Origin of the sequence: Levilactobacillus tongjiangensis, assembly GCF_003946345.1 — a bacterium.
In the GTDB taxonomy this organism is placed as follows: domain Bacteria; phylum Bacillota; class Bacilli; order Lactobacillales; family Lactobacillaceae; genus Levilactobacillus; species Levilactobacillus tongjiangensis.
This window is the reverse complement of record NZ_RHNY01000001.1, coordinates 57,672-115,342: the sequence shown is the minus strand read 5'-3', so window position 1 is coordinate 115,342 and position 57,671 is coordinate 57,672. Positions and strand designations below refer to the sequence as shown.

Here is a 57,671-nt window from a genome sequence, read left to right as displayed (position 1 = left end):
AATCGTAAATCCACTACTTGGCGCAGACTAATAACGTTCATTTCCGCCGAAGTATCATTACGACTGCAAACGCTGAATCCTAGCCGAATCAATGCCAATCGCCGATTATATTTCCGGCAACTTACTTAAGCAGTATTCAATCTCAATTCAGTTTACCTGATTACTAGCAATTCACAGCGAATTATAGCTTCACCGCCGATGTAACCGGAGGTTGTCAGGGCAGGTGGTAGCGGTGAAAGTGGCGTAACCTCGGGACGAGCTTGAAAACTCGGCGAATTTTCGAGGCTTCAAGTCGAGCTGGAGGACCGCCCCACAGACCGGAAGCGGTCCCCACGGCTACCGCCAGCCCTGGCAACTGGAGGTGGCAATTTAGCAATTAAACCTACTGAATATACTTCGCTAAGAAAGCTTTAACTGTACGTTCGTAAATAGCGGGACTATGTGACAGAGCAGCCGCATGCTTCGCCCCAGGAACAATCAATAGTTGCTTAGGACCGGCATCTGCCCGGTAAACCTGGTGCACCATCCGCGTTGGGACGAACTTATCCGCCCCCCCGTGGATGAATAGCATTGGCTTGTGGTTCTTCTTAACGGCCGCCACCGCGTTAGCGTCCTTGAAATGGAAGCCAGCCTTGATCCGGGCAACGGTACTGGTCATCGGTACCAACGGCCAGTATGGAATGTTATACATTTGCTTGGCCTGGTACGTGATTTCTTCCTGCGCATCGGTGTACCCGCAATCCTCAACGTACGCCTTTAGTTGGCTTGGCGTCTTGAGTCCACTGGTCATCATGGTCGTGGCACCCCCCATGGACACCCCGAACAACACCACTTGGGACTGTTGTCCCTGCTTGGCGATTACCTGATTGACCCACTTCAAATAATCCTTACTTTCGTAATATCCGTAGCTAATGACCTTGCCTTGGCTCTGCCCCTGACCACGCGTGTCTGGAATCAGCGTGTTGTAGCCCAGCTTGTGGAACATGGCCACGTAACCACCCATGGCTTCCTTGTTGGAACCAAAACCGTGCACCAGGACAACGGTCTTTTTGGTGGTCTGCTCCGCTGGAATGTAGTCGGCAACCAATTTTAAATTAGCGCCGGCGGCCTGTTCCGTCCAGCGTTGTTTCTTAACGTTGCGATACCAATTCTTTTCGGCGTACAATGGGTCACTCTTTTTCAATCTGGTATCTGTCGCCACAAAACTTTTTTTACCACTGGCAACGGTCATGTTGTAGAAATACAGACTGGCCCCCACCAGACCGCCCACGACTAATACCAAAATAATCCCCAAACCAATTAGCCAGCGCTTTAAACGTTTACTCATTTTTTCTTCTCCTCGGTTTCTCTAAATTCTCTCTGTCGTAAGTATACGGAGTTCTTCTTATCAGCGCAATCCTGACGATGTTTGCTATAATAGTCACAACAATTAACCCTAGGAGGTATTGTCGATGAAATACTCTATGAAATGGGATCTCGACTCCCTATTCGCTGGCGGAATCAACTCCGATCAGCTCAAAGCAAAATTAACACAAATCAAAACCGCCACCGCGGCTCTGGGTGACCTCCTCGATCGGTGGGACGCTGCCAGTGACGCCCCCAACTATCCTCAATTCAAAAAATTAATCACGCAACTCCAAGCCATCGACGCTGGCCTCGACCAAGCTGGTATCTTTGTGATGGCCGTCGGTTCTGCGGATATTCACAATCCCGACGTGGCCCCCGTTGAAGCCGACCTACAAGATTTGGATACCCAGCTTCAAAACGTCAGTGGCAAATTAAAGAAAGTGCTGGTCCAAGTACCCGACGCTAACTTCAACGCCATGCTGGTCGACTTTGACCTCAAACCAATTGCCTTTAATCTGCAGGAAATGCGTAACGAAGGTAAGGAACTGCTGGACGACAAGACAGAAGCTTTGATCAACCGACTAAATCTCGACGGTAAGGCCGCCTGGAGTAGTCACTATGATTCTTTAGTGGCCACCATTAGCGTTCCCTTCCACGACGCCGACGGTCAGCCCGTGACCCTCTCAGCCGGACAAGCCGACAACAACCTACTGGGAAACGCTGACCCCCAGTATCGCGCCGAGCTGTTACCTGCCTGGGAACAAGCCTGGACGGACAAGGAACAACTCTTCGCCGATACGCTGAACCATCTGGCAGGTTTCCGACTGACCGAATACGGGGCCCACGGCGTGACTGATTTTCTCCAGGAACCCCTTAAGCAAAACCGGCTAAGTGCCAAGACCCTCAATACGATTTGGCAAGTCGTTGATGAAAATAAGCAGTTCTTGCTCGACTACCTGGATCGTAAAGCCGCGTTGCTAGGCAAGAAACACGCCGGTTGGCAAGACGTTGAGGCACCGCTGAATTTACCAGGTGGTCAACTACACCACTTTACTTACGATGAGGCCGCCGAATTCATTATCAAACACTACGGCGAGTTCTCGCCTAAGATGGCCGCCCTCGCCCAACGGGCATTTGAAAATCGCTGGATCGAAGCCGAAGACCGCGCGGGGAAAGCACCTGGTGGTTGGATGGAAAGTGCACCGGAAACGCATGAATCCCGTATTTTTATGACGTTTACGGGTTCGCCTAACGACGTCTCAACGCTGGCACACGAACTCGGTCACGCCTTTCATTCCAGTGTCATGGCTGACCTGCCTCTGTTGCGGCAAGAGTATGCCATGAACGTGGCAGAAACGGCCTCGACTTTTGGCGAGCTCATCGTGGCAGACGCCAACGTTCGCGCAGCTAAGACCGACGCAGAAAAAATCACATTACTCAACGCCAAGATGGATAATCCGCTCGCCATGTTCCTCAACATTCGGGCCCGGTACCTCTTTGAAACTCGTTTTTATCAATTGCGGCAGCAAAAACTGGTCACCCCAGCCGAACTAAACGAACTAATGCTTAACGCGCAAAAAGAAGCGTTTGGTCACAACTTATCGACCTACTCACCTCATTTGTGGGCCAGCAAGTTACATTTCTACATCGACGAACCAGCCTTCTATAACTTCCCATACGTCTTTGGATACCTCTTCAGCCTCGGTATTTACGCCAAGGCACAACAGGCCGGTAATTTTGAAAATGACTACATCGCTTTACTCCGGGATACGGCCAACATGTCGACGGAACAACTCGCCCAAAAGCACCTGGGGGTTGACCTGACTCAACCAGACTTCTGGCTAGCCGGTGTCAAGTTGATCAAACGCGACGTCGCTGAATTTATGCGCCTAACTGATTCACTCGTGAAATAGTCCAACTTTCCGTTAAAAACCACACAGAGTGGTATAATAATCTTAGTAACATGACTACTTCAGTATCGCTCTAATACGGCGAGAATCACTGTGTTAACGTTTACAAACATGATTGTCTCGATTGTAAAATTAACACGCAACCTAGTCCTAGTGGGCAGATGCTGAGCCCGTGAAGGGTACCCGTTAGACCCAGCGTTTTACTGGGACTTACGGTCCCATGGGCGGCGCATCTGCCCACCAGGACGAACACTACAAAAACAAATGAAAGAAACGGGTGAGTTGGATGTTTTCAGAACGACTTCGGGCCTTGCGACGCGGCCAACATATTACATTGGAACAACTGGCAGCGGCCTTAAACGCGCAAACGGCCGGGCCGGACGATCACGCCAACACGGCCTCACAGATTGGTAACTGGGAACGGGGCATTCGGACGCCTTCATTTATCGAAGTCCGGAAGCTCGCCGAATACTTTGATGTGACCATGGATTACCTGACAGGTAAAGCAGAACGTGATGAGTACGACTTGGGTCGACTCTTCCTCTCTGGCAAACAACTCAGCTTCAACCGTGAGCTGCTAAGCGGCCAAGACCGTTATGAAATTTACCAGTTGATCGACGGTTATCTCCACGGACGGGAAAACCGGGCTACCAATCAAGAAACAAACCAGCAAGAAGAACTGGATCTTCATTTAGACGATCATTAATTAGGAGTCGGCAGGTCGGCAATCAATGCTAATCGGCCGACTTTTTTCGCGTTCTACGTTGATTATAATTGACCGTCTATAAACACTAACGAAATCCAGCCGCAATTTGTCACCCTCAAAAACTGAACTTAATCATTCCTTACCAATTCTTATCCAGAAAGGACCCTTACTTTGAATCCCAAGAAACTGCAAAAATTAAAGAAAAAAATCCGGCACGCCCCCCTCAGTGAACGTAAAACTAGCTACATTGAGCGAATGACGGCCTACTACCACCAATTTAACGATTACCCGGCCATCAAGATTTTAATTAGTAACGTCCTCTTAGCCGACCGAATGCTGGCAGCCGGCGACTTGCCGCAACAGGTACCGCTCCTGCAACTCCCAGACGACAGCCAAGATCAAATCTACCAAAAACTCAACGAGACCTACCCGGCCGGTGACGCTACGGGCGATAAGCTTTGGAACGAGCTGAGTGACGCCCTGCCAAACCTAGACCACGACTTGCGGTCCTTCAGAGACTACCTGGAAAATCACTATGGCATGTGGGCTTACACGCCAGCGCCATTTGTCGGCGACCTCGCCAAGTTCGTTGGTGACCGATCCGTACTAGAAGTGATGGCGGGCAACGGCTACATTTCCAAAGGCTTGCGTGACGCCCACAAGACAGTCTACGCAACGGATAGTCAGGCATGGACGGCAGAAAATGAAACCGGCCGCCACCCATTAACACCAATCGAACCATTGAGCGCTGTGGATGCTTGGAACAAGTACCAAGACCAGGTTGGCGTTGTCGTCATGTCCTGGTCACCAGATGGCCTGCCATTAGATTGGGAACTGCTCCAAGCTATTCGCCAGTCTAGCAAAGACGTGGACTTCGTTGTCATTGGGGAACCCCATGGTGCCACGGGATCAGAGGACTTCTGGAACCACGCTGACCTGTTGGAAAACAAGGACACCCGTGATTTAAACCGCCACTACACGCAAATTGATCTGGTTCAAGACCACGTTTACTTGGTCAAGTAACTGAACAGTTCAGCAATAAATATGACATTTTACCAAACTGACAGTGACCTATTTACCTTGTATTAACCGTCTGATATGATATTACTGGTTAATTAATACAGGGAGGATTCACAGCATGTTAGCGTTGGGGAATATTTTATTTTACGGCTTGGGGACCTTACTGATAGCCGCACTTGGCTACGCAGCGTTTGCTAGTTACCAAGCACATCGCGATGAATAATCTAAAACACCGACCCGTCCATTTGGACTGATCGGTGTTTTTTCTACCCTCTCTTTTGATTCATTAAATAATACTGGACCTTATGCGCAACATCCTGCCGATTACCAAAAATTCTTAAGATAATGACCTGATTAGCTAGCTCATCAATTTCATACAAAATTGTATTTCTGGCCGTTTGGAATACAAAGAATCCTGCCAAATAAATATCCTCATCAACCAACGAGCTAACCGGCAACCCTAAGTTAGGAAAATGGGCCAATTGGTCTTCCCAGCAATACTGGTTAGGGTTTTTTCTTGCACAGTTTTGTCGAAAGTAGTGATTAAGTACTCCTTTAAGCGCAACAAATCATTCCTAGCTTCTGCATATAACGCCAGTTGGTACATCATTAGCTCTCCAACTCTTTTTTGACGTCGTCCCAAGAATACTTTTTTCCCCTTCGGGCCTCATCAGCAACTTTCATCATTTTTGCAGCAAAAATAGACTCTTGAAATTTTTTAAAATCCGAGATATCCATCAAAGCGTACTTACCATACCCGTTCTTCGTCAAAATAACCGGGTTCTGTGGGCTAACCTCTTCCAGCAACTTGTTATACGAACGAAGTTCTGAAATGGGCTTAATGTTCTGTTCAAAGTTTTCGGGGTCTTTTTCCATCATTGAAATTCACTCCCTTCACGCCTCACTATACCTACATTGCTGCAAATAAGCGATTAGTTTGCATCATAAATCGCCTAATAATATTCAGCAACCGTGAGCCCAATCGTCAACAGGAGCATCAGCCCCATCGCTACGGCGTGCCAGCGTTTATTGCCCACAAAGATGGCAATGTACTCCCGCAAAATGGCGTTAGGCAAAAAGAACTTGGCCGTGTGCGCCCCAATACCATTGGCCTTGAGACCCGCTTGCTTGGCAATCATCCCCGCTCGAAATGTGTGGTACCCATTCGTCACAAAGGTCACGCGCGGCTGCTGTGGTCCCCGTTCATCAATGATTTTTTTCGAGAAAATCATATTCTCGTAGGTCGTTTTCGACCGATCCTCCGCTAGCGCATGGTCAACGGGTAATCCCCGGTCCAGAGCATATTGCCGCATGGCAACACCCTCTGGCACCGTTTCATCACCGCCCTGACCACCGGAAAAGATGATGACGGGCGCGCGGCCAGTCTTGATTAGTTGCTTGCGGTAAAAGGTCAAGGCCCGGTCAATCCGCTGGCCCAATAACGGTGACACCTGGTCACCATTTAACAGACCAGCTCCCAGGACAATCAGATAGTCCTGCTTATACCGTGGCCGGTTGAACTGATAAATGAAGAGCATCGTGAGGTAGTTATAGAACCAAAATAGCACGTAAAAAATCACCAGCGATGGAAATAGGTTCAGCGCTGTGGCCACCGGAACGGGCAGGTACAGGGTTGTGGCCCGGACCACGAACGGCGCCACCAAAATGGCGATTCCTAAAAACAACGTCAACATATTGGCTAGTGTATGACTTTCTCGTTTCCAAACGATCCACGCATTCCAGAGTAGCAGGAAGGCTTGGAGGGTAAACACCACCCCAATCAATAACAGTAGCAGGACGAATAAAACCAGACTGATGACGATCAACCACCGATTACTGGTGCCTAAAATCGTCATCGCTAATAGCGTTAAAAATGAATAGAAAAATAGCGAAAACCACAATCCGTTGCCCAGTCGCCGCTTTTCAATGTTGTAGCTAATGACAAAACCAGCCCCGAAGAATAACGGAATCAGCCAGCCCAGGTAGGCGACGGCCGGAATATTGAATAAATTATCTTGCATGTTTTAAACTCCCCTAAAACAATTTGTCACTATCTTTTGGTGTAGAAATTGCCATCACGATCAATTCTACTACCGTAAAGACGAGGACAATTGGTGGCCACTGAAAAATTAACACCGTCACGATAACCCAGACAAGCCAATAGCCAACGTTAACGTTCATCCGATAGACGGACATTTGGCGAATCTTCTGGGCCACTTCTGGATGGTGCTCCCGATTGGTCCGCATGACCACGTAAGAAAGGCCCGCGTAGGCCCACTGCCAGAGAGTGAAGATAATAAAGTAAAAAAGCTCCGGCTGAACATCACTAATAAAACGACCGGCCCAGGCCGTCGACACCGGTAACATCGCCATGATTAGGATCCAGAGGTTATTCATCCAATAGATACCCTTGGTCACTCGTTTCGTCAGTGAAAACATGTAATGGTGATTGTACCAAGCCACCCCAATAAATAAGAAACTAATCAAGTAAGCTACTAAATAGCTCCACTCTGTGGCCAAAGCCGCAAAGGTCGGCTCCTCTGGCGTCTTAAACTCCAAAACCATAATCGTTAAAACGATAGCCACCACTGCATCAGTGAAGGCCTCCACGCGTCCTTTATTCATCTTCAGGTCCCCTAAATTTCAAGTTAATTTTAGAATAGCACAGTTACTGTAGGGAGTGATTGGTGAAGGCTAGAAAACTTTGGGAGATTAAAAAAATCGCCAGATACCTGACGATTTCTAGTTAAAAACCAATAGTCTTTGTGTGACGTCAATCTCATCACTCACTTGATAATCGCCACATACTGCCGGTTAGCGGTAATGTACCCGCCAGCCGTACGAAAGCGCTGAACGCCCGAGCGACTGGTATCACTGCCATGAGAATAGTCCCAACCTGTCACCTTAATCGTCGTCCCACGTTTATAGGTCTTGATTTTTTGGCGCAAGTTAGCGGTATGATACAAGCCAATCTTAGTCTTTGCCTTAACCTTGACGACTGTTTTAGGGGTCGTCGGTGAAACAAACTGCTTGTTCCCCGTAATAAAAGTCCCGTCGCTTAGCTCATACCGCGTCTTTTGGCCAACCTTCACTGCCTTGACCACGCTGACGGCCGTTCCTTGCTTCAGGTACTTCCCCCGCTTGGCTAGTGCGGCACTAGGGTGAATGTAGATACCCTTTGGTGATGTCACGTAGAGTGTTTTGTATGTACTACTCCGCCAATATAAGCGACCTACGTAGGCCGGATTAGCGGTAATGTAGCTCCCGTCAGCTAATTCATAACGCGGCGTCCCCTGACTGGATTTCACCGTTTTAACCACCGTAAAGACTGGCGCATAGGCTTTAGCCTTCTTGGCATAACCCTGAATACGGTCACTCTGCTTGAAATCTGCCTGTTGATAACGGTAGAGCCGTTGCTTGCCGTAGATTTTGAAAATTGCGGTGGGTGTTGCTTGATCAGGTGTTGATGAACTGTCACTAGCTGCGTCCGTATCGGTCTCAGACCCGGTAGTCGGAATAGCCGAATAGGTCACCGTGACTGCCGGATTAGTCCCTTGACCATCACTATCATTAACCGTCAGCCCCGTAAAGTCGACTGCAACAGTTGGTTTATCCGGTTGGTAACCCGCAACAGTTGGCGACTGCGCTGACTCTGTCTTATTACCGTAACCCTGAACAACCTTGTCGGGAGCCGCCTGCGACCCGTCCGACTTAACGTAGTGAATCGTGACTTGCTTTATCAAACTATCCTGCACAACTGAAAAAGTTTCTTTCTGATCTGGACTACCATCAAAGGTCAGCGTGGACGGAATACACGTATATCCAGGTAAACTGCTAAACTTAGTCTCGGTAAGGTCAATTTGCTGACCTTTGATTCCATGGATCTTCGAAATCAGAAAAGCTGGTGTTGTAATTTCATCAGTCACCTCAATGGCGCTCACGCTCATTCCAGCCGTCAGTTTCTAGAATGGAACATCAACGGTGGCGCCACTTGAACCAACTTTAGCCTTCAAGTTCTGTTCAAACTTCGGCACGTCCAAAGTATATCTAGTCGGTTGCGCATCCTTCAGATTATTCCAAATGTCGTACATACCAGAAAACCAATCTTCATCAGCAATGCTAGGCGGGTTACTACCATCATAGAGCAATCCATTGGGACCAGCATCATCAACCGTGTACTTAGAATAGTTTTTCCACAGTTGAACATAGTCCCTGCCTGACCCATTAGCCTTTTCCTGATCCAAAATATCTTGATAAGTCGTCTGTGAGTCGATGTCATAGGTTCCCGATACTGGTATCGCAAGATCACTGCTTCCCGAATCGTTTAAAAAAATAGTATTTCCGCTCTCATCAACCGGTCGCAAAGTGAACTTATACGATTGTGTAGCCGCTTGGGCCATAACGCCTGGTTGGACGATAAAATTCCATCCTAAAAATAGGCTCATGACTCCCACACCTAACATAAGTAACCGTTTGACCCATTTCATGTCCATCATCTCCTGTGTGAAGCGTTCTCATTATTCTAAATATAACACGTCTTATTCACCCAATGTCATCTTTTCCGGCCACCTGTTTGATTCTGCTGAAAAAATCCATAAAAAAACGTCCAACCAGTCAAAAGACTGATTGGACGTTCTTCACACAGCATTCGTCGAAACGAATGGGTTTATCTCGGAATCCACATTCCCTCAAAACCAGACACGTCACAAATCCGGTGACATATGTGCCCTGCTGACAAATTCACCTAGCCGCTTGCGCGGACATCCCTTGCAAGCAAAGAATGCGTGATTTCTCGACTCATCGCATAGAAACTATGTTAGCACACAAGTCCTCGAAACACAAGGCTACTTCTTTTTAACGTCACTTTCTTCCTTGTTGCTAGCCGCCGCTTGGAGCTTCTCAATCTGCAACCCCAACCAATCATGCAGGCTTTGATCCGCCACCTTCGCCTGATCCACGTAAGTCGTGGCGGGTGCTAAGGCGTCGATTCGTAAACCGGAAACGTTGATGTCCGGTGTCTCAATCACCGCGTAAACGTTGATATCCGCCTCATCCGTCGTTTCCATGATCTTTCCAATGGTCTTACTGTCTTGCAGCGGTAAATTGATGACACTCATTTCCAGTCGAACTGAAACGTCCGTGTCAGTCAGCTTCAGTTCCGCCTGTGCCAGCTGATCTGCGCCAATTTGTTGGCGAATAAAGTCAGCCAATGGTGCCATCAACTTGTCCGCATCTGCAAAAAATTTAGCTTGTGTCGTTTCAGCCGTGAAGTGTTCCACCTCATCGGCTTCCGCAGCATCAATAAACGTTTGAATTTCTCGTTTCATCTTTCCACCTCGTTTTAATTACTGAAGCGTCGGCGATCTCTAGAATCCCGGTCGCGTTTCCGCAAACGTAACGCTAATACCAACCAGTAAGCGTTGGCCACCATCAGTGCCACGGCAAAGGCCGACATCAGCACCCGAATCAGCATGTCAGCACTACTGTTGCTCCACATGTTCAAGAGCACCCCAATCAGGGACAACGTGTACATCGCAATCACGAGCCCCATGAGGTAAAACGATGGCCGCCAGTTTAGTGCGGCTAACACAATGGGCACTGCGTACAGGACGACCGCCAAAATCGTTGACCGCCAGAACTCACTCATGTTCATCTGTGCGCCAGCAACTTCAACGAAGGGACGGGACATCAGAAAATTAATGGCGATAAAGCCAATCAGGGACACAATCGCCCAAGCAATAACGTTACGATCTTTCATTTTTAAATAAACCCCTCAATAATTTCGCTAAAATAAAAAACGTGGTCAAACCGACCACGTTTTAGTCAATTTCCTCTTCTATTCTAACGTATTCCCCGCGGAAAATCAGCTAATCCACGAAAACTACTGGATTCCTACTCTACGAGCAGGTCAACGACATCTTGCACATCAATCCCATTGAAATACAGTTGGCTGTTAACGCTGTTCAGCACTTCGCCAACGTGTTCACGGTCATACCGAACGCCTTCAAGCTTATCGGCCAGTTCCGTTACATCAGATGGGCCAAAGAAGTCGCCGTAGAACTTAATGTTCTTGATCTTCCCACCGTCAACTAACAGGCGAGCATCAATCGTACCGGCCGTAAAGTGCTTCCGCTTCTTGACCGTAAACTCAGGAGAGTTCCCGTAAACCCAGTCCCAATTGCTGTAGTAGTCGTTGTAGATCTTATCAATAGCGGCTTTTTCGTCGTCCTTGATTTCAACCTTCTTGGCAGCAATGTCATCCAGATTGTCCACGTGGAACAGTTCCTTGAGTAACGTGTCCCGGAATTCTGGAACCGTTAAGTTTTGATATTCAGGTGCTAAGTAAGGCTTCAGGTTCGTCACCCGTGAGCGAACAGACTTGATTCCCTTGGACTTCATCTTATCTTCTGGCACGTTCAAGGCGTGAGCAATCACATCTTGGTCCACGTCCAGCATCAAAGTCCCATGGGAGAAGGTCTTGCCGCTGTGTGAGTACATGGCGTTACCGGAGAACTTCTTACCATCAACTAAAATGTCATTCCGGCCAGAAACTTCGGCAGTCGTTGCACCCATGGCGTGTAAGGCATCCACGACGGGTTGCACAAAGGATTTGAAATCGCCAAACTCTTCACTATCGCTATCAACCACGAAGCTAAAGCAAAGGTTGCCGAGATCTTGGTACACAGCACCGCCACCCGATAACCGACGGGTAACTGTGATGTTGTTTTCTTCCACGTACTTTTGGTTGATCTCTTCCAATGTGTTTTGGTTACGACCAACGATGATGCAAGGACCTTCGTAGTAGAACAAGACCAGTGGTTCATCAAACTTTTTGTTGTTCATCAAATATTGTTCAGTCGCTAAGTTGTGACGAATATCATGTGATTCCATGGCATACCAATACATAAACCCAAAACCCCTTTCAAATTAACCAACCCGGGGGGCGGACTTAAACTGTCGTAATCCCGGTTACTTTAAATCATAGCACGCTTTGCAAACGATTACAATTTAGGGGTTAATCATTGATTTGTCATGAAAATCTGGACCAGTTACTGGTAGGGCAAAATTAGTCACTTATCTGCCGTAATTGCCCATATAACAGTGTTTTGAGCAAACTAAAAAGCCGTCCAAGTTCACCCCGGGCAGCTTCCAACATCATTAATGGTGGCCGTAACCGCCATCCCTTATCTACAAGTTCAATTATAGACGCTTTACTAACAAAAAGGCAGCGTTTAGCTCAGTCAGTTGGCGTCTCTGGTTGCTTAATTAACTGTCGGAAAAAACCATGCGCGTGCAGGTCCTTCTTCAAGTCAGTCATCGTGAATTGGTGGTAAAACTTACGATAATCCTCGTCGGCCAGTGTAAACAGGTCCGTTAACGTTTGAGAAATGTTGGCAGAGATATCCGTTTGATCACTCGTTTTGGTGCCCTTAGAGTCCCCCGTAATAAAACGGGCGTAGCTAATGGTTGGCGGAATCGTCAAATCATACAGCTCACCCACGTTGATATCGGCAAGATCACGGATTAATTGGTAACCCCCATTTTTACCAACGGAGCCCTCAATGTAGCCCTGCTTATGCAGAACCGAGAGGATGTTACGAATCATGACCGCATTCAATTGTAAGGAGGTTGCCAACTCACGACTCGCTATCTTCCGGGGACGGTTCTCATCCAGATACAGCAAGCTATGAACGGCAACGGAAAAGTCTAGTCTCATCGTTCAGCCATCGCTTTCGAAAAATCTGTTCTTATTACTGTTATCATAACACATTCAGTTGGTTCGTTAGTAGCCGTAACTAAATTTCCTCACCCAATTTTCATTAGTTCCTGGTTATGTATATTATTTCAAGAGCTTGTATAAATGTCGGTCCTCAACCATTAGTTTGGCAAGCCCGTTATCCAACCAACCACTTTTAAGCCGAAAATTTTACCATCAACGGCGTTATCTGCGATGATTGCGCCATTGAAGCTTATCAAGGATTCTGGTCCCAATTTCCATAGCTTTATTTTTTCTAAGCGACCAATCGCTGCAAGCTTTCAGTCGCCCAAGATGTGGGTGCAAGTTATCGTAAATTTATACATTTCCGTAGTCGATCGACTGAGGCTGACCGACCATCAATTCTGGGGAGGGATTTTCGTGGAGACTGCCAATAATTTTCTAAGAATCAAAGATGTCAGCACAGCGTTTAAAATCAACGGTCAGTACTACGACGCCATCTCTCACATTAATCTTGAAGTCCATCATGATGAAATTTTGGCTATCGTGGGAGAATCAGGCTGCGGTAAGAGTACGCTGGCCACGACCATCATGGGCCTCCATGATCCGAGTGAAACACACATCACCGGCGAGATCGACTTTGAAGACACTGACCTTCTCCAGCTTGATGACGCCGGCTACAACCGATTTCGGGGCGCCAAGATTGGGATGATTTTTCAAGATCCCCTCTCCGCGCTAAACCCATTGAAACGAATCGAAGATCAAATCAGTGAAGTCATGACCTACCATACGAGCCTCTCTAAGGCGGCTAAGCACGACCGCGTCCTGGAGCTACTGAACCAAGTTGGGATCGTTAACCCTCAGCGTACGGCCCGTCAGTACCCCCATGAATTATCAGGTGGGATGCGTCAGCGCGTCATCATTGCCATCGCGATTGCCTGCAAGCCAGATCTGATTATTGCCGATGAACCCACGACTGCCCTAGATGTCACGATTCAGGCTCAAATTCTAGACGTCCTGCGTGACATCCAGCGCGAAAATCACGCCGGCATTATCCTCATCACCCACGACCTAGGTGTCGTCGCCGAAACGGCTGACCAGGTGGCTGTGATGTATGCCGGCCAGATTGTTGAAAAGGGGTCGGCCAAACAAATCTTTGACACTCCTGAGCATCCGTATACGCGCTCGCTCTTGCGCTCCATGCCACAGCTCGACAATCAACAAGATGACCTTTACGTCATCAAAGGCAACGTGCCATCCCTGCAAAAGATGCCCACCAAGGGTGACCGCTTTGCGCCCCGAATTCCCTGGGTTCCTGCCAGTGCCCATGAGGCCGATCCGCAGATGCACGAGGTGGTTCCTGGCCACTGGGTGCGGTGCACGTGTTATCAAACCTTTCAGTTTCCGGACGAGGGAGGCGTCACGGTATGAGCTTAATTGAAATCAAGGATCTAAAAGTCCACTACCCCATCCGGTCGGGATTCTGGAATCGAGTGACGGATTCTGTCAAAGCCGTGGATGGCATCACTTTTAATATTGAGGCTGGCGAAACTTACGGTCTCGTCGGTGAATCTGGTTCGGGAAAATCAACCACCGGGAAATCTGTGGTTGGTCTCGAGAAGGTCACCAGCGGCTCCATCCTGTATCAGGGAAAGGACATTACGCAGCGGCGTAATCGCCAGCTTTTAGACTACAACCGCGACGTTCAGATGATTTTTCAAGACTCGCTATCCAGCCTGAACCCCCGCAAACGCATTGAGGACATCATCGCGGAACCCTTACGTAACTTTGAACACCTCACTAAGGATCAAGAAAAGCTGCGAGTTTTGCAGCTCTTAGACATTGTCGGGCTAGATGCCGACGCGCTGTACAAATATCCTCATCAATTCTCTGGAGGGCAACGACAACGAATCGGGGTCGCCCGCGCCGTGGCAACCAATCCTAAACTCATCATCGCCGATGAACCCGTTTCCGCCCTAGACCTTTCCGTCCAGGCACAAGTCCTGAACTTCATGAAGAAGATTCAACGGGACTTTGGCATCTCCTACCTGTTTATCTCGCATGATCTTGGCGTCGTCCGGCATATGTGTACCAACATTGCCATCATGAACCGCGGCCGACTGGTCGAAGTAGGCACTCGCGATGACATTTACAATCATCCCCTGCACATCTACACCAAACGCCTACTAGCCGCTATCCCGGACGTCAATGTCAGTGAACGGGCTGCTCACCGGGCCATGCGGCAGAAGGTTGAACAAATCTACCAATCCAACCGGCACGATTACTACGACGACACTGGGGAAGCTTACCCACTCGTTCAGGTCAGTCCGACCCACTCGGTCGCGCTGCCCCCAGAACTCGCCCACCAACTACTGGCTCAAGAAAGTGAGGCGCAGGACTAATGTGGAAAACAATTCTTCGTCGCCTCTTAATTATGATTCCCGAAGTTATCATCCTTAGTATTCTGGTTTTCTTACTAGCTAAGGCGATGCCTGGTGACCCTTTTACGGGATCCATCAATCCCAAAGCGGATCCCGAACAAATTCATCACTTGATGAAGCTCAACGGCTTGTACGATCCCTGGTACCAGCAATATTGGCACTGGGTCGTCCACTTATTTCACGGTAACTTAGGTAACAGCTACCAGTACCAAGAACCCGTCTCCCGCTTAATTGCCGGACGGGCAGGCAACACCCTCTGGTTGGCCCTTTTCACGATGATTTTAACCTACGCCATGGCATTACCCATGGGCGTCTTCGCTGGGCGACACGAAGGGCAACTCCCTGATACGGTCATTCGGGTCTACACCTACGTGACCTACTGCATTCCCTTCTTCGTCATCTTAGTCATTGGTATCTGGGTCTTCGGCTACATTCTGGGTTGGTTCCCAACGACCGGGTCCATTTCACCAAATGCCAATGGCTGGGCACAAACCATTGGATCGCATTTAACCCACATTCTGTTGCCCGGCCTCCTCGGCGCGTTGTTTGGGACCGTCAATATCGTGCAATACCTCCGTTCTGAGGTCATCGATGCCAAGCATTCCGACTACGTACGAACTGCCCAATCAAAGGGTGTTCCTAGCAAGGATATCTATCGGCACCATATTTTCCGCAACTCTCTCCTACCGATTGCCGCATTTGCTGGCTATTCCATCACCGGATTGCTCAACGGCTCTATCTTTACGGAGACAGTCTTCTCCTACCCGGGTATGGGGTTGCTCTTCGTGAACTCCATTATCTACCGGGACTACACGGTAATCACAGCGTTGGTCCTAATTTACGGCATTCTGAACTTACTGGGAACATTACTTTCGGATATCATTCTCAGCCTGGTTGATCCACGGATTCGTATCGACTAAGGGGGCGGTTCTATGGCTGAAAATTTTGCACAACACTCAAATATCTCGGCCGCCGACCTGGATCGGTTGACTCGCGAAGCACAGGCCGAAGCAACGCCCTCCACCGCCCGTATTATCTGGAATGAGTTCAAAGCGGACCGACCGGCGTTGATTTCACTCTTTGTCGTCGTTGGTTTTATTCTCTTCGTCATGGTAGGCGCCCTATTCATCGACACACCCAAAATGATGGAGACGAATATCGTGAACTACTTTAATCGCCCACTGACTGCTGGCTTTCCGTTGGGAGCGGATGCTGGCGGTCGTTCCATCCTCCTGGAACTAATTGTTGGCTCACGAAATTCCATTGGTATCGCATTAGGGCTAACCGTTATTTCATCGACGTTTGGCATCTGCTGGGGCCTGATTTCCGGATACTTCAGCGGATACGTTGACTGGGGGATGCAACGGGTCTACGACTTCATGATGATGCTGCCAATGACTATGATGATCATCGTCTTGGTCACCATCATCCCGCACTACAACGCCGTCACCCTAACCTTAATTTTCTCCATCTTTTACTGGGAAGGCACGTCGCGTTTGATTCGCTCACGGACCTTGGCGGAGTCTGGCAAGGACTATGCCGCTGCATCCCTGACTTCCGGAACTAACCGGTGGAAAATTATTTTCCGCGACATCATGCCCAATATTTCGTCACTGATTATCGTGGACACGACATTATCATTCGCTGAAAATATCGGGGTTGAAACGGGACTATCCTACTTGGGATTCGGTCTACCGAGCCAAACACCCTCGCTGGGGACCATGATTGCTAACGCCAACGATCCCAATAATATTACGCAGTACTGGTGGACCTGGTTGCCCGCCGCGCTCGAAATCATCATCCTGTGTTTAGCTATCAGCTACATCGGCCAAGTCCTTCGTCGGGCCGCCGATGCTTCTCAACGGCAAGGAACTGCGGACTAATTCATCATCATTTAAGGAGATGGTGCCTACTTCATTTAACCTGTGTCACCAATGTGAGGAGTTTACTTCGAGGGGGAAACTTTGACATGAAGAAAAATAAAATCGTCCTGTCTACCATGGCGTTGCTAGCCGTAATTGGATTGGCCGCCTGTTCCAAAAAGAGTTCGAGTTCCAACAGTTCGGGTGAGGTCGGTTCATCTATCAACCTGGCTGAAATCTATCATAATTCTAAGGCTACCGATCAATCGGCCACGAAAAACAGCACTTTAAAGATTGCTGAACCCAACAGTGCTCCATTCCAAGGTTTGACAGATCCATCCCTGATTACCAACGCTGAGGATACCGACGTCTTCGCTCCTGGCGGTAACCAACCTGGTAATATCGATGGCCTTTTCAACTACGACAAAGACTTTAAGATTGTTGACGGTGGGCTGGCCAATCAACGGCTGAATCTAAAGGATAAGACCGCCACCATCACCATTCGTAAAGATGGCAAGTGGTCCAACGGCATGCCCGTCACCGCTAAGGACATCGAATACGCCTACGAAGTTATCGGTAATAAGAACACGACTTCACAGCAGTACTCATCCGACTTCAACGCCATTAAGGGCATGGCCGCGTACCACGCCGGCACCGCTAAGACTATTCCTGGGATCACCTTCCCAGATGGCCCAACCGGTAAGGTAGCCGTCATTCATTTTGATAAGATGTCACCAAGTATGAAATACATTGGCAACACCTTCATCTGGGGTGCCGTAGAACCTTACGAGTACATCAAGAATGTGCCAATTGCTAAACTAGCTGCTTCCGCTCAGATTCGGAAGGATCCCCTCTTCACGGGTCCTTACAAGCTAGACAAGGTCGTTGAAGGTGAATCAACATCCTGGTCACCTAACAAATACTACTATGGCAAGACACCTCAAATTCAACACATCACCATCACTGTGGTCTCCCCGAACAACATCGACAAGGCGATTCAATCTGGTAAATACGACTTTACCTCACCCGCTGGGGTCATGCGTGGGACCGACTACAAGGAACTGAAGAACTTAAAGAATTACACGCCAGTTGGCCAACCAGAGCTGGGTTACGGCTACTTCGGTTTCAATGTGGGACAATTTGATACCAAGGCCGGCAAAAATGTCATGAACCCAAAGAGCAAAATGGCCAACAAGAACCTTCGGCAAGCCATGATGTACGCCCTGAACCTCGATGCCGTCAACAAGAAGTTCGGTAATGGCATTACTTGGCGGGCTAACTCGCTGATTCCACCAATCTTCGCAAAGTACTGGGATTCCTCAGCTAAGGGCTACCCTTACAACCTGAGCAAGGCCAACAAGTTACTGGACGAAGCCGGCTACAAGAAGAAGGGCAAGTGGCGGGTCCAACCAAACGGCAAACCATTGACTATCTACTTCGGTGCCATGACTGAAACATCCGTCCAAGCTGCTGAATATCAAGACTACCTGCAGCAATGGCACAAGGTTGGTTTGAACGTTAAGTTAGCCACTGGCAAGACGATGGAAATGAACAGTTTCTACAACCTCTTGCAACAACCAAAGCAAGACAAGATGGATATCTTTGACGCGAACTTCAGCCTGTCCTCCGAACCAACACCAACCACGTTGTACGGACAGTCCGCAACCTTTAACTTCAGCCACTTTGTTGAAACCAAGAACGACAAGTTGATCAGTGAAATGAACAACTCGAAGTCCTGGAACGACACTTACCGGACTAAGATCTTCAAGGAATGGCAAGAATACATGAACGAAGAGGCTTACGTCGTTCCAAGGGCATTCAACTACACTTGGGCTCCCGTTAACCACCGGGTCAAGGGCTACGACATTAGCAATGGCAACTCTGAATTCTGGAGCAACTTGTCATTAACGTCTAACAGTTTGGACTAGCTGAACGTCACTGACATGAATATCCAAGTTCCTTGAATAAAGTCATGGCACTGAATATCAACTGAATATGCTCATCCCGCCTATACCACCGACGACTGAAGATGTTTAACAATGCTAGCCGTGAGGTTGTCAGATATGGGCTCAGGCGCGTCGTTATTCTTAGTTAGCGGTGATTTCCCGCTAGCTTAGAATAAGGCCAAGCTTGAAGACTCAGGGTTTTTGAGGCTTCAAGTTGTGCCCGCACCGTTCCAGCCCATAACTGACAACCGGCAAGGCGGCCATACCATTGCTTAAAATCTTCAGTGAAAACCCACTAAAGCCGACGAATCGTTTCTGATTCGTCGGCTTTTTGTTTGGAAGGAAGTGAATCTCTTTAGGTGGGTAACTCGTACTATACCGGAAGGTCCAGGCCTTGCCAACCCCGTCACCTCGCGGAAAAAACGCTAAAATTAATAAGCTTGTTTTTCAACTGCCTATTCGATTCCCCACTTCTCGGCACACCATCCGTTAATTGCCCTAAAAATGGTCAACATCCCAACAATTGAATATTTATTTTGCAATATCTAATGCCGTTATTTCTTCACCAATATGAGGTAACCCTCTCCAGGAACGGTGCCCTCTAAAATATTGTCGTCATTGCCATCATCTGGTCCAATTAGACTCCCGCCGATATGCCAACCGGCAAATTGCTGACGTGTGGTTTGATTATATCCCGCCGCTGTCAAGCCCTGTGCAATACTGGTGGCACTATCCGGATCCTTCGCCACAAAATTAATCCGCTTAAATTGCTGATAGCTTACCTTATAAAAATCCAAGAACTTTTGGGTGCCCATCTCGGTCATTGCATCAGCAACATCTGGCGCATCATCGACCGTCAATATCGTATCTGCAGCTTGAAAGACGCTCGCATCATAGGTGGTTCCGGGGAACAATTGCATCAGCTTGGCTTCTCGCTTAGAAACCCGCGTCTTACTCCAGTCCAGATTATCAACCGTCACTGGTCCAGTGGCTGTGCTGGCTGAATGTTTGGCAGCCGGTTTTAAATATCCCCGCCAAATCCAGCCACTCAGCGTTCCATCAGCGCTTTTAACATGATAGTAAATCGCATTTTTATGCTTACCCTTTTCATACAACTTTTCATGAGCATCCGTGTACCAAACGACGTTGAGCGTCACGTCATTATTGCTATACCGAACACCTAAGTGTCGTGAATAACGCGCGCCTTGGGTTGCCACTAGCGCGTGTCGGCCCATGCTTCGGCGCCAAACTAACCGCACTGACCGTGACCGTGCCGCAGAATACTGGCTATTCGCCCAAGCCAGACGACTGCCCCCAATCCAAGCACCAATTGCCACTGCCAAAATCAAGAGCCCCTGAATAATTGGTTTCATATTGCCGCCCCATTTTTGCCTAATTCTGCAGGCAGTTCTCCTCAGAGCGTCCCGTAGTTACGTCGTACTATACCCGCTAATAACACCCTTGACAAACGTTCTGACAGCCGCTAACCACCCGAAATAAAGGCACTTATACCAAATAATCCTGCCCCATCGGCATAGACACTATGCCTAACCGAGTCCTCCCAAAGGATCACCGATTAGCCGTAAATTTATTTTCTAATACCCCCATAATCGTTTGTCACGTGACCATCATTACCCCTCGTTTTATAGCCATTCACGCAACGGTTTAAGTCCTTTGCGATTAGAATGATGGTCATCGAGGGGGAATTAGTATGAAACTTCGTAAAACCGGAATCATTGGGCTCTTCTGGTTATTCATGCTGGCACTCATGCTGCCGACTGGCCACTTACCACTATCCCTTGTTAACCGCATCCTGGTCACCGACCTAACCCTGTTGCTCATCATATTGGTTATCAACCACACCATTATCCACGCCCCGCTCAAGTTCAAGTCACCCTTTACTTTTTGGCATCAACTCTGGGTGAGTGCCGTTCCAGTCATCTACGTGCTCTTAATTTTGATGGGCGTTTCGACCGTGGGACCACTTCCCAATCACCAAGTGATACAGGCAATTGCACCGGCCATCTGCATTGCCGCGTATGAAGAAATCTTCTTTCGTGGCATCGTGTTGGGTGGCCTCTTACGCATCTGGGGAGCCCGCCATTTACTGACCATCACCTTTGTTAGCAGCCTGCTCTTCAGTCTAAGTCACCTCCTGAATCTCACCCACCAATCACTGCTATTAACGGGATTCCAAGCCACTAGCGCCTTGGCGATTGGCCTCCTATTCGCCGCAGTTTACCTACGAACCGACAGCCTCTGGTGGCCAATCGCGGGGCACTTTCTAAACGATTTTTTGATTCTGGCGGCGTCTGGCTCCCTCTCTAGCCCAGGTCCCATTCACTACGGTATCCAGGTAGCCGTCAGCGGCAGTGAACTAGTGATTGCACTTATCACGACCGCTTGGTTGCTCCGTCCAGAAGAACGCTTTGATATCCAGCAGAAATTCCACTTGGCCTAACAACTAGTTGGAGGTGATGAGATGAATCAATCCGCTAATGATTGGAATCGCGTGCAACACGCCGTGGTCCACGACCTACGACTAGCCTACGGACACCTGTGGGAAAACGTGGCCACCTACTTAGGCCTGTTTTTGGTGGAGGACCTCGCCGCCACTTGGAGTCATTCACAGGTTCTCCGGGCAGATGCGTTCAACAACTTATCCGGTATCTTTTCGACTAGCCTGCTCATGACTGGTCTTTACATTGCCAGTAAAACCAGGGATGACGACCTCTGGGGCGCTCCCATTGCTGCCACTGAACAGGAGCACGTCGGCCCTCGCACCCAACAATCACGCTTTCGTTTCGAAACCCTCTATACGTTAACGGCCGGCCTAGTCATGGTCATCATTGCCGCCGACATTATCTACAAGGCCAGCAGAACACTGATTCTGCACCCTAGTTATCACTTGCAACCCAACACCGCTGGCATTGCCGCTCTCATCTCCAGTGGCGTGCTCCTACTTCTATGGCGGTCCAATCACCGCTGGGCCCAGCGTCTCCAAAATACCGCGTTGACTGCGGCCGCTCAGGACACCTATACGGATGCGCTCACTAGCCTTGTGACCGTGCTAACCATCCTGGGCGTTGGCTGGCTACATTGGACCTGGATCGACGGCCTGGCCAGTTTACTTCTGGGAATTTACATCCTCTACACGGGGATTCAGATATTTCGGAATTGCAGTCTTAAACTGGTCGACTACTTTGACCCCAAATTGGAACAACAGTATTGTCAGACGATTGGACAGCTCCCCCAAGTCCAACGCATTATTTTTCTCAAAGCTTACTATGACGGTAATTTAGTGATGGTCAGCGTGACCATTGCCGTTGACCCTCAAATGACTGCCGCCACCATTTACCAGTTGACCCAGACCATGAACACGCTGATGGCCCAAAAATACGGGGTCGCCGAGACCGCCCTCATGGTCATGCCAGGAACTGAAACGACCACTGAGTAACTTGATTGCTAGCCATTTGACCACCCACTCTGTATCCAAATTTGCCAAAACCGGCGGAACAAAACCGGTATATTTATTTATTCATCCAAACTATGAATATTTCCACTGAATTTTTGAAATCAAGGAACGCCCTAAATGGCGGCCTTTTCACATTTTTTCAATGTTCACCGTTGAATTAAGTGCTTACATGCTGGGGAATAAATGATATAGTATAGGTAAAGTATAAGATGCATCGTGAAGGGGTGGCATTGCATATGTTACAACAATACAAGAACATTCTGGTTCCAGTTGATGGTTCTAAAGCAACCCAACCAGTCTTAGACAAAGCGATTGAAGTTGCTAAGCGTAACAACACTCATCTTGATATTTTAAACGTACTGGAAGTTAACCAGTTTAGTGATACCTATGGTGGTGCCGTCAGTGGTGACGTCATTTACAAGCTTTCTCAAGACGTCCAAGATCGTCTCGATGCCTTGAAGCAGCAAGCTATCGACGCCGGCGTCCCTGACGTCAGCATTCACGTTCGTTTTGGGAACCCAAAGCCCGTCATTGCGCGTGAATTCCCAGCTGACCACAAGACGGAACTGATTATCATCGGTTCAACCGGTTTAACGGCCGTTGAACGGTTGATGGTTGGCTCAGTTACCAACTACGTTAGCCGTTCCGCTATCTGCGACGTGCTGATCGTTAAGCCAGAATAAACGATTCTAGATAAAGTTAATGTGAGGGTTTGGGACAATTGTTCCAAACTCTTTTTGTTGCCCACTAAAGGTTGAATGATACATTGGGTGCTTCAAACCAGGACTAGCAAGCATTGGCTGCACTCCGGAGTCCAGGGATTCCGCCTGCCGTGGGGACGCTTCAGCCAAAGAACGGGCTTCTCGCTCGATTTGAAGCCACGAAGGCCCCGTGTCTCCAAAGTCGCCCGTGCTGTAAACTGGCACAAAACACCAGTTAACACCACCGTCACGGCCGGCTACATCCCTGGTCTCCTCCGACTCTGATTGCGGTTTAACATGATAAACACTGACCGATTTATTTATGCAACTCTTAAAAAACTAACTGAAATTTTAACCTTCGGAAAAATCCAGCGTAAGCCGAGAGGTCGCCAGATATGGGCTCAGGCGCGTCGTTCTGCTTAGTTAGTAGGCGGGTTTCCTACTGACTTAGTAGAAGACCAAGCTTGGAGACTCGGGGCTTTCGAGGCTTCAAGTTGTGTCCGCACCGTTCCAGCCCATATCTGGCGGCCGGTAAGGCGGAAAGCTATCAATCTTTAAAAGCTTTCAACGTTCAATTACCCACCAGCTTGTGACCAGGAATTCCCCTGTCACGGAAAGGAGCGCCACCATGCAATGGACCTATACCCAGACTATCCCCGCAACACAAGCACCCATGCCGCTCAGAGCATTATTGACGGCCTGGTTACTCCCTAGTCACCTCGTCCACGACCTACGAATTCACCAGCGTGTGTTAGTTAACGGCAGCTACCGAACCATGAATCAACTCGTTTACGCTGGTGAAACCGTCCAACTCACCTTTGTTCCCACTGATTTCAAGGAACCCTTCCCAGATGTGCTGCCTGACAGTGCGGCCACCGTCAGCGTGCTCTACGAAACAGCCGACCTGCTCGTTATCAACAAAACACGGGGCAGTAAGACACACCCCAATCAGCCAGCAGAACGTGGCACCACACTGAATCACGTAGCCGCCTACTTGGGGCCCAACGAACCAGGTCCTTACATTCTAAGTCGCCTCGACCAGGAAACAACTGGCGCTCTTTTGATGACCAAGACTCCCGCAGTAGTCCCTGTGATGGTACGCAATATTGCTGAAAAACGCGTTCAGCGGACCTACTTGGCTTGGGTTCGTGGGACTTTACAGGGGCAGGGCACGTTTACCGGTCCCATCGGTCGTGATCCCAATGACAAGCGCAAACGCCTAGTCAATGGTGTCCATGCTCAACCCGCCGTGACCCACTACGAAGCCGTCGACCACCAGCCCGGCGCCACGCTAGTCAAATTGTGGCTAGAAACTGGCCGGACCCATCAACTCCGGGTCCACTTGGCTAACGCCAGACATCCACTAGTTGGCGATCCCCTTTACGCAGAACCCAGTCAGGACCGTTTACGGCTACACTGTTGGCGTTTGGACTTTCCTCAGCCATGGACACTAGATGGCCCCTTAACCACCGTGACGGCGCCCGTACCCGCTGATTTTGCCACGTTTCACACGAATTAGCGTAATCGTCAATTTTTCTACGATTTAGACGATTGTAACCGTTAATCATCTTTATCTCGTATACTTGAGTCAGTTGAATGGCTTAGGGGGGATATGATGCGTTGGCCACAAAAATGGGCAATCCTTATCCTATTAGTTTTACTAGCCAGCTTATTGGTCTGGGGAATTTTGAATTTACTGAATATTGTGTAAAAAAAGGCGCGTGCCGCTGGGTCTCAATCCCCTAGCGGCATGCGCCTTTTTAGATACTAATGTTTACTTAACCTTCAGTTGTTAGTAACCCAAGATTATACATGCAATGAGCAACTATCCTATAAGTGGCAATTCTAAAATATCATTGTACGTTGCAACTATTTCTAGTGAAACCTACCCCATCACCTTGTTGTTCCCCCAGCTCTTTCCAAAAAGCAATTTCAACTTATCCACAATCGTAGCCGCAGGTTGGCAGGGCGGGCGGCAGCCGTGTCGGTGGCGTTAACCCGGTGAATTTCCGAGTCTACACCACGGGACAAGCTTGGAAACTCGGCGAACTTCCGAGGCTTCAAGTCGAGCCGGAAGCCTGTACTTTGGCTGCAAGCGTTCCCCACAGCAGACACCCGCCCTGCCAGCCGGAGGCGGAGCACGACATCAGTCATACTTGAAAACTAATTTCAGACACAAAAAAAGTCGGAGTAACCACTCTCCGACTCCCACTAACATCATTAGAGCATTCAACATCATCACAGTTTGTAGTCAGGAAAACGCTGTTCACTCGAATTCAGTTATTAATCTCAATATGTAGTTATTGAGCAATTCAAACACGTTCAGTTAATGAAAACTAATCGTGCTGCAAAGATAACTCTTATCTTTTAAATGAGAGTTATTTCACAAAGTCGGGAACTTATAAAATCACTTTATTTTACAACTTCCCTGACAGATTGATTGGTATTACAAGTCTTAGTATATCAGATGGGTACAAGATTGCAAGCGTTTTCAGTAAATAATTTACAACTGATGGTAGCGAACTATAAACTATGCATCATCCGGACTTTGTGAATACTCCAAGCCCCGGTCTATTGCCCAGAACCCTTCGGCAAGGTCACAATCAGCTGGCCCCAGTGGAATTTTAGCTGTAATGTGCTGGCTCCTTGTTCGGGAAGCATTCCTAATGCATTAGAAAAATCTAATGCACCTAAATCTGAGACAATTCGGTTGTGGCCGTCAACTCGTGCGTTCGGCGGACTGGGAAATGTCAGCTGTAATCGCAGCAATCGTGGCGTTTCACTCAACTCCAACGTAATCATGGCTGGTGGAACCTGTTTAATGACTGGTAGCATTTTTGGTGTCAGCTCATCGATCACTGCTCCCATTTGCTTAAGCGCGGCAACGGTTGCCGTCAAGGGGTCTGAAACTTTCACGAAGAGTTGAACGCCCTCACGTCTAGCTAACAGGTAATTGTGATATAGCCGAAAGCGCAGACTAGTGCCCGGCACATTTTCCAAATCATCAATGGTCAATTCGGCCGCATTACTGGTCGCCCAACCAGAGCGAATATCGATATATAGCTGACGGAACCCCTCGTAGTCCTGATCTTCCAAGTAGCCCCCCAGCCCCAACAACATGTTCTGATAGTCATGGCTAAACTTCTTCACCACGCTCATTTGCCGGTTCAACTCGGTCGTATACTGTTCTCTAAAGGCTTGTTGCTGCCGTTGCAGTTGCGTATGTTCCTCTTGCAGGTGGGTCTGCATCAACATGTAGGTACTCAAAGATAGGCCCACTAGCAGTGTCCCAGCAATTCCAGCTAAAAAAATCAGGTACTGATCTGACCGCTGGAGCATCTGTAAGGAGTACTCAAACAAAATGTACACGACCGCCAAAGTCGCCATAAACGTCAAAAACATGTACTCAATCGAACGACCGATCATGGATTCAATCAAATTTTCCATGGGAGCTCGGGTCATCCAAAGGCCCATAATAATCAATACAAAGATAATGTTATCAATCGCTATTTCAGACAGCGTCCCCCACAGACTGGTAGCAAACCGCATGTTCGTCAGATAAATCGTGGCCACAATAACTACCATATCAACAAATTCAATTAATAAGTACGCCAAAATGGAAACTTCAATAAACGCGGGGAGGTACGCCCATTTCCGTTGATAACCAATCAAGCTCAGCTCGACGCCCAACATAATAACCACGGAAAGGGCTCCCAACAACGAACTGTGAAAGGTAAACGGATTAATAAAATCAATCAACGTGTAACCCGCAGCAACCAGTGCACAGTACAACGAAAAGTTCTTTTTAAACCGTAATTGGGGAAACCAGTAGTATTGACAGTAAACAAACCAAAAGACCAATGAAAACTCTGATAGTGAAAAACTCAACGCACTGACCTGAATCACGTTCTCACCCGCCTTCCTTGGTTAGAATCAGCGTAAAGTACAGCATCCCGCGCTTCAACGCAATCTGCAGGGACGCATTGTCGGTCTGCATGACAATTTCTTGGACAGTTTTCAATCCTTGGCCGTGGCCGTGGCCCTTCGTCGTGTATCCAGTCGTCAAGAACCGATTGATCTGCGGTGGTTCGTCCTGTGAAACGGGGTTGGCCACGGAAATTTCGATAGACCCGGGATACGTCAGAATCGCAAAGTAAATGTCTCGTTGACCCGCAACAGGCGCCGATTCCAACGCATTATCCAGCAAAATTCCCACGATACGAATTAACAGGAGACTATCTATGGGAAAGGTTCGAACCTCATCGGGAATCTCCAAGCGTAAATCACGGCCCTTAGCCTGAGCCGCCAGAATTTTTTGAAACAACAAACTCTTTAACGGTGGATCACTCAGTCGTTGTAACCCATCCTCTTCCAGATCAGTCACGTGACTGGTCGCATGCCAGCGTGAGTCCAACGTTTGAAAGTAGGCCGTTAGCCCATCATAGTCTTCCGCATCCAAGTAATCACCCAACCGCAGCATCTGCTTTTGGTACTGTTGTTTAAACTGACGAATAGCCCGGACCTGATCAGAGATTCGCCGGTCATAACGCGACCGCAATAGTAACTCCTGATAGCCCGACTTAACGCGTTGCCGGTAAAAGAAACTCTGTAAAAAGAAGAATAGACTCGCGCTGATCAACAGAATCATGATGAGTTCAATACTCAGCGCAAAGGTCATCATCGCGTGGGTAATTGCCAGCCGGTGAATGATTACCGTCGACAACTGTGCCAAGACACTCATGCTCGCTAGCAACGCCATGACCGTCCACTGTTCCTTGCGACTAAACGCCAATTCCTCCAGGTTCCCGGGTTGAATCCGCATCCCCGAAACCGCCAACGAACAGAGCGTGTAGATGATGACCTGAAAAACCAGTCGGCCAGCAATCAACGGGGCCGTCTGACTGGTCACAAAACCAAATAATTCAATGGTTACTGCACGAACCACATCATTAACTAACACGACCACCAGATAAATCACAATCGTCGCATTAACAAATATCAGTGACATCTTCGGTCGATGATGATTTAAGTAAAGTAAAGCGGAGACGGGGGGAATCGCCAACGACCAGGAGGTCCCAATGACGGCCGGAATCAACGCCCACCCCACCCATTTCAGTGGTAATTTCCAGTTACGTGGACGAATGACCCCAATCCACAGCGTCCAAAACCACTGCATAGTCATGGCCAACACAAAATTTATCCAAAAGTGTGTATCAAAGATGTGCATCGTGTCACCCTCTCAGGCCTTTAAATGCTTCTGAACCAACGTTTTAACCTCATGAAATCGCCGTGTCGCCACATCCGTCTCGTCCCCATTGGGAAAAATCAGCCGCCGATTGGTGGTGTCTAGTCCGCTAACGTTGTCCAAGTTAACCAAAAAGCTCTTATCCGTACGGTAGAGTTCTGGATAGTCGTCGGCAATATCCTTCAAAAATCCAGGGAACTCCACCAACTGATTAGCAGCGTGCACCGTAACCTTATGAGCCATCTCAGAAGTGGCAACGAAGTAAACGTCGCCCATCGGCATACTGAACTGACGACCACCAATTGTGTAGCTAAATAAATTTTCCGTATTTCCTAAGTAATTTGTGTAGCGTTCATACCCGTAGTCGATATTTTCCCGCAATTTTTGGTCAATCTGAGCCCGCCCTAAATCCTTCACGATGAAGTCCATGGGCTCAACTTTGCGTTCAAATGTGAGCAGCGCCATTTCTGAATGCGTCGTCACAAACACGATTTCCGCAAAGCCTAAGCGCTGCCGAATCGTAATCGCCGTTTCCAAGCCCGTGGTATCCTCCGCAGGAAATTCAATATCCAGGAAAAATAGCGCGTACTCCGGCGGGTTGGCCGTCAAATTAGCCAATAGTTCTTGAGGACTGGGCGTTGCCAACCGGACCTGCATGTCGTAGTCATTAATCATGATATACCGCTGAACAACATCGGTGTAATGCTTCAATTGTTCTGGATTATCCTCGCAAAGATAAACCGCTAGCATTTTATGCCACCCTCTTAACTAAACCGTTGTAATACCTATCACCCATTAATGTAACCTGAAAGCTGGTTGTTTGCAATCGTTATTATCACGAAATATGCAGAATCAGTTAGATTTCTGCGACCAAAAAAAGAAGCTACCCTGGGCAGCCTCTTCTTAAGTGGATTATATACTTCTATTCTGTCAAATTAGCACTCCCCCAAGCTCTAACCTAACACGTCTAATCCCCTCGGGTTCTCCAATAACCACCACTTACTCTTCAGCCAATTGGTAACGCGTTACTTTACTAACTTCGTTAATTGCCCACTAGATAGACTACCAGTTCAACCTTTGGATTAGATTCATGGAATTACTAGCGTCAACGGTTAGCCACTGTCAAACACATATACTTTAACCGATTGACCTGCAAAATCAGTTGCCGTAAAACTGACTCCTTCCAACTGTCACTACTTTAACATGTTCCCCGCTAATCAGTTCCTAAGTAGCGAAAACGTCAATTATCTAACGTTAAGGTAGGGAAAAACAGCGCAATTCAATTGTGACCAACTAAATAAGCGATAAATCCTCCTAAAATTACGGGGGCCAGGATGGCTAGTAGAAAGTCCAGCAAGCCGCGCCAGTACCACCGTAGCGTCTGCTTGGAGGCGGCAACGGGTCCCCGTGGTTGTTGCATCTTTTCATAGACTGAGACTGGCTGCTCTCGTTGGTGTCGATGAATGATAGGGGCCTGCACGTGCCGGGTATCTTCTAAAACTACCCACTTAGCCCACGGAAAGCACACCCAGCTCGCCATCAGATAGCCATCCAGCACCGAAAAATGCGTGAGTAACTGGCCCGTGGCATAATCCCAGTGACCTAACAAAAGCAAGAAACCAATCACCACTAAACCACAGCTCGCTTGTTGTACCCAATACCGGCCAGAAAAGTGCATGCCAGTCGCCTCCTTTTCCTTTCGTAACCAAATTGCTGTAAACTAGACCTAAATCTTAAAATGGATGGAGTGATTTGATGGCAGATTCACGGGACTTCAACCCCATCACAGCCGCTGGCTATCAGGAGTTACAGGCGAAAATCGCTGCGCTGGAAGCCGACCGACCAGAAAAAATTGCAATTTTAGCGGAAGCGCGAGCTCACGGGGACCTTTCAGAAAACGCCGAATACTCAGCGGCAAAGCGAGACCTTCGTCACCTAGAAAGCCAGCTACGTTTTTTCAATAAGCAACTACAGTATGCCAAAGTCGTGGACCCTTCCACCAACAACGTGGTCGAACTCGGCAAGTGGGTCACCGTCACCTTCCTGGATGATGCGGACCAAGCCACCTACCAGCTAGTCGGCACCCAGGAGGCCGATTTAGAGGCGGGCAAAGTTACCCGTGTGTCTCCGCTAGGCAAGGCGTTATTGGGCCACCAACCAGGCGACACGGTCACCATTCAGGCACCCAACGCCAGCTATGACGTTCGCATTCTCACGGTCAGCCTCACCGCCCCCACAGCGTAAACACAGTATACAAGTCAAAAAGTCTACTTAGAATGATGACGAATTCTAAGTAGACTTTTTGTTTAGTTGATTTTTTAATACATTCTAATGAACTTGGATTAGTGTGCACTCCGGCGGTCAGGAGTGGGGGCTGATTATCTTGGTAGCTAAAATCTCGTTTAACTGAAATTGTATTACTTTAAATGCGTAATTGTCGTGCCATAGCCACCATTACTTCAAAACCAGTTTAGTTCGCAAACTAAAGGTTGAAAGCACCGAAATACCCACTATACCTGATACAGCAAGGATTGGGTGTTAGGGTTTAGTCAGATATAGCGGGAAATTGTCACCTTACCGTTCGCCACATTTGGACTGGAACGCGGTGGAAAGGACGGGACAAGCCAAAGAGCGGTCTTGCTGGCCTGGAAAATGCCGGCCTTTCCAGCTCCAAAAGCGGGCAAGCACTTAGATATTCCAAGTATTAGTCTGTTGGCAGGTCTCTTCATCACGGCAATCATTGGCATCACGCGTTTTAGTAGTGGTGATAAGTTCCTATCTGCCAACGTCTTAACCCCGCTCATTATGGCTACTGCGTTGCTTCTGGGCTACATCCTTTATGCCTGGTTGCGCCCTACCAAAGCCCTGGTCAGCCTGCAACTCTTCAAATCTCCCACGTTCAACGCCTCGGCCATCATCCTGATGCTCTCCGGAATTGCCGTCAACGGTGCTATGTTTTTACTCCCGCTCTACCTGCAAAACAGCCGCGGCCTTAGTGTCGTCTGGTCTGGGACTTATTTGATCGCTCAGGGAGTCGGACTGCTCCTTTCTCGGAGTCAAATTGGTAAGCTAACGGACAGTATCGGCGCCCGATGGGTCGTTCTGGGATCAATTCTCATTGCCATCGCTGGCACACTCCCCTTCGTCTTCTTTACCGCTAAAACCAGTACCTGGCTGCTTCTCTTCGTGCTCTTCATTCGAGGAATCGGCCAGGGTGGGTTAACCATTCCAGTCATGGCAGATAGCTACACGGGCCTGCCACAACACCTAGTTGCGGAGGCAACAACCGCCACCCGGATGTTACAAAACATTGGTGGTGCCATGGGGACTGCCGTTTTGGCAACCATCATCCAACACGAATTCCCGCTAGTCGGCTTAAACGCTGCGTACCAAACCGCCTTCATGTGGTCCGTTGGGTCCGTTGGGTTCATTGCCGTCACCGCCATCCCCGCTTGGTTTCTGAGCCACAAACCCGTCTAAGTGCCTGGGCAATGGGTGAACTCGATTAAACGCGTTGGTGCTAACGTTCTTTTAGAAATTCTCTTATTTTTCAAGTCCCCGAAACACTTATATACCAGGGGTTTTTCAAGAATGTTAAAATTAAAAATGAGATTTCCCCTTGACATCTCATCTAATTTTAATTATTGTAGAACACATCAACTAATGCAGTAACATTAAAAAACTTTTGAAAGGCAGGGATTCTATCATGATGACAACTCTAAAGACAACCAACATGGCAGCCGCCCCTGCCGTTCAAAACGCAGCCTTATTATTAACGAAGAAGGACCCGGTCACTTGACCTTGAGGTAACACTCAAATTCAAGTACTGAGCCCTTCTTTCCCATTGCGTGGATGGCGGGCTGAGTACACGTACTTAGGCCTCATCCATTCCGTGGATGAGGCCTTTTTGTTAGACAAGGGAGGGAATCAACCAGTTTAGTTGATCACCACACATCAAATTCAGAAAGTAGGAATTACATATGAAAACATGGCAAAAAATGACAATTAGAATCGCAGCACTCTCCATCGCCGCCGTCGCTATGGCCGGTTGTAGCACTGCTAAGAACAATGGCAGTCAAGGCAACAATCCTGGTAAGACCGTTAAAATCGGGGTCAACATGGAGCTCTCAGGTTCCGCTGCCGGTTATGGTCAACAACAGAAACAAGGTATTCAATTAGCCGTTAACAAGATCAATCAATCTGGTGGAATTAAGGTTGGCAAGTCCAAGAAGAAAATTCAACTGGTCATTCGTGATAACAAGACTTCTAACACCACTGCCGCTTCCGTTGCCGCCCAGTTGGTCAACAATGACAAGGTGGTTGCCGTGGTCGGACCAGCTGCCACCAACGCCGGCACAGCGTCCATCCCCAACATGACCAAGGCTGCCGTCCCATCCGTCAGTCCTTCCGCTACCGACCCTGACTACACGCTGCAAAAGAACGGCGACGTACAAAAGTACATCTTCCGGGCTTGCTTCCAAAACAACTTTCAAGGATCCTCGGCAGCCAAATTTATGACGAATACACTGAAAGCCAAACGCGTCGCCGTCCTCGCCGATAACTCCAGTGACTACGGCACCGGGTTGACCAAGGCCTTTAAGAAGACCTACACGGGTACCGTTGCTAGCAGCCAAACGTTCCAAGAAGGCGACAAAGATTTCAACGCCATCTTGACCGCCCTCAAGCACAAAAAGATCGACGCCATTTACGCTCCCGGCTACTACTCAGAACTGGGCCTGATCATCAAGCAAGCACGACAAGCTGGCATCAACGTTCCCATCGTCGGCAGTGACGGCATGGCCGACGCAAAGCTGACTAAGATTGCGGGTAAAGCCAGCGCCAACAACGTCTACTACACCACGCCATTCTCCACGAAGTCCGGTGACACGAACGCCGTTGCCGCTAGCTTCCTGAAGGCCTTCAAGGCAAAGTACCACACCTCGGCACCAACCTTCTCAGCTTTGGCATACGATTCCGTCTACATGGTCAAGGCCGCCATTGAAAATGAAGGCTCAGCTAACTCCGTTAAAATCACGGATGGGTTGGCCAAGCTGAAGAACTTCAAGGGCGTCACCGGGACCATCACCATGAACCAACACCACAACCCTGAGAAGTCCATGATCGTTGAACAATTGACTAAGGGTGAGGTTCAGCGCACGTACAACGTGAAATAGACTTGGAGTGATTACATGCAAACAATCGGACAACAATTAATTAATGGACTCTCGCTGGGTAGCATTTACGCGCTACTCGCATTGGGCTACACCATGGTATATGGCATCATCAAGCTGATCAACTTCGCCCACGGTGACATCTATATGCTTGGGGCCTTCTGGGGTTACTTCGTCATCAACAAGCTCCATTTCAACTTCCTCTTCGCCATGTTGTCGGCCATGCTCTTCTGTGCGTTAGTCGGTGTCATCATTGAGTACTTCGCCTACCGGCCGCTACGTAAATCCCCCCGTATCACGGCATTGATCACGGCGATTGGGGTGTCCTTTCTCCTTGAAAATGGGATGACCTACTTCTTTACCGCAAATACTCGCAACTTTCCGCAGGCGATTCAGACCGTGACCTACCACATTGGTGGCATTCGGATTTCTAATATTCAGTTGCTCATTCTAGGAACCGCCTGTCTCCTGATGCTCCTGCTAGAATTGATTATCAAACGCACCAAGATGGGCAAAGCCATGCGGGCCGTTTCCGTGGACCCCGAGGCCGCTCAACTAGTTGGAATCAACATCAACCACACCATCTCCTTCACCTTTGCTTTAGGTTCTGCCATGGCGGGGGCTGCGGGCGTATTGATTGGTCTGTATTACAACTCGATTGACCCGTTGATGGGCATGACCCCCGGGATCAAAGCCTTCGTTGCCGCTGTCATTGGTGGGATTGGTTCCGTTCCCGGCGCTTCCCTTGGGGGCTTCCTGATTGGCCTGTTGGAAACCGCCGTCCAAGCCGTGGGTCTGTCAGCTTACAAGGATGCCGTTGTCTACTTCGTCCTAATCGTGATTCTACTGGTCCTACCTGCTGGTATTTTCGGCAAGAAGACCAAAGAGAAAGTGTAGGTGAATCATAAATGAAAGCCAATCTGAAATACAATGCCGCCTGGTTAGGCGTGATGGTGCTCGGCTTCGTTGTGATCGACGCCTGTGAATTTCTCGGTATCATCAACTCCTTCATCGAAAACATGCTCGTTACCATTGGTATTAACATCATCCTGGCGACTGGGCTGAACCTGATCATTGGTTTCTCCGGTCAATTTTCACTGGGCCACGCCGGATTCATGGCCATTGGGGCCTACGCCACTGGGATCATCACGCAGACACTAGTCACCCCCATCGGCTTCTACCTATCCGTGGTGGTCGGTATCGTCATCGCGATTATCGCTGCCCTGATTGTTGGAATCCCTACTCTGCGTCTACGTGGAGACTACCTAGCCATCGCGACGATGGGGGCTGCCGAAATCATTCGGATTCTGATCAACAACCTCAAAATTACCAACGGTGCCGCGGGGCTCTTTAACATTCCACCACTGGTGACCTGGGCCACGGTCTACGTCTTCATGTGTGTGACCACCATCGTGACCGTCAACTTCATTCATAGCCGTAGCGGGCGGGCCGTCATGTCCGTTCGTGAAGATGAAATTGCGGCCGAGTCCATGGGTATCAACACGACCCGTTGGAAATTAGCGGCCTTCGTTTTCGGCGCTAGCACGGCGGCGATTGGGGGCTCCCTCCACGCCGCTTACATTCAGACGATTGCCCCGGGAGACTTCAACATCATGGCCTCGATTGCCATCCTGATCATCGTTGTCCTAGGTGGCGTTGGGAGTATCACCGGGACCTTCATCGCCGCCATTGTCTTGGGAACGTTGGATACCGTCCTCCAAAACTTTGGGACCCTACGCATGATCATTTACTCGCTAGCCCTGATTCTCATTATGATTTTCAAACCATCCGGCCTCCTCGGGACGTGGGAATTCTCGTTCAAACGCCTTGGGTCACGCCAACGAAAGGAGCAGTCCGTCCATGAGTAGTCCTTTATTAACCGCACAACAAATCGTCAAAAGCTTCGGCGGACTGACCGCCGTGGCCAACGTGTCCGTCCACTTTGATCAGAATGAACTGATTGGCCTGATTGGACCCAACGGTGCTGGTAAGACCACGTTATTTAACCTTTTAACCGGCGTTACCCCCGTCACTTCGGGCGCAATTAGCCTTTACACGGATCAGGGGGTTCAGTCCCTCAATGGTAAAAAGCCGGCAGAAATTGCTCAAGCTGGCATCTCACGAACCTTTCAAAATATCCGCCTCTTTAAGGAACTTACCGTACTCGACAACGTCCGAATCGCCATGACGAACCACTACCGTGAAGGCTTCTTTACCAGTATCTTCCGCACACCCAAGTTCTACCGTACGGAGGCCGACATGACCACTGCTGCCCAGAAATTACTGGCAATCTTTGACCTCACGGGGGTCGCCGACCAACCCGCTAAGAACCTACCCTATGGGATTCAGCGGCGGCTGGAGATTGTCCGAGCCCTCGCTACCAAGCCCAAGCTTCTCTTCTTGGACGAGCCAGCCGCCGGTATGAATCCGGAGGAAACGGCCGACTTAACCCGGTTGATTCGTCAGATTCAACATGATTTCCACATTACTATCGTCCTGATTGAACACGACATGTCACTGGTCATGAACGTCGTGGAACGCCTCTACGTATTGGAACACGGGGCCTTACTGGCCGAGGGAACACCTAGCGAGATTCAACAGAACCCCGCCGTCATCAAAGCTTACCTGGGAGGTGAAGCCTAATGCTCAACGTCAAAAATCTGGTCGTCAACTACGGCGCGATTCAGGCCGTTAAAAAGGTCAGCTTCAACATCCAACAGGGTGAAATCGTGACTCTGATTGGAGCCAACGGTGCTGGCAAATCAACGATCCTTCACACCATTTCCGGCATCATGCGACCAGCGAGTGGTGAGATCACCTACCTCGACCACCCGATTCAAAAGACTGCTGCTCCTAAAATTGTGCAGGCTGGCATCTCTCAGGTGCCGGAGGGGCGCCACATTTTCCCCGGTCTCTCCGTTCAGGAAAATCTCCAAATGGGCGCCTTTCTTAGAAAAGACCGTGCCCACCTCAGCCAAGCCTATGAAGACGTCTATCAATACTTCCCCGTGCTTAAGCAGCGCCTTAACCAAGACGCCGCTACCCTCTCTGGCGGGGAACAACAGATGCTCGCCATGGGTCGGGCGTTGATGGCCCAGCCCAAACTAATGTTGCTGGATGAGCCCTCTATGGGCCTAGCCCCACTATTTATTAATGAAATTTTCGAAATTATTCAGGCCATCAATCAGGCCGGTACGACGGTTTTACTGATTGAACAAAACGCCAAAAAAGCCCTATCCATTGCCGACCGCGGCTACGTTTTAGCCGCGGGTGAGCTGAAACTGCACGGAACTGGTCAGGAACTTCTCACCAATTCCGCCGTCCAAAAGGCTTATTTAGGAGGTTAACCATGAGTGTAGCAGATTACATGACCCAACAATTAGTCGTTGTCAGTCCCCAAATGACCGTCAGTGGCGCAGTTGAATTAATGAAGCAAAATCAGATTCACCGACTCCCCGTCATGGACGGAGAAACCATGGTCGGCCTGATTACTCAGGGCATCATTTCCCGGGCACTGCCCTCCCAGGCAACCAGCCTTTCCGTCTACGAGACCAACTACCTCCTGACCAAGACCACCGTTGCGGATATCATGGAAAAGAACGTTCAAACTATTCCGGCCGGCGCGCAACTTGAAGATGCCATCTACCAAATGCGGGAGCATAAAATCAGCGTCCTGCCAGTGATGGCCAATGACCGCGTCGTCGGTATCATTACCAACAACGATATTTTGGACGCCTTCCTCAACATTTCCGGTTACGGTGAACCTGGTGTCGTCAGTCGTATTCGCGTAGCGCACGACCATACGGGGGTCATCTTCAAGGTTGGCCAGGTCTTAGCCGACCACGACCTCAGCATCCAAACGTTAATGGTGGTCCGTGAAAACCAGGAGCGGGTCATCGAGCTTCACATCGCTAACGACCAGGCCGCTGACGTTAATCAGATTTTAGCGGAGGCTGGGTTTGACGTGGTTTAACCGCCATTAGTATTGATGTATGTTGACCGCCTCCAACCGTCAGGGGTACCACCCGCTGTGGGGACCGGGCCAAGCCACAGGTCGGTCTCGGCCCGCGACTTTCAGCCTTGGTAGTTCACCAAGGCTGAAAGCTCGTCCCGTGGCGTAGACTCGGAAAACCACCGAGTTAACGCCACCGACACAGCTGCCGGCACCCCTGACGATTTCCGGCTATACTGATTCTGATAGACAAATCACCTCTAACCACCTAACCGCAACATCTATTATCTTCAGCAAACTGATAACGAAAAAAGCTACCGATAACTTCTTAACGAGTTGTCGGTAACTTTTTCGCTATGAATCATCCTTGGTATTACCGCTTCAACATGGTCTATCATCGCCTACGCAATCTTGATAATCAACGATATTTTGTATGGTATCACTAAAAATAGACAACCCTAAAAAAAACCAAGTTGCTCTTAAAAAACAAAATCCCTTGGTATCTCTGTCCGAAACCAACACCGTCACCGGTGGTCAGGGACGGAGTCGGCTGTGTCGACGGTGTTGGCTGGCGTTTTTAAGCCAGCCTACAGCGTGGGACGAGCTTGAAGCTCTGTTCGTACCTTGAACAGGGCTTCAAGTCGAGCCGGAGGACCGCCCTTTGGCCGCAGGCGGTCCCCACATCAGGCGTAGTCCCTGACCACCGGTGACAAGCAGTGACAACAAAAGACGCGCAAGAACGGCCCTTTCGAGCAATTCTTGCGCGTCTTATTTAAGTTTGGTTTTTAAACCACTGTAATCCGTAGATTACTTAAGTGGCTTCCATTGCCAGTCGTTAACTTCTGGCAAATCGGTCCCAACCTCACGGATGTAAGCATTGTGCTTAGCAACCATGTCGTCCATCCGCTGAGTGAAGTAAGCACCCTTGATAGCGTATGAATCAATGGCGTTAACGGCTTCCTTAGCCAAGTGGTAACGGTCCAAGTGGTTCAGGACACGCATATCAAATGGCGTGGTGATATCACCGTTTTCACGGTAACCGTGAACGTAAAGGTTGTGGTTCGTCCGGTCAAAGAAGAGATCCTTAACCAGGTCTTCGTAACCGTGGAAGGCGAAGATGACTGGCTTGTCTGTCGTAAACAGACGGTCGAATTCATCATCAGAGATCCCACGAGGGTCCAACTTAGGTGAACGAAGCTTCAGGAGATCAACCACGTTGATGAAGCGAATCTTCATTTCAGGGAATTCGTCATGCAATAATGAAATTGCGGCTAATGATTCCCAAGTTGGTTCAGTACCAGCTGCGGCAAAGACGATATCAGGTTCTTGACCTTGGTCAGTAGAAGCCCAGTCAACGTAGCCCAACCCATTGTGAACCAGGTTAGTGGCTTCATCAATGGAGAACCATTGTGGACGTGGGTGCTTAGACGTCACGATCAAGTTGATCTTTTGACGGCTAGAGAAGGCCACGTCACCAACAGCTAACAGGGTGTTGGCATCGGCTGGCAAGTATTCACGAATGAATTCTGGCTTCTTTTCAGCCAAGTGGGTCAACATACCAGGATCTTGGTGGGTGTACCCGTTGTGGTCTTGCTGGAAGACAGTTGAGGTATCCACGAAGTTCAATGATGGATAGTCATGACGCCAGTCTTGTTCCGTAGCCTTACGCAACCACTTCATGTGTTGCGTCAACATGGAGTCAACCACCCGCCCGAATGATTCATAGGTGGCGAAGAAACCATGACGACCAGTCAGAACGTAACCTTCCAACCAACCTTCAGCTTGGTGTTCGGAAAGTTGTGAGTCGATGACCCGGCCTTCGTGAGCCATGTTTTCATCATTTGGTTCCTTGATGTTTTCCATCCATTGACGCTTACCATAGTCCAACATGCTGTAAAGGCGGTTAGACTTGGATTCGTCAGGACCAAAAGCCCGGAAGTTTTCTGGGTTCAACTTCATGACGTCAGCCAGATAGTCAGACCAAACTAACATGTCTTGCGCAATGGTCTTCCCGTGTTCTGGGATGTCCAAAGCGTACTTCTTGTAGTCTGGCAACTTCAATGGTTCTGGCTTGATCCCACCATTAGTGATAGGATTCATTGCCATCCGTTGATCGCCCTTAGGGGCCATGTCGCGGACTTCTTCCTTAACGGAACCGTCTTCGTTGAACAATTCTTCTGGCTTGTAAGACTTCATCCAGTTGACCAACATGTCAGCGTGTTCCATATCACCAGCGGCAACAGGAATTGGCACTTGGTGCGCACGGAAGGAGCCTTCGATTGGGTTACCATCCAAGTCAGCCTTAGGACCAGTCCAGCCCTTAGGTGAACGGAAGATAATCATTGGCCAGTTAGGCAATGAGTCATCGTTGTTTTCACGAGCATGCTTTTGAATGGCCTTGATTTCAGGAATAACTTCATCCATCGTCTTAGCCATGTCTTCGTGAACCCGCGTGAAGTCCTTTTCGTTTTCATCAATTTCAACAAAGTGAGGATCCCAGCCCATTCCTTCGAAGTACTTGGTTAAGTCTTCGTCGGACATCCGTGACAGGATGGTTGGGTTAGAAATCTTGAACCCGTTCATGTTGATGATCGGTAAAACAGCACCGTCTTTGATTGGGTTGATGAACTTGTCTGAGAACCATGAAGCGGCCAATGGGCCAGTTTCGGATTCCCCGTCACCAATTTCAACTGCGGCAATGACATCTGGGTTATCTAAGATAGCACCAGTCCCATGGGAAAGGCTGTAACCAAGTTCCCCACCTTCATGGATAGAACCTGGCGTTTCAGGGGCGGCATGAGAGGCAACACCACCTGGGAAGGAGAATTGCTTGAATAAACGCTTCAAACCTTCTTCGTCTTGGGAAATGTTTGGATAAATTTCACTGTAGCTTCCATCAAGATATGAGTTAGAAACCATAACTTGGCCACCATGACCTGAACCTTCAATATAGAACATGTTCAAGTTGTACTTTAAGATTGCCCGGTTTAAGTGAGCATAAATAAAGTTTTGAGAAACGATCGTTCCCCAGTGACCAATTGGCTTAATCTTTACATCATCAGAGGTTAAGTCACGCTTCAATAATGGGTTGTCACGCAAAAATAATTGACCGACTGACAGGTAGTTCGCTGCACGCCAGTACTTGTCTACGCCTTCCAAGTATGCCTTGGAGTCGAAGTCTGTATTTGCCATGTAATTAACACTCCTTCTTTGAATTCGTAACTGCATAATCTAGTTGATAGAAAATGTGTAAAATTTATCTCGTATTGAATACCGGGATGTTTTTACAGCCTCTATCATAGCTTCTTTTTTTAAAAAGTCAACCTTTTAGAAAATTGGGCCGTATCAATTTAGAAAAAGACAGACCACAGATAATTGACGCCATAAAAAAAGGTTTGAGACAAACGTCTCAGACCTTTTTTACGCTCCGAACCTAGATAGTCGAAACGTGCAACAACCGGTAAATTGCTTTGCGGACGAACCACTTCCACAATCCACGGTCGCTTTATTCTTCTTCTAATGAAACAAAGGTGTTATAGTTCAAATACTGGTAATGTAGCCGCATGTTAGAAAATTCAAACGGCGTACCGTCATCCAGGAAGAACACACCCTCCATGATACCGACGGGTTCCACCGGCTTCAGGTTTAGGAGTTCTTGATCTTCCGCCGTCGAGGGCTGGGCTTGAATTGACATAAAGGACTTGGTAACCACCTTGCCCTGACTTTCAAGGTAATTAAAGATGGAGTCCCCCACCGTTTTCTGGGATAGATTAGGCGCAATCTTGATGGGAATGTAGCCCGTTTCAATCATAAAGGGTTTGTCATCAAATAACCGCAGTCGTTTGATTTCGTAGACAAAGTCCCCGGCATCCAAGAATAAATCTTGTTGGATTTCTTTACTAGCGGGCACCACGTCAAATTTTAACAATCGAATCCCTGGTGTGTTCCCCGCTGACTTCATACTGTCAGTAATTCCTAAATTAGACCCTTCATATTGAAAAATCGATTGGTTTTTCATATATAATGGGTTAATGAAGGTTCCCGATCCCCGCTTCTTAAAGATGATCCCCTGGTTGGCCAAAACACTTAGGGCCCGCTTAACGGAGCTGCGGCTGACCCCATAGGCCTCGCTCAGACTCCGTTCATCTGGGAGCCGTTTGTTGGGAAATTCATTTTGATGAATGCGTTGCTTCAAGTCGCGCATTACTTGTCGATAGACTAAATCTGCCATGATATCTCCTCATAAACTCTTCAACTAGACAATTCTCTGTGTTAGAGTATAACAGGTTTTAGTGGCAGTGTCTTCTTTTCTTCAAAAACAACCGTTCCATTTATTTTTAAAGTGCGGTCCAATTATAAAGATTACTTTTTGAAAGGTGAGTCCCATGGCTAAAAAGAAAAAGGGCAAGCGTCTCCACAAGACGCTCGTCGAACAGATATTAGATAAGAATAAAATCACTTACAAGCAGTTTGAATTCGCCACCCACACCAAGGGGGACGTGGCCCAGTTAGACGTTGATCACGATAACGTCGATGAACATCACATCTATAAGACCTTGGTCCTGAGTGGCCCCACCACTGGTCCCGTAGTCGGCGTTTTACCAATCGATGAACACCTCGATGAAAAGAAGCTGGCGAAAGCCTCTGGTAATAAAAAAGTCGACATGGTGCCGTTAAAAGATTTGGTTAAAACTACCGGCTACGAACACGGTGCCAACACGCCCGTTGGGATTTGGGAAAAGAACCATTTTCCCATCTACTTTGACAATACGGCGCAAGCTCAGGGACAGATACTGGTTTCCTCTGGTCAGATTGGCCGGTCGGTGGAACTCGATGCCACAGAACTAGCAACACTGGTTCATGGCACGTTCACCGACTTGCTGGAGTAAGGGAATGAATACGGATCTAACCGAGATTTTTAAAAATCTCGGCATCGTGGGACTAAACCTCCTAGTGATTCCCTTCATCTTTGTCACGTTACTCACCTACCTTAACCGCGATACGAAAAAATTCTTAGCCAACGGCTTCGGCGTAAACAGCGAGCTCTACCTGGGATTCATTGGTATCTTCTTCCACGAACTCAGTCACCTGTTAACGGCCGTCTTATTTGGCCATCGTATCGATCGGGTCCGATTATTAAAGCGACCCCATCCAGACAGAGTTGGTGCCGATGGACAACCCGACCTAGCCCTAGGTTACGTCAATCACACCTGGAATCAACGCAACTGGTACCAAACCATCGGTAATCTGTTTATCGGTATTGCCCCGATTTTCGGCTGTGCCGCAGTGTTGTTAGGTTTGACAGCGCTCTTGATTCCCAGTATTTTCAACGGTATGTTGGCATTAGTAGCCGACCCCTTCAACCTGAATTGGCAAGGATTCTCGCAGGCATTGGGTGGTGACACCCACCCGTTCATGCGTTGGACAATTATGATTCTGCTATCACTCAACATTAGTATTGGTGGGTTCGATTTAAGTGCAGCGGACTTTGCCAACTCCCGTATCGGACTGATTGGCTTCGTTGGCATTATCACGGCTGTAACTGTGATTCTCACCATGTTGAATCTAGCAGACGGTTATTTAAAGGTCGTTGCGGCAGCAATTACCTTGCTGGCACTGGTTCTGGGCTACTCGCTGTTTGTCTCCTTCTTGACTAATCTACTTGTCCGCTTGGGCTTGCAGATTAAGGATCACTAACGGCCACTGGATCAATTTGAATTATGCTTCATAGGAAGCGGTATGACAGCGGTCATACTGCTTTTTTGGTTACTAACTAAAGGTTGAAAGTTCGAAAACCGTTATCAAGTCAAGAATGGTAAGGCGTTATAAACTTAAAACTAGTCTTACCCATCCACCTACGGCCTGAAAAACGGTTCTTCAGCTCGGTTCGAAGCCTGGAAAAACTGCCAGTCTCCCACCACGTTCCAGTCCAAATTTGGCGAACGGTAAGGCGGCAATTTTCCACTATGCCTGACTAACCCAGCACCCAACCCTTGTTGTATCAGGAACAGTGGGTGTTTCAGTACTTTCAACCTTTAGTTACTAACCTGATAATCCAAGCGCCCATCTGTTTCACATGAAACATTTCTCGAACAGTCAGCGAACTAGCTAAGGGGTCCGCCTTGACTGGCAATCGGTCACCTCGCAGACTAGGGCTAATCAGCGACTTCGTCCGCCCAACTCACGGGTCGTTTCAAGGGAGGAATCATGCTATGCAAAAGCAAGGGGAATTTCGTGAGCGCCTCATCAAGCGATTCTACGGCATTAACTGGGACCTGAGTTCTGAGCAGCGTCGGGCCCTTCACCAGATTATCTTCAATGCGTTATTAATGTGTATTAGCTTTCTATTGGTAGTCCCCGTCGTCGTGAGCATTTGGATTGCCCAACCGGCCACGGCACTGCTAGTTTTCATTTACGCTGATATTATATTTATTTTCTATCTTCTGTTCTACCTGCGCTTCGCTGGTCGGAGCGTAGAAATTCGTTCGCCGGATCCGGTTGATGCCCCAGATAAGGTCAGCGCGCTAAAGCTTGTTTTACGGGCAGCCATCGTTAGCGGAATAATGTATGGCGTGGCCACCTATTTTCTATTCGCCATCACTGACGCCACGACTGATAAGGTGAGTGCGCTGCGGGAATTGCTCAAATGGACGAGCCTCACCGGCTTAATTTGGCGAACCATCTTCTTTGGATCGGTAATGGGAATCATCGATCTGTGGCGGATTCGCAAAATTCATTAAAAATGAGTGGGACAGAAGGCGATTAGCTAGTGAGCATTAGCGCTGAACGTCGAAAAATCCCGGGCCTGGATTATTTGGCGTTCGGGGTTAAGCGGAACTAGCTGCCTTTTGTCGCACGTTTCGACCGTATACGTTCGGTGTGCAAAAAGGGTGTGAGACGTTTGTCCCACACCCTACTTTTTGGAATCATTCGTCTGAAAGCCAAAAGCTCACAGCAGGCGGTATCCCTAGCGCAAACTTAGCAATACCACTTTCCTAACTACTTATCCGTCCGTTGATAACGGAAAACAATAAAGTAAAAGCCAAAGTTAACGACACTGAGGATAAAGATCAGACCAAACGCCAGTTGGCTCCCAATTGCCGTTTCATGCGCGTAGGACATGCCCGATACCTTAACCGACGACATCAATGCCGCCAGAATCGTGGTCCCCAGTGATCCGGCAAACTGCTGCCCGGTGTTGTAAATGGCGTTGGCATCTGCCCGTTGGCCCATGTCGACTTCCTTTAAACCATTCGTCAGCGTGTTACTGAAGGCCATCGACCGGCCAATACTGAAGATAATATAGAGAACGGCAATCATAATCACACTGAGTCCCTGACCAAATAAGGTAAACATCAACGCGGCAATCAGGAATAGACTACTCCCCAGTAAAATTGGTAACCGGGCCCCGTGCTCGTCCAGTAGGTGGCCGAACCAAGGTTGCAGAATCGCCGTAATCAGACTTCCTGGTAGGAGCATCATGCCCCCAATCAGTGACGTAGCGCCCACCACGATTTGTGCATAGTTAGGCAGGGCAAAGTTAATCCCAATATTACAAAATTGCAGAATCACGTAGGCAAAGAAACTGTACGTGAAGACCGGATTCTTGAAGATCTCCAACTTCAACAGCTGCCGATCACTGCGTTTAGAAATCCAGATGTATCCAAGAAGTGCCACCACAGCCAGTAAGATGCCGCCTAAAAACTGCCAACTCACCAAACCAGCTGATGACAAACTGTTAACACCCAGTGTAAAGCTCACAAACGCTATGGCTAATAAGACAAATTGGCCCCAGTTGAACCGAATTTTCTGCGTAGGTGCGTATTGCTTGATAGCCCCCATCCCCAGTAATAAGAGAATCATCTCCACTGGCATCGTTGACCAAAAGATCAACCGCCAGTTGGCCAAGTAAACCATCAGGCCACCAAACGTTGGCCCACTTGCTGGTGCAATCATCAAGATCAAACCAGCCATTCCCATGTAAAATCCCAGCCGGGACCGCGGGACACTTTCAACCACGATGTTAAACATCAGGGGAATCGCCAAACCAGCACACCCCGCTTGGATCAAGCGGCCAATCAACAAAATAGGAAAATTAGTTGCGAGCGCACAAATTAAATCGCCTAAAATAAACGCCAGAGCGGCGGTCACAAATAATTGCTTATTCGTAAAACGTTGCTTTAAGAATGCCGAGGTAATCATCAGTAACGCCACCATTAGTAAATACCCCGTGGTGATCCACTGCACGGTGTTCAGGGACACATGCATCTGTTTCATTAGGGCCGGGAATGCCACGTTCATTGATGTTTCTACCAGAATCCCCAGGAAGGCCATTAGTGCTATCGCAAAGATGGCAATCAGGTTCCCCCGCGGCACCTTCTCCGGTTGAGTCGTTGTTTGCATTTTAATCTCTTCTCTCAAATTAGCATTACTACCAATCATACGCACATTTTTACCAAAATGCATGGGTTAATTTCATTTAATCCAGTTTCAAAATAAAAAACACGGTCGCCTAAGCTTCCGCATTCCATTCTGCTTTGTATTCAGCTAGAAAATCTAACATAACTTGCTGGCGGTGCTCAGCTAACTGCTTTGCCGCCGCCGTATTCATCAAATCCTTCAATGTGAGGAGCTTTTCATAAAAATGATTGATGATGGTTTCGTTATCTAAATTGCGATATTCGGCGTGAGTCATGGCCGTTCTAGGCTTCACCGCTGGGTCGTAAATCTTTTCACCAAAGTGACCACCAAAGTAGATGGCTCGCGAAATACCGATGGCTCCAATTGCATCTAAACGATCAGCATCTTGCACGATTTGGCCTTCCAAGGGCAATGGCTTAGCGGTCCCATCCAAGGTTTTATGATAGGACATGTTATCCATAATCAGAAAAATCGTGGTGATTTGCGTGGTGGAAAACCCTTGTGCCGTTAAAAATTGCGTCACTTCAGCACTCGCTGCTGCGGTATCCGTCACCAATTTTTCGTCAATGACATCGTGGAGGTAAGCGGCGGTCACCGTTTCCACGCGGTCAGCCTCAGGATACGACTGAATTAACCGGTCGGCTAATCCCACCACGCGTTGAATGTGATCGAACCCGTGGCCCGTCTCGTCGTCCCCCATTTTAGATTTTGAAAATTCACGAACTGCTGCTAATACTGTTGCTGCTGTCATGCTTGATCCTCCTTGGATGACTGGTCTGGTTTGGGTGGTACAGGACCCCCAACGAGTCCATAGAAAAAGAGATGCATCAACTGATCAACCAAGTGTTGATACTCGTCCGGTCCTACTTTAGCGCGACTAAAGAAATCGACATACATATCTAGAAATAGCATTAAGGCTTCATTGGAAATCTGCGGGTTAATGCTCCCAGCGGCGCGACCACGGGCAACCATGGCATCCCAAAATTCCTTTTTGCCGGCCTCGTAGGCGTCCTTAACCGCGTGACTGCCTAAATTCCCCTGCATTTCATCAATCACAAAGCTGTAAAAATCCGGGTTCAGACCATCACTCATCGCGACCTTGGTCGTCATCATCCACTTAACGACTTCGGTAAAGGACATCTGCTGATTGTCGACCGTTTCCCGAAAGCTCGCATACCCCTGATTGATCAAGTCAATAACGACCTGATGTCCGAGTTCTAGTTTACTATCAAAGTACTTGTACAACGTGACTTGAGAAACGCCCGCTTCGGCTGCTACCGCCTTGATGTGAGTTGGTTTATAGCCATCGCGCATAAATAGTTTCATCCCCGCGGCCAGAATACTCTGACGTTGACGTTGCTTTCGTTCCTGATTTGTCGCCATATTCCGTCGCCACCTTCGCTAAACTCTCTTCGTTCATTTTATCATAACGCATTCCACCAGCGTTTTTAATTTTAGTGAACTATTTTGTTAAAATAGTTCACTTTTTCATTGACTTTAGGTATCCCCGGGATTACGATGATAGCGATTTAAAAACTGCGAGGAGGGGATTTTTTATGACAACTAATCCTGTACTTCAAATCACCCATCTACAAAAAAAATTCGGGCATTTTCAGGCCCTAAAAGATATCACATTTGACGTCCACCCTGGCGAGGTCTTCGGCTTCATTGGCCCTAATGGTGCGGGTAAATCCACCACGATTCGCGTTCTCTTGGGCATCATCCGGGCCAGCGGCGGAAGTGCTAGTATCTTCGGTCAAAACGTTTGGCACGACAGCGTCAAGATTCATCAGCGACTGGCCTACGTTCCCGGCGACGTTTACCTGTGGCCGAATCTGACTGGTGGCGAAATCATCGACCTCCTGCTCAAGATGAACGGGACGGACCACACCGAAAAAACCGATGAACTCATTAAACGCTTCGGTCTCGATCCCACCAAAAAGGCCCGGACTTATTCAAAGGGCAATCGCCAAAAAGTGGCACTCATTGCGGCCTTTTCCCAGGACGCAGATTTCTACATCTTTGACGAACCAACGTCCGGACTCGATCCGCTGAACGAACGCATCTTCCAAGAAGCTGTTCTGGACTTAAAGGCCCGCGGCAAAGCGGTTCTCTTATCCAGCCACATTCTCTCAGAGGTTGAACGCATGTGTGACCGGATCGGCATCATCCGTGAAGGCCAGATTATCGAGACCGGAAGTTTAGCCGAGATGCGCCACCTGACGCGAACCATGATCACCGTGACGTTGGGCGATGACTTTGACGTCACTACGTTAGCCGGCGTCCACGGTGTGACTGCCGGCCACCAACCTCAAGAATGGCAATTTGCGGTGGAAGATGCCCAACTGAAAGCCGTTATGGCCACGCTAGCGCAACACGACATCGTGGCTCTGCAAAGCACACCACCCACGCTGGAAGACCTCTTCATGCACTACTACACGGGAAAGGAGTGACCAAGATGTCTCGTTATGGACGTACTGGCCAACTGGTTCGGTTAAACTTACGCCGGGACCGGTTTCGCATTCTCATGTGGATTCTTATTCTGGCCGCTCTAATGGCCAGCGTTGCCTGGAAATTTGAAGGCATTTACGGCACACCCACGGAAATCAACGCTATCAAAGGGACCCTGGCCAGCCCCGGTATCGTTGCCATGTTTGGCGCCTTTTCCTTTAGCGGCAAAGTCACCACGGCCGAAATCTTTGCCAATGAAATGCTTCTGTTCATGGGCTTGATTCAGGTTGTCATGAACCTGGCCCTGAGTGTACACGCAACGCGGGCTGAAGAAGATTTAGGTATTACTGAGCTCGTGCGGGCACACGCCGTGGGAACGTTAGCCCCACTTTCAGCCGCAGCGATTGAGCTTGTCTTAGTCAACGGTTTACTGGGACTCCTTTACGGTGCCGGACTGACCGCCGCAAACATGCCCGGCGCCACTATCCAAGGTAATTGGCTGATTGGTATCGGATTGGCAGCCGCGGGTCTGTTGTTCGGCATGCTGGGACTCCTAACTGCCCAAGTCGCCGACCATTCTTCAAGTGCCACCGGCCTCGCTTACACGTTGTTCGGCCTGAGCTACCTGGCTCAAATGGTCACCGACGTTCAGCACCCTAAGCTGACATGGTGGTCACCACTGGGTTGGGTAGAAAAATTAGCACCTTACAATAACCCTACCTGGCTCCCTGTCTGGTTGAGTTTGGGCTTAGCCCTCATCCTCTTAGCCATTGCCTTCTGGGCCAATAGTCACCGGGACCTGGGTGTTGGCGCCATCACGACCCGTCCTGGCCGCAAGCAAGCCTCCGTTTTCTTACGCGGTCCCATTTCCCTGATTTGGCGACGGCAACGTAACGTGCTGATTGGGTGGCTAGTCGGTATTATTATCTTTGGTGCCGCCTATGGGACGGTCTTCAACACCATTGGCGACATTCTGAAGACCAATCCGACTATGCAACAGGTCTTCGGTGCCACCATGGTCCACGAGGCCAACCACAGCATCCTAGTGAGCTTTACCGCCTTGCTGGCTGTTGTGATGGCCGCCGTTGCCGTTATTCCCGGAATGCAGTTAATTTTAAAGCTGCACACCGATGAGACACGTGGTTGGCTAGAAGCCCTCTATGCACGGCCATTGAGCCGCACTCGCCTGCTATTCAGTTACGTGGGCACCGCCTTTGTTACCAGCACGCTGGCCTACATTGGCGGTCTAGCGGGCATTGTCGTCATGGGTGACGCCAGCCTGACACACGTTAAGGATGGTATTAGTGCGTCAGAGTTTTGGCAAGCCGCGGCTGCCCAACTCCCTGAAATCTGGGTATTTCTCGCGTTGAGTGTGTTACTCGTTGGTTGCTGGCCACGACTGAAGTCACTGAGTTGGGCGTACCTGGCTCTGGGTTTCGTGAGCGTCTATATGGGCAGTCTCTTGAAACTTCCTGGCTGGGTCAAAAACCTGACACCGGCCGGCTGGATGCCGCGGGTCCCAATTCACGACGTTAACTGGACCACCTTTAGCTGGATGGTTAGCTTGGCTCTGGTGCTGATTTTAATCGGTTGGATGGGCTACCGGCGACGTGATTTACACATGAGTTAATTGTCCGCCTACGGCAGTCAGGGGACGGGACCCGCTGTGGGGTCGGTTCCACCCCCCAACCCGGGGTTCCACCTCGACTTGAAGCTACGAAAGCCCGTATCTCCAAGCTCGACCCGCGCTGTAGGCCGGGAAAATACCCCGACCAACACCGCCGACACTGCGGTCCCGTCCCCTGACTACCTGCGGCTACACTGTAATCCATGTGAAATTTTTAGTGAATTTAACCTATTCGTGAATCATAAATGAAAGTGGTGGCATTGCCTTCAAACTGGCAATACCACCACTTTTTATTTAATTCTAAATCCATGGAATCGTTGATGAATTAAATAATAGAAATATTTATTGCCCCGAATATACCTTTACACACAGAATATTTACCAATTTAATATGACTCTCCAGACTTCTTCCGCCCGCTTAATTTTCTAACTACAGCCCCTTAAAAATACTGTTATATCAGTATTTATATTGAGACTATCCGACCGAATTTAACCTAGTAATCTGGCGAATTAGTCGTAATATCAAGAGCAAAAGGAGGTTCCTTCATGAAACCATCAGCCATCTTATTGCTCATCGGTACCACCCTAACCACCACATTTCTGGTCCCTACTAGTGTTCAGGCATCAGAATACTCTGCCGCTCGCGCCAACTCAGTCCGCTTGGTTTGGCGCCATTCTATGCACCAACACCTCTACCATACTCACCGCGGCTCCCGCTACTCTAAGCATTTAGGCGTCCGTTATGGCCGCAATACGGAGGACATCACGTGGCTCACAAACGCTCATGAAAAACTTTATGACAAACGCACCCACAAAGCCGCTATTTACTACCACGTGAACAGTTTTGATGGGCGCCACGGCGGCTGGATCTGGCGCGGATATTTAATCCCTGGTGGTGCCACCGTTAAACCGAACCCCACCAATAAGCCGTCCGTCGATCCTGGCCAGGAACAGGGACAACGATTCGACAATGCTGTCCGGAGTCTTTTCCCTGGAACCGTGAACGACGACGCTCTGAGAAGCCAGGCCAGTGCCGCCATCAACCCCTCCGACGGGGAACGCTCTCCCAGAGTACCAGCAGGACAAATCTACATTCGCCTCTACAACCAAGTGGCACACCCAACTATCCAGAGTTACCGTGAGGCCTTAATTACTGCTGGCTACTCTGCCGCCAAGTTGGCCACGTTTAAGAACTGGCACATTGGGGTCGCCACCCAAACCGACCGAGAATTTGGGGAGGGCGTCAACTTTGGTGACGTAGCCATTTACTTAGCACCACAGCAGTAAGCTGTCTTAAAAGTTGTTTGCAACTAACATGTGTACAATGCATTCACTCTTAGGAATAACCTCAGGTAAAATAGCTCGGCCGCATAACTTTCGTAACGCTCCCCCCGCTAATTTTTGAAAAAGCCTGATGTTGGGAGGTAAAAGACATGTGTGAAAAGTACGACACGGACGGTTGTGGTTGCACAAGCATCATTATTTCCGCATTTCTGCTCTATTTTTTGATTCCGTGCCTCATTTCAGTATTATTTGGCTAGTAACAATTAGCCCGCGAATCTATCATCGAGATTACTGAACTAGTCACACATTTTAAACCATTTCAACAACTACCCGATTACCACCTCAGACCAGTGATGGTCCAATTAGTATGGCGTGATAATCCTCGCAATTTTTTCAAGCTTCCAGTATGCTATTTTATGTTGGCTCCCCCAGCCTTCTAAAAAGCACCTAAAAACCGCGTCATCCCCGGCTAGAACCAGGAGATGACGCGGTTAATTTATGATTTGCTATTCGAGCAAGGGGCTATCATACCATACAAAATCTACTCACTTTAATTTGTGGTCAGCAATCAAAGCCGAGAGGTCGCAGTAGATGGGCTCAGGCGCCTCGTTATTCTTAGTGCTAGCGGTTTTCTGGCAGTTAGAATAAGACCAAGTTTTAAGACTCACGGGCTTGGTGAGGCTTAAAATTGTGTCGGCACCGTTCCAGCCCATCTGCTGTGACCGGTAAGGCGACGACTACTGGATAACAACGTCGTAGTGGTTACCAGTGATGGCCGTTCCGCGGTCATGCACGACACCCATCCCTAACGGCGTCATAATCTTCGTCCCAAAGGCCACATTGGCCGGTGCGGCCACGACCCGGTAACCATTAGGATCCAGACCGTTGGCACTGATCTTCGTGCCGTCAGCGGTCAGGCTCCCGGAATAGTACGTCCACTTATTTCCGTTGAGGTAAACGACACCCTGACTTTCAAATTGGGCAACTGTAATGGTGGCCCCGCTTGCCTGGCTAGTCGTGGCACTAGTAGTGGTCATCGTGGTGTCATTCGTCGTAGCTGAGGCGGTCGCCCCATAGGTTGAAGTTTGTGGTTGGTAGTGATAACGTTGTGCGCTCCGTGGTGCCTGCGAACGAAGGGTACTGGCATTAGCGGTCACACTGGAGGCGCCGATACCTGCGGCTAAAACGGCGGCGGTACTTAACGTGGTGATAATTACTTTCTTAATCATCAATGTGTTCCTCCCTTTCGATTACCCATAGCTTACTGCCGCAATATCTCAAACCCGTGATTATCACGTTACCGCTTGATTAAACGAACGTAAATTTCATGACAATTTGTCACGGTCTTTACCGAAATGACATAGTGTTCAAGAAAGGGTTAATGGTCCACTTAAGTTACCCTTAACACCGTTATGGTACGGTATTATTGGGGATTTGTACGCCGTCGTCCCGTTGCTCGCTAAACGAAAAAAGCAGTCCCGCCAAGCTAACTTGGTCAGACTACTTTTAACTAGCAACAATCATCCACACTTAAATCCGTGCCCTATTTAGTCAGACGTTCAACGTCCCGGACAATCATTAATTCTTCATTCGTTGGTACCACCAACGTCTTGATATGACTGCCATCAGGACTCACAATGTGTTCTTCCCCACGGAAATCGTTCTTGGCTGGATCGATAGCAATGCCAAAGTAGCTCAGCTTGTCAGCAACCGCCTGGCGCATCTCAACACCATTTTCACCAGAACCCGCCGTGAAGACAATGGCATCTAAGCCACCTAATTCAGCGATGTAGCTCCCCACGTAGCGAACAACACGGTCAACAAACATCTGCAGGGCCAGCTTTGACTTCGGCCGTTCATCCTGTGTCTGCTCCAAATCCCGTTGGTCAGGTGAGAGTTCTGAAATACCAAGTAAACCAGACTTGTTATTTAAGACGTCGATCATCTCTGGCATGGTCTTGTGGAGCTTCTCCGCCAGGAAGGCGACCAGTGAAGCGTCAATGTCCCCGGAACGGGTCCCCATCATGGCCCCTGCGAGCGGCGTGAAGCCCATTGAGGTATCGATAGCGTGACCGTGATCAAAAGCCGTGACGGACGAACCAGAGCCCAAATGCAGCGTGATCAGTTTGAGGTCCTCTAGCGGTTTACCCAGCAATTCGGCCGTACGGTGCGCTACGTAACGGTGACTGGTTCCGTGAGCGCCATACTTTCTGGCACCAAATTTTTCATAGTATTCGTAAGGAATGCTATACATATAGTTGACTGCGGGCATGTCAGCGTACAGTGACGTATCAAAGACAGCGACCTGCTTGGCCTCTGGCAATAATTTCTGGAAGACTTCCACGTAGTACGCTTGCACGGGGTTGTGAAGGGGGGCATAGTCTTTCAGTTCCTTGATCTGCTTGAGCACGATGGGCGTAATGACAGCGGAGTCCTTGAAAACTTCCCCACCAGCAACAATTCGGTGACCTACCCCAGTGATTTCGCTAAGGTGTTTCACGATACCGTAGGACTTCAACCGTGTCAGCACCATTGCCGCTGCGAGTTCATTCGTAATGTTATCCTGCGTATCAGTAATCTTTTTACCGTCCGCTAGTTTCACTTTAAAAATGGAGCCGGGTAAGTTCAAACGGTCAACCAGACCCGATGCGATAACTTTTTCTTCGGGCATGGAAAAGAGCTTCCACTTCAGTGTTGAACTACCTGCGTTAATTGCTAATGTTTTTGCCATGATACTCCTCCCAATCGTTTTTTCTCGGTTACCTCCTAGTCTAAAGAATTTTGTAACCGTTTTCAAGAAAGAATTCGCGTTTTAGTGAAAAACTGGTCCATTCTTTGCACTTACTCGGTCAATAATTGCTGCGGTGAAAGGGTCCGCGACTGCACAAAGATTGTGTAAGCGGCCCGTGGAGCTAATACTTCTGGTCGCGTTAACCAAAAAATAATGAAATCCAAGATTCCCTGCGATATGAGTTCCTGAGCAAAGTCAGTGGGCATCTTCTTAGTCAGTGGGACCCCAACGACCTGATTGATAACCGCTTTTGTCTGAGTCATGAGGCTAGAAGCGGGGCTTTGAAGCAGGGTGATCAATAGCGCACGCTGCCGATAGGCGTACTGAAAGAATTGCCAGAAGGCATCCCGCGTTGGTGACGTATCCGTTACCCGTACTGGCTTAGTGTAACGCTGAAAGATCTCAGTAACCTGCTGAACTAGTTCCCCCTCATAGTGTGCCAACAGATCAAACTTATCCAAGTAGTGTAAATAAAACGTTCCGCGATTAATGCCGGCAATCCGAGTAAGTTTCTGAACCGTCAACCGGTCAAAGCCCTCCTGCGCCATTAATTTAATAAAAGCGCGTTGCAATCTAGCTTCCGTCATCAATACCTGCGTATTACTTTCCATACCCATCCCCCCAAATAATCGGTCACTGAACTTTCTGCCCCAATTAAATCATCTTTTCCTACCACCAAGCAATCAACAACGTGATCATTTCTGTTGCTAGTTATGTCACTAATCATATGCGATGAAACCAGAATCTAGGCTATTTATCTTGCCCTAACACCAAACATCTCTCACTAAATTGTTGATTGCTTCCCTCAGTTTCAATGCGTATTCTGTAGACGGTCAATCAACCAAGTGTTTATTTGAAAGGTGTGATTTGATGTTCAAAAGTGAATGGCAATTTCTTTGTCAACATAAGAAAATGTTTGTCGTCCTGTTTATGATTGCCTTGATTCCCGCAATCTATTGTTTCCTGTACCTCTCCTCCATGTGGAACACGTACGGCCACACAGACGACCTCCCCGTTGCCGTCGTTAACCACGACCATCCCGTTACCTTCCACAACCATCACATTGCCATTGGCCAATCCCTGACGCATAACTTGAAAACCTCCACTTCCCTAGACTTTCATCAACTGAGCGATACCACTGCCAATCATCAGTTACGTCAAGGGAAAATCTATCTAATTGTCACCATCCCTCATAACTTCTCACAGAATGCGACAACTCTTCTGACTAAAACTCCTCAAAGACTACGCCTTCACTATCAGATCAATTCCGGTGCTAACTTCATCGTCTCTAAAATGACGACCGGTGTGGCGAACACAATTACAGCTAAGGTCAGCCACAGCGTCACTCAACTGGAATCAACTACCCTTCTACAAGCGCTACGGGGAAGTACGGCCGGCATGAGCCGTGCCGCTGCTGGTAACACCCAGTTAACCAGTGGCACTCAGCGACTCTTAAATGGCAATCAGCAGCTGCAAACTGCTACAACGCCGACTCACTATCCAGCACTATCTGCAGGACTCGCTGCCTCAATGACCGGCCTACTGCACCTAGAGCAAGGCAACGCAGAGCTGAGTGACGCTCTCACTACCGGCAGTGGTCGACTGGCCGGTATTCAAACTGGACCGGCCAACGCGACTGCCATTACCCAACCAATCGTCGCACAGACACATGACATGGCCAGCGTTCCAAACAACGGGACCGGTATGGCCCCCTTTGCTATTGCCATTGGCCTCTACGTTGGTGGGATTGCCCTAGGGACCATGTACGACGGTCACCGAACTTATGAACGACCCCAGTCGGCCCTGAACTGGTGGGGCAGCAAAGCCTTACTAATCGGCGGGGTTGCTATTCTTCAGAGTGGTATTCTCGCTAGCACGTTGGCTCTTGCCAATCACCTTGCCGCCCGTTCGCAGGTTGAATTACTGGTAGCGATTTTTCTCGGGTCACTGCTATTTCTCTCCCTCATCTTCTGCCTGCGACTCTTACTAGGCGGTTTTGGCACTTGGCTCATCTCCATCGTGCTCGTCTTCCAGTTAGCCAGCTCCGGTGGTCTCTACCCCCTGCCGCTAGTTAGCCCTTTGGCCAGACTAGTGAATCCTTGGCTACCCATGACCTACTTGATTCAAGTTCTCCGTTCGGCAATCTCCACCAATGTAAGTCTTCCCGGGGCTTGGCTGATGATGATTGCCATGGCCCTGGGATTCAACCTGTTGATCATCCTTCGCTTTCACTTAGACTTAAAACGGAATCAACTTGCTGATTGACCGCCTGACCTTTTCCCGCCAAACACAAAAAATCCCCGCTAGCCAACCGACTAGTGAGGATTTTATTTCATTTAAGTTTTAAGTTAGAACCAGCCGTAGCCCAACCAGTGACGCTTGGCTTTCGTCCACGAGCCGTAACGGTTGTGTGCGTACTTGTCAGCGGTCTTTTCTTGGTTAGTCTTGCTGTAGTCCCCACGTAACATAGAGATCGTTAATTGATACTTCCCGTAGTAACGACCATTACGGGCGCGGTAGTTACCGCCAGATTCCTTCATAGCGATCCAGGCCTTAGCCTTCTTTTCCTTCTTGGATAACGTGGAAACGTAAGTTGTGCTGGCTTCTGCTGTCGTTGCTGGAGTCACAACGGATGTGACACTAGGAACGGCCAACGTAAGAACCGTCACGATGACCATGAAAAATGATTTTAATTTCAAAGATTTTCCCTCCTAGCGAATTTGTTAAGTTTAGCATAACGTTTAAACGTTACAGCCAGATTGTCCGAATGTTACAAAAACGTAACGGCCAACCCCATTTTTGGCGGTCTGGTGTAACATTCATCGTGAAAATGCCGAAATAGCGGGATTTTGACACGACAAAACGACGGTCAGCCGCTAGGACTTTTCCGTCGTTTATTTCGTAATTTAATTAAGCTACTGGTCTAAATCGGTTTAGTACCAGCCGTTTGCTTGCCAGAATGACTTAGCAGCAGCCCATGAACCATAACGAGAAGATACGTAAGAGTTGGCTACCTTTTCTTGGTTAGCGGCTGAGTAATCACCGTGCAAGTAAGACTTGCTCAGTTGGTACTTCCCGTAGTAGTTCCCGTTCGTAGCAGTGTATGAACCGCCGGATTCTTTGTTTGCAATCCATGACTTAGCTGAAGAGCTTGAGCCAGACGTGGTCGTCGAAGCTGTAGAAGCTGAACTGGTCGTTCCAGTTGAAGCAGTCTTGTGGCTGTAGTTAGAAGTGCCACTGTAGTTTGCTGAGTTAGTGTTTGACGTCGTTGATTGGCTAGGCGTCGTGGTCGTTGAACCAGTCGTAGCCGCCGTAGTTGTGCTAGTTGAAGCAGCGCTAGGAATCACTAAGGATTCACCGACGTAAATCAAGTTAACGTTCTTTAAGTTGTTTGCTTGTTCGATTGATGAAACACTGGAGTTGTATTGGTTAGCGATCTTAGCAACCGTGTCTCCCGACTTAACCGAAACCCGGACGTCGGCATTTGCGGAAGTGGTGCTAGCGAAGAAGCCAGCGCCTAAAACGGCTGCAGTTCCCAATGTAGATACTAAAACTTTTTTGATATTCATAAAAATGAATGTCCTCCTTTTGATTAGTGAATCTGT

The 57,671-nt window shown here is 48.7% G+C and carries 52 protein-coding genes; 27 read left to right on the top strand and 25 right to left on the bottom strand.

From position 1 onward, the window contains the following. Positions 1 to 382 precede the first annotated feature (382 nt). Positions 383 to 1,327: an alpha/beta hydrolase gene (locus EKM75_RS00490; RefSeq protein WP_125691109.1), complete on the bottom strand. Its 945-nt coding sequence runs from the start codon at positions 1,325 to 1,327 to the stop codon at positions 383 to 385. Positions 1,328 to 1,451: 124 nt separating this feature from the next. On the opposite strand from EKM75_RS00490, the gene EKM75_RS00485 reads away from it, so the two are divergent. The 3 genes from EKM75_RS00485 to EKM75_RS00475 all read left to right on the top strand — a co-directional run bounded on the left by EKM75_RS00485 (position 1,452) and on the right by EKM75_RS00475 (position 4,986). Continuing rightward, complete coding sequence (locus tag EKM75_RS00485) at positions 1,452 to 3,260, top strand: M3 family oligoendopeptidase (protein ID WP_125691106.1); 1,809 nt, start codon at positions 1,452 to 1,454, stop codon at positions 3,258 to 3,260. A gap of 283 nt (positions 3,261 to 3,543) precedes the next feature. Then, positions 3,544 to 3,963, top strand: a complete 420-nt coding sequence (locus tag EKM75_RS00480; RefSeq protein WP_125691104.1) for a helix-turn-helix domain-containing protein — start codon at positions 3,544 to 3,546, stop codon at positions 3,961 to 3,963. Between the two features lie 171 nt (positions 3,964 to 4,134). Continuing rightward, positions 4,135 to 4,986 carry an SAM-dependent methyltransferase gene (locus tag EKM75_RS00475; protein ID WP_125691102.1) on the top strand — a complete coding sequence of 284 codons (852 nt, stop codon included), beginning with the start codon at positions 4,135 to 4,137 and terminating at the stop codon, positions 4,984 to 4,986. Positions 4,987 to 5,592: 606 nt separating this feature from the next. Here EKM75_RS00475 and EKM75_RS00470 read toward each other — a convergent pair. The 9 genes from EKM75_RS00470 to EKM75_RS00430 all read right to left on the bottom strand — a co-directional run bounded on the left by EKM75_RS00470 (position 5,593) and on the right by EKM75_RS00430 (position 12,700). Then, positions 5,593 to 5,862: a type II toxin-antitoxin system prevent-host-death family antitoxin gene (locus tag EKM75_RS00470; RefSeq protein WP_225426614.1), complete on the bottom strand. Its 270-nt coding sequence runs from the start codon at positions 5,860 to 5,862 to the stop codon at positions 5,593 to 5,595. A gap of 74 nt (positions 5,863 to 5,936) precedes the next feature. Then, positions 5,937 to 7,004, bottom strand: coding sequence for a YdcF family protein (locus EKM75_RS00465; RefSeq protein ID WP_125691100.1), 1,068 nt, complete (start codon positions 7,002 to 7,004; stop codon positions 5,937 to 5,939). A gap of 13 nt (positions 7,005 to 7,017) precedes the next feature. Beyond that, complete coding sequence (locus tag EKM75_RS00460) at positions 7,018 to 7,608, bottom strand: TMEM175 family protein (RefSeq protein ID WP_125682480.1); 591 nt, start codon at positions 7,606 to 7,608, stop codon at positions 7,018 to 7,020. A gap of 161 nt (positions 7,609 to 7,769) precedes the next feature. Then, a complete protein-coding gene (locus EKM75_RS00455) occupies positions 7,770 to 8,909 on the bottom strand; it encodes a DUF5776 domain-containing protein (RefSeq protein ID WP_125691098.1) in 1,140 nt (379 codons plus the stop codon). Positions 8,910 to 8,945: 36 nt separating this feature from the next. Further along, the gene (locus EKM75_RS00450; protein WP_125691095.1) at positions 8,946 to 9,470 is read right to left on the bottom strand and encodes a hypothetical protein; all 525 of its coding nucleotides are present in this window, start codon (positions 9,468 to 9,470) and stop codon (positions 8,946 to 8,948) included. A gap of 357 nt (positions 9,471 to 9,827) precedes the next feature. After that, on the bottom strand, positions 9,828 to 10,310 hold the full coding sequence (locus tag EKM75_RS00445) for a hypothetical protein (protein ID WP_125691093.1): 483 nt from the start codon (positions 10,308 to 10,310) through the stop codon (positions 9,828 to 9,830). A gap of 14 nt (positions 10,311 to 10,324) precedes the next feature. Then, positions 10,325 to 10,741 (bottom strand): hypothetical protein, encoded by a 417-nt coding sequence (locus EKM75_RS00440; RefSeq protein ID WP_125691091.1) that lies wholly within the window; start codon positions 10,739 to 10,741, stop codon positions 10,325 to 10,327. A 134-nt stretch (positions 10,742 to 10,875) separates the two neighbouring features. Next, positions 10,876 to 11,889 (bottom strand): lipoate--protein ligase, encoded by a 1,014-nt coding sequence (locus EKM75_RS00435; RefSeq protein WP_125691089.1) that lies wholly within the window; start codon positions 11,887 to 11,889, stop codon positions 10,876 to 10,878. A 331-nt stretch (positions 11,890 to 12,220) separates the two neighbouring features. Then, positions 12,221 to 12,700 carry an Rrf2 family transcriptional regulator gene (locus EKM75_RS00430; RefSeq protein ID WP_125691087.1) on the bottom strand — a complete coding sequence of 160 codons (480 nt, stop codon included), beginning with the start codon at positions 12,698 to 12,700 and terminating at the stop codon, positions 12,221 to 12,223. 420 nt (positions 12,701 to 13,120) lie between these two features. Between EKM75_RS00430 and EKM75_RS00425 the strand changes: the two genes are divergently transcribed. The 5 genes from EKM75_RS00425 (at position 13,121) to EKM75_RS00405 (ending at position 18,931) form a co-directional block, all read left to right on the top strand. Continuing rightward, positions 13,121 to 14,131, top strand: a complete 1,011-nt coding sequence (locus EKM75_RS00425; RefSeq protein ID WP_225426613.1) for an ABC transporter ATP-binding protein — start codon at positions 13,121 to 13,123, stop codon at positions 14,129 to 14,131. After that, positions 14,128 to 15,102: an ATP-binding cassette domain-containing protein gene (locus EKM75_RS00420; protein WP_125691085.1), complete on the top strand. Its 975-nt coding sequence runs from the start codon at positions 14,128 to 14,130 to the stop codon at positions 15,100 to 15,102. The genes EKM75_RS00425 and EKM75_RS00420 overlap by 4 nt, the downstream gene beginning before the upstream one ends. After that, positions 15,102 to 16,061, top strand: coding sequence for an ABC transporter permease (locus EKM75_RS00415; RefSeq protein WP_125691083.1), 960 nt, complete (start codon positions 15,102 to 15,104; stop codon positions 16,059 to 16,061). The genes EKM75_RS00420 and EKM75_RS00415 overlap by 1 nt, the downstream gene beginning before the upstream one ends. Before the next feature lie 12 nt (positions 16,062 to 16,073). Beyond that, the gene (locus EKM75_RS00410; RefSeq protein WP_125691081.1) at positions 16,074 to 17,024 is read left to right on the top strand and encodes an ABC transporter permease; all 951 of its coding nucleotides are present in this window, start codon (positions 16,074 to 16,076) and stop codon (positions 17,022 to 17,024) included. Positions 17,025 to 17,110: 86 nt separating this feature from the next. Next, positions 17,111 to 18,931 carry an oligopeptide ABC transporter substrate-binding protein gene (locus EKM75_RS00405; RefSeq protein WP_125691078.1) on the top strand — a complete coding sequence of 607 codons (1,821 nt, stop codon included), beginning with the start codon at positions 17,111 to 17,113 and terminating at the stop codon, positions 18,929 to 18,931. A gap of 572 nt (positions 18,932 to 19,503) precedes the next feature. On the opposite strand, the gene EKM75_RS00400 is transcribed toward EKM75_RS00405, so the two are convergent. After that, entirely contained in the window at positions 19,504 to 20,322 is an 819-nt protein-coding gene (locus EKM75_RS00400; protein ID WP_125691076.1) for a hypothetical protein, read from the bottom strand. A 338-nt stretch (positions 20,323 to 20,660) separates the two neighbouring features. On the opposite strand from EKM75_RS00400, the gene EKM75_RS00395 reads away from it, so the two are divergent. From EKM75_RS00395 to EKM75_RS00380, 4 genes are all read left to right on the top strand, one after another. Further along, positions 20,661 to 21,410, top strand: a complete 750-nt coding sequence (locus EKM75_RS00395; protein ID WP_125691074.1) for a CPBP family intramembrane glutamic endopeptidase — start codon at positions 20,661 to 20,663, stop codon at positions 21,408 to 21,410. Positions 21,411 to 21,431: 21 nt separating this feature from the next. Continuing rightward, the gene (locus EKM75_RS00390; RefSeq protein WP_125691072.1) at positions 21,432 to 22,406 is read left to right on the top strand and encodes a cation diffusion facilitator family transporter; all 975 of its coding nucleotides are present in this window, start codon (positions 21,432 to 21,434) and stop codon (positions 22,404 to 22,406) included. Positions 22,407 to 22,660: 254 nt separating this feature from the next. Next, entirely contained in the window at positions 22,661 to 23,107 is a 447-nt protein-coding gene (locus tag EKM75_RS00385; RefSeq protein WP_125682454.1) for a universal stress protein, read from the top strand. Between the two features lie 646 nt (positions 23,108 to 23,753). Next, a complete protein-coding gene (locus tag EKM75_RS00380; protein ID WP_125691070.1) occupies positions 23,754 to 24,644 on the top strand; it encodes an RluA family pseudouridine synthase in 891 nt (296 codons plus the stop codon). Between the two features lie 1,052 nt (positions 24,645 to 25,696). Here EKM75_RS00380 and EKM75_RS00375 read toward each other — a convergent pair. The 4 genes from EKM75_RS00375 to EKM75_RS00360 all read right to left on the bottom strand — a co-directional run bounded on the left by EKM75_RS00375 (position 25,697) and on the right by EKM75_RS00360 (position 30,048). After that, on the bottom strand, positions 25,697 to 27,031 hold the full coding sequence (locus EKM75_RS00375; protein WP_125691068.1) for a signal transduction protein: 1,335 nt from the start codon (positions 27,029 to 27,031) through the stop codon (positions 25,697 to 25,699). Between the two features lie 4 nt (positions 27,032 to 27,035). Then, positions 27,036 to 28,352 (bottom strand): sensor histidine kinase, encoded by a 1,317-nt coding sequence (locus EKM75_RS00370; protein ID WP_125691066.1) that lies wholly within the window; start codon positions 28,350 to 28,352, stop codon positions 27,036 to 27,038. Between the two features lie 12 nt (positions 28,353 to 28,364). Then, positions 28,365 to 29,120, bottom strand: a complete 756-nt coding sequence (locus tag EKM75_RS00365) for a response regulator transcription factor (protein WP_125691064.1) — start codon at positions 29,118 to 29,120, stop codon at positions 28,365 to 28,367. A 529-nt stretch (positions 29,121 to 29,649) separates the two neighbouring features. Next, positions 29,650 to 30,048: a hypothetical protein gene (locus tag EKM75_RS00360; protein WP_125691062.1), complete on the bottom strand. Its 399-nt coding sequence runs from the start codon at positions 30,046 to 30,048 to the stop codon at positions 29,650 to 29,652. Between the two features lie 77 nt (positions 30,049 to 30,125). Here EKM75_RS00360 and greA point away from each other — a divergent pair, with 77 nt between their 5' ends. From greA to EKM75_RS00320, 8 genes are all read left to right on the top strand, one after another. Next, positions 30,126 to 30,614 carry a transcription elongation factor GreA gene (gene greA / locus EKM75_RS00355; RefSeq protein WP_125691060.1) on the top strand — a complete coding sequence of 163 codons (489 nt, stop codon included), beginning with the start codon at positions 30,126 to 30,128 and terminating at the stop codon, positions 30,612 to 30,614. A 408-nt stretch (positions 30,615 to 31,022) separates the two neighbouring features. Then, positions 31,023 to 31,850 carry an MFS transporter gene (locus EKM75_RS00350; protein ID WP_225426612.1) on the top strand — a complete coding sequence of 276 codons (828 nt, stop codon included), beginning with the start codon at positions 31,023 to 31,025 and terminating at the stop codon, positions 31,848 to 31,850. Positions 31,851 to 32,350: 500 nt separating this feature from the next. After that, positions 32,351 to 33,544, top strand: coding sequence for an ABC transporter substrate-binding protein (locus tag EKM75_RS00345; RefSeq protein ID WP_125691058.1), 1,194 nt, complete (start codon positions 32,351 to 32,353; stop codon positions 33,542 to 33,544). A 15-nt stretch (positions 33,545 to 33,559) separates the two neighbouring features. Next, the gene (locus EKM75_RS00340; protein WP_125691056.1) at positions 33,560 to 34,438 is read left to right on the top strand and encodes a branched-chain amino acid ABC transporter permease; all 879 of its coding nucleotides are present in this window, start codon (positions 33,560 to 33,562) and stop codon (positions 34,436 to 34,438) included. Between the two features lie 11 nt (positions 34,439 to 34,449). After that, a complete protein-coding gene (locus tag EKM75_RS00335) occupies positions 34,450 to 35,409 on the top strand; it encodes a branched-chain amino acid ABC transporter permease (RefSeq protein WP_125691054.1) in 960 nt (319 codons plus the stop codon). Then, positions 35,402 to 36,184 carry an ABC transporter ATP-binding protein gene (locus tag EKM75_RS00330; protein ID WP_125691052.1) on the top strand — a complete coding sequence of 261 codons (783 nt, stop codon included), beginning with the start codon at positions 35,402 to 35,404 and terminating at the stop codon, positions 36,182 to 36,184. Before EKM75_RS00335 ends, EKM75_RS00330 begins: the two co-directional genes overlap by 8 nt. Further along, the gene (locus tag EKM75_RS00325) at positions 36,184 to 36,888 is read left to right on the top strand and encodes an ABC transporter ATP-binding protein (protein WP_125691050.1); all 705 of its coding nucleotides are present in this window, start codon (positions 36,184 to 36,186) and stop codon (positions 36,886 to 36,888) included. The genes EKM75_RS00330 and EKM75_RS00325 overlap by 1 nt, the downstream gene beginning before the upstream one ends. Before the next feature lie 2 nt (positions 36,889 to 36,890). Further along, complete coding sequence (locus EKM75_RS00320) at positions 36,891 to 37,514, top strand: CBS domain-containing protein (protein WP_125691048.1); 624 nt, start codon at positions 36,891 to 36,893, stop codon at positions 37,512 to 37,514. A 786-nt stretch (positions 37,515 to 38,300) separates the two neighbouring features. Here EKM75_RS00320 and EKM75_RS00315 read toward each other — a convergent pair. Both EKM75_RS00315 and EKM75_RS00310 read right to left on the bottom strand, forming a co-directional pair. Then, positions 38,301 to 40,685, bottom strand: a complete 2,385-nt coding sequence (locus EKM75_RS00315; RefSeq protein ID WP_125691046.1) for a phosphoketolase family protein — start codon at positions 40,683 to 40,685, stop codon at positions 38,301 to 38,303. A 313-nt stretch (positions 40,686 to 40,998) separates the two neighbouring features. Further along, positions 40,999 to 41,724, bottom strand: coding sequence for a GntR family transcriptional regulator (locus EKM75_RS00310; protein ID WP_125682425.1), 726 nt, complete (start codon positions 41,722 to 41,724; stop codon positions 40,999 to 41,001). A gap of 154 nt (positions 41,725 to 41,878) precedes the next feature. Between EKM75_RS00310 and EKM75_RS00305 the strand changes: the two genes are divergently transcribed. The 3 genes from EKM75_RS00305 (at position 41,879) to EKM75_RS00295 (ending at position 44,233) form a co-directional block, all read left to right on the top strand. Next, entirely contained in the window at positions 41,879 to 42,382 is a 504-nt protein-coding gene (locus EKM75_RS00305; protein ID WP_125691044.1) for an aminoacyl-tRNA deacylase, read from the top strand. Positions 42,383 to 42,386: 4 nt separating this feature from the next. Further along, complete coding sequence (locus EKM75_RS00300) at positions 42,387 to 43,190, top strand: hypothetical protein (protein WP_125691042.1); 804 nt, start codon at positions 42,387 to 42,389, stop codon at positions 43,188 to 43,190. 515 nt (positions 43,191 to 43,705) lie between these two features. Continuing rightward, a complete protein-coding gene (locus EKM75_RS00295; RefSeq protein WP_125691040.1) occupies positions 43,706 to 44,233 on the top strand; it encodes a DUF3278 domain-containing protein in 528 nt (175 codons plus the stop codon). Between the two features lie 259 nt (positions 44,234 to 44,492). On the opposite strand, the gene EKM75_RS00290 is transcribed toward EKM75_RS00295, so the two are convergent. From EKM75_RS00290 to EKM75_RS00280, 3 genes are all read right to left on the bottom strand, one after another. Further along, positions 44,493 to 45,902, bottom strand: a complete 1,410-nt coding sequence (locus tag EKM75_RS00290) for an MFS transporter (protein WP_382338710.1) — start codon at positions 45,900 to 45,902, stop codon at positions 44,493 to 44,495. 103 nt (positions 45,903 to 46,005) lie between these two features. Further along, the gene (locus EKM75_RS00285) at positions 46,006 to 46,665 is read right to left on the bottom strand and encodes an HD domain-containing protein (RefSeq protein ID WP_125691036.1); all 660 of its coding nucleotides are present in this window, start codon (positions 46,663 to 46,665) and stop codon (positions 46,006 to 46,008) included. Next, complete coding sequence (locus tag EKM75_RS00280) at positions 46,662 to 47,297, bottom strand: TetR/AcrR family transcriptional regulator (RefSeq protein WP_125691034.1); 636 nt, start codon at positions 47,295 to 47,297, stop codon at positions 46,662 to 46,664. Before EKM75_RS00280 ends, EKM75_RS00285 begins: the two co-directional genes overlap by 4 nt. A gap of 173 nt (positions 47,298 to 47,470) precedes the next feature. Between EKM75_RS00280 and EKM75_RS00275 the strand changes: the two genes are divergently transcribed. The 3 genes from EKM75_RS00275 to EKM75_RS00265 all read left to right on the top strand — a co-directional run bounded on the left by EKM75_RS00275 (position 47,471) and on the right by EKM75_RS00265 (position 51,278). Beyond that, entirely contained in the window at positions 47,471 to 48,367 is an 897-nt protein-coding gene (locus EKM75_RS00275) for an ABC transporter ATP-binding protein (RefSeq protein WP_125691032.1), read from the top strand. A 5-nt stretch (positions 48,368 to 48,372) separates the two neighbouring features. After that, positions 48,373 to 49,995: an ABC transporter permease gene (locus tag EKM75_RS00270; RefSeq protein WP_125691030.1), complete on the top strand. Its 1,623-nt coding sequence runs from the start codon at positions 48,373 to 48,375 to the stop codon at positions 49,993 to 49,995. A 542-nt stretch (positions 49,996 to 50,537) separates the two neighbouring features. Next, entirely contained in the window at positions 50,538 to 51,278 is a 741-nt protein-coding gene (locus tag EKM75_RS00265; RefSeq protein ID WP_125691028.1) for a hypothetical protein, read from the top strand. Between the two features lie 734 nt (positions 51,279 to 52,012). On the opposite strand, the gene EKM75_RS00260 is transcribed toward EKM75_RS00265, so the two are convergent. The 3 genes from EKM75_RS00260 to EKM75_RS00250 all read right to left on the bottom strand — a co-directional run bounded on the left by EKM75_RS00260 (position 52,013) and on the right by EKM75_RS00250 (position 54,677). Then, positions 52,013 to 52,504: a hypothetical protein gene (locus EKM75_RS00260; protein ID WP_125691026.1), complete on the bottom strand. Its 492-nt coding sequence runs from the start codon at positions 52,502 to 52,504 to the stop codon at positions 52,013 to 52,015. 314 nt (positions 52,505 to 52,818) lie between these two features. Beyond that, positions 52,819 to 54,006, bottom strand: coding sequence for an acetate/propionate family kinase (locus EKM75_RS00255; protein ID WP_125691024.1), 1,188 nt, complete (start codon positions 54,004 to 54,006; stop codon positions 52,819 to 52,821). A gap of 110 nt (positions 54,007 to 54,116) precedes the next feature. Then, entirely contained in the window at positions 54,117 to 54,677 is a 561-nt protein-coding gene (locus EKM75_RS00250; RefSeq protein ID WP_125691022.1) for a TetR/AcrR family transcriptional regulator, read from the bottom strand. Positions 54,678 to 54,936: 259 nt separating this feature from the next. Between EKM75_RS00250 and EKM75_RS00245 the strand changes: the two genes are divergently transcribed. Beyond that, complete coding sequence (locus EKM75_RS00245) at positions 54,937 to 56,331, top strand: YhgE/Pip domain-containing protein (protein ID WP_125691020.1); 1,395 nt, start codon at positions 54,937 to 54,939, stop codon at positions 56,329 to 56,331. 83 nt (positions 56,332 to 56,414) lie between these two features. On the opposite strand, the gene EKM75_RS00240 is transcribed toward EKM75_RS00245, so the two are convergent. Both EKM75_RS00240 and apf read right to left on the bottom strand, forming a co-directional pair. Continuing rightward, positions 56,415 to 56,765 (bottom strand): aggregation-promoting factor C-terminal-like domain-containing protein, encoded by a 351-nt coding sequence (locus EKM75_RS00240; protein ID WP_125691018.1) that lies wholly within the window; start codon positions 56,763 to 56,765, stop codon positions 56,415 to 56,417. 234 nt (positions 56,766 to 56,999) lie between these two features. After that, a complete protein-coding gene (gene apf / locus EKM75_RS00235; RefSeq protein ID WP_125691016.1) occupies positions 57,000 to 57,635 on the bottom strand; it encodes an aggregation-promoting factor in 636 nt (211 codons plus the stop codon). Positions 57,636 to 57,671: the final 36 nt, after the last annotated feature.

What these genes read in the sequence shown, in the direction of transcription:
- EKM75_RS00410 (WP_125691081.1), top strand. Translation starts at nt 16,074, where the DNA reads ATGGCTGAAAATTTTGCACAACACTCAAATATCTCGGCCGCCGACCTG.
- EKM75_RS00370 (WP_125691066.1), bottom strand. Translation starts at nt 28,352, where the DNA reads ATGCACATCTTTGATACACACTTTTGGATAAATTTTGTGTTGGCCATG.
- EKM75_RS00315 (WP_125691046.1), bottom strand. Translation starts at nt 40,685, where the DNA reads ATGGCAAATACAGACTTCGACTCCAAGGCATACTTGGAAGGCGTAGAC.
- EKM75_RS00470 (WP_225426614.1), bottom strand. Translation starts at nt 5,862, where the DNA reads ATGATGGAAAAAGACCCCGAAAACTTTGAACAGAACATTAAGCCCATT.
- EKM75_RS00340 (WP_125691056.1), top strand. Translation starts at nt 33,560, where the DNA reads ATGCAAACAATCGGACAACAATTAATTAATGGACTCTCGCTGGGTAGC.
- EKM75_RS00325 (WP_125691050.1), top strand. Translation starts at nt 36,184, where the DNA reads ATGCTCAACGTCAAAAATCTGGTCGTCAACTACGGCGCGATTCAGGCC.
- EKM75_RS00275 (WP_125691032.1), top strand. Translation starts at nt 47,471, where the DNA reads ATGACAACTAATCCTGTACTTCAAATCACCCATCTACAAAAAAAATTC.
- EKM75_RS00445 (WP_125691093.1), bottom strand. Translation starts at nt 10,310, where the DNA reads ATGAAACGAGAAATTCAAACGTTTATTGATGCTGCGGAAGCCGATGAG.
- EKM75_RS00450 (WP_125691095.1), bottom strand. Translation starts at nt 9,470, where the DNA reads ATGAAATGGGTCAAACGGTTACTTATGTTAGGTGTGGGAGTCATGAGC.
- EKM75_RS00460 (WP_125682480.1), bottom strand. Translation starts at nt 7,608, where the DNA reads ATGAATAAAGGACGCGTGGAGGCCTTCACTGATGCAGTGGTGGCTATC.
- EKM75_RS00485 (WP_125691106.1), top strand. Translation starts at nt 1,452, where the DNA reads ATGAAATACTCTATGAAATGGGATCTCGACTCCCTATTCGCTGGCGGA.
- EKM75_RS00440 (WP_125691091.1), bottom strand. Translation starts at nt 10,741, where the DNA reads ATGAAAGATCGTAACGTTATTGCTTGGGCGATTGTGTCCCTGATTGGC.
- EKM75_RS00310 (WP_125682425.1), bottom strand. Translation starts at nt 41,724, where the DNA reads ATGGCAGATTTAGTCTATCGACAAGTAATGCGCGACTTGAAGCAACGC.
- EKM75_RS00345 (WP_125691058.1), top strand. Translation starts at nt 32,351, where the DNA reads ATGAAAACATGGCAAAAAATGACAATTAGAATCGCAGCACTCTCCATC.
- EKM75_RS00295 (WP_125691040.1), top strand. Translation starts at nt 43,706, where the DNA reads ATGCAAAAGCAAGGGGAATTTCGTGAGCGCCTCATCAAGCGATTCTAC.
- EKM75_RS00265 (WP_125691028.1), top strand. Translation starts at nt 50,538, where the DNA reads ATGAAACCATCAGCCATCTTATTGCTCATCGGTACCACCCTAACCACC.
- greA (WP_125691060.1), top strand. Translation starts at nt 30,126, where the DNA reads ATGGCAGATTCACGGGACTTCAACCCCATCACAGCCGCTGGCTATCAG.
- EKM75_RS00465 (WP_125691100.1), bottom strand. Translation starts at nt 7,004, where the DNA reads ATGCAAGATAATTTATTCAATATTCCGGCCGTCGCCTACCTGGGCTGG.
- EKM75_RS00380 (WP_125691070.1), top strand. Translation starts at nt 23,754, where the DNA reads ATGCAATGGACCTATACCCAGACTATCCCCGCAACACAAGCACCCATG.
- EKM75_RS00350 (WP_225426612.1), top strand. Translation starts at nt 31,023, where the DNA reads ATGCCGGCCTTTCCAGCTCCAAAAGCGGGCAAGCACTTAGATATTCCA.
- EKM75_RS00335 (WP_125691054.1), top strand. Translation starts at nt 34,450, where the DNA reads ATGAAAGCCAATCTGAAATACAATGCCGCCTGGTTAGGCGTGATGGTG.
- EKM75_RS00305 (WP_125691044.1), top strand. Translation starts at nt 41,879, where the DNA reads ATGGCTAAAAAGAAAAAGGGCAAGCGTCTCCACAAGACGCTCGTCGAA.
- EKM75_RS00365 (WP_125691064.1), bottom strand. Translation starts at nt 29,120, where the DNA reads ATGCTAGCGGTTTATCTTTGCGAGGATAATCCAGAACAATTGAAGCAT.
- EKM75_RS00360 (WP_125691062.1), bottom strand. Translation starts at nt 30,048, where the DNA reads ATGCACTTTTCTGGCCGGTATTGGGTACAACAAGCGAGCTGTGGTTTA.
- EKM75_RS00400 (WP_125691076.1), bottom strand. Translation starts at nt 20,322, where the DNA reads ATGAAACCAATTATTCAGGGGCTCTTGATTTTGGCAGTGGCAATTGGT.
- EKM75_RS00430 (WP_125691087.1), bottom strand. Translation starts at nt 12,700, where the DNA reads ATGAGACTAGACTTTTCCGTTGCCGTTCATAGCTTGCTGTATCTGGAT.
- EKM75_RS00245 (WP_125691020.1), top strand. Translation starts at nt 54,937, where the DNA reads ATGTTCAAAAGTGAATGGCAATTTCTTTGTCAACATAAGAAAATGTTT.
- EKM75_RS00415 (WP_125691083.1), top strand. Translation starts at nt 15,102, where the DNA reads ATGTGGAAAACAATTCTTCGTCGCCTCTTAATTATGATTCCCGAAGTT.
- apf (WP_125691016.1), bottom strand. Translation starts at nt 57,635, where the DNA reads ATGAATATCAAAAAAGTTTTAGTATCTACATTGGGAACTGCAGCCGTT.
- EKM75_RS00490 (WP_125691109.1), bottom strand. Translation starts at nt 1,327, where the DNA reads ATGAGTAAACGTTTAAAGCGCTGGCTAATTGGTTTGGGGATTATTTTG.
- EKM75_RS00280 (WP_125691034.1), bottom strand. Translation starts at nt 47,297, where the DNA reads ATGGCGACAAATCAGGAACGAAAGCAACGTCAACGTCAGAGTATTCTG.
- EKM75_RS00395 (WP_125691074.1), top strand. Translation starts at nt 20,661, where the DNA reads ATGAAACTTCGTAAAACCGGAATCATTGGGCTCTTCTGGTTATTCATG.
- EKM75_RS00260 (WP_125691026.1), bottom strand. Translation starts at nt 52,504, where the DNA reads ATGATTAAGAAAGTAATTATCACCACGTTAAGTACCGCCGCCGTTTTA.
- EKM75_RS00435 (WP_125691089.1), bottom strand. Translation starts at nt 11,889, where the DNA reads ATGTATTGGTATGCCATGGAATCACATGATATTCGTCACAACTTAGCG.
- EKM75_RS00405 (WP_125691078.1), top strand. Translation starts at nt 17,111, where the DNA reads ATGAAGAAAAATAAAATCGTCCTGTCTACCATGGCGTTGCTAGCCGTA.
- EKM75_RS00250 (WP_125691022.1), bottom strand. Translation starts at nt 54,677, where the DNA reads ATGGAAAGTAATACGCAGGTATTGATGACGGAAGCTAGATTGCAACGC.
- EKM75_RS00420 (WP_125691085.1), top strand. Translation starts at nt 14,128, where the DNA reads ATGAGCTTAATTGAAATCAAGGATCTAAAAGTCCACTACCCCATCCGG.
- EKM75_RS00390 (WP_125691072.1), top strand. Translation starts at nt 21,432, where the DNA reads ATGAATCAATCCGCTAATGATTGGAATCGCGTGCAACACGCCGTGGTC.
- EKM75_RS00285 (WP_125691036.1), bottom strand. Translation starts at nt 46,665, where the DNA reads ATGACAGCAGCAACAGTATTAGCAGCAGTTCGTGAATTTTCAAAATCT.
- EKM75_RS00385 (WP_125682454.1), top strand. Translation starts at nt 22,661, where the DNA reads ATGTTACAACAATACAAGAACATTCTGGTTCCAGTTGATGGTTCTAAA.
- EKM75_RS00320 (WP_125691048.1), top strand. Translation starts at nt 36,891, where the DNA reads ATGAGTGTAGCAGATTACATGACCCAACAATTAGTCGTTGTCAGTCCC.
- EKM75_RS00330 (WP_125691052.1), top strand. Translation starts at nt 35,402, where the DNA reads ATGAGTAGTCCTTTATTAACCGCACAACAAATCGTCAAAAGCTTCGGC.
- EKM75_RS00480 (WP_125691104.1), top strand. Translation starts at nt 3,544, where the DNA reads ATGTTTTCAGAACGACTTCGGGCCTTGCGACGCGGCCAACATATTACA.
- EKM75_RS00270 (WP_125691030.1), top strand. Translation starts at nt 48,373, where the DNA reads ATGTCTCGTTATGGACGTACTGGCCAACTGGTTCGGTTAAACTTACGC.
- EKM75_RS00300 (WP_125691042.1), top strand. Translation starts at nt 42,387, where the DNA reads ATGAATACGGATCTAACCGAGATTTTTAAAAATCTCGGCATCGTGGGA.
- EKM75_RS00255 (WP_125691024.1), bottom strand. Translation starts at nt 54,006, where the DNA reads ATGGCAAAAACATTAGCAATTAACGCAGGTAGTTCAACACTGAAGTGG.